Source organism: Bradyrhizobium sp. Bra64, assembly GCF_024519875.1.
Lineage (GTDB): Bacteria > Pseudomonadota > Alphaproteobacteria > Rhizobiales > Xanthobacteraceae > Bradyrhizobium > Bradyrhizobium japonicum_G.
In genome coordinates, this window is record NZ_JALJRD010000008.1 from 114,586 (window position 1) to 164,099 (window position 49,514).

Consider the following 49,514-nt stretch of genomic DNA (forward strand, 5'->3'; position numbering starts at 1 on the left):
CGGCCGAACAATTCGATCCCCGCCGATACCTTGGTACCGAGGAAATAGGGCTCCGAAGCCGTCAGGTCGATCCCGCGTGCATACTGCCCATACGTCACCGAAGCCTGGACATTGTTTCCGGTACCATAGAAATTGCGATCGCCCGCCCTCACCTGGACAAGAGCGCCGTCAGTCGTCGAGTACCCCCCGGAAATGTTGAAGTCGCCGGTCGACTCGTCGACGGCTTCAACATCCAGGACAACGCGATCCGGTGCAGAGCCCGGCCGGTTCGATATCTTGACCGTCTTGAAATAGTTCAGGCTCTTCAGTCGACGCTCGACACGATCGATCAGTGTCTTGTTGTAGGCATCGCCTTCGGCGATATCGAATTCGCGCCGGATCACGTAATTACGGGTGCGCGCGTTGCCATGTATTTCGATGCGCTCGACATAAGTGCGCGGTCCCTGATCAATCACGAATGCGACATCGATCCGTTGCGCGGCAGCAACGCGGGTGACGCGCGGCGCGGCTTGGGCAAAGGGGTAGCCCAGTCTCGCCAGCTCGACTGCGAGAATCTCGCTGCTCTTGTCGAGCGCGTTGCCGTCGAACACTGCGCCAGTGTGCGCCAGTGGCAATCCGCGAAGTCTTTCCGGGTCAAGTCCCGGGACGTTGCAGACGACGCTGACGTCCCCGAAATGATACAGCGATCCTTCCTCGATGACGAAGGTCACTGCGAATCCTTTGGCTGTGGGATCGTATTCGGCTCGGGCCGATGGCACACTGGCATCGGCATACCCCTTGCCGCGGTAGAATAGCCGCAATTGCTCCTGGTCCTGGGCTATGCGATCGGGATCATATACGTCCGCGCCGGTCAGGAAGCTCAACATGTTTGTGGCCGACGTCTTGATCACGGCACTGAGCTGTCGTTGGCCGAAAACATGGTTGCCCGTGAAGTTAATCTGCCGCACTGGCGTTTTGACGCCTTCGGTGATCCCATAGACGAGGTCGACCCGACCGTTACCGCGGTCGATGATTTCCGGCGTCACACGAACATCGTCACGTCCGACATGCCGGTAGGCCTCCAGGACGCGGCCAACATCCGCTTGCACCGCAGCACGCTGCAAGCTGCCGCGCGGCCTGGATTCTATCGCCGTGGCAAGATCAGCATCCTTTACCTTCCTATTGCCTTCGAAGGCGACGCGATCGAGCACCGGTGCTTCGGTCACGTGCACAGCCAGCCGTTCGCCAACACGCTCGATCGAGACCTTGTCGAACAGTCTTGTTGCGACCAGCGCCTTCAATGCCGCGTCGCGCGCAGCCTCGTCGAACCGCCCATTGGGCGCGGCATGAAAATAGGAGCGAATGGTATCGGCTTCGATCCGTTGATTGCCCTCAACGGTGATTGAGTCCTGTAGCGACAATGCGGTCCCAGCTGCGGCCGCCGACGCGGCGATCATTCCGACCGCGAGGGCAACCCACCAGCCCGTCATGCGCGGTCGAGACGATCGCCAATGTTGCGTGATGCGTTTGGTCTTCATGTCCTACCGGCTCCCGCCGACCGGCCGTGATCGAATTGCTCGCGCAGGGCAAAACAATGTCTTACGCAAGGTAAGTTGCTGGCTCGATTCGCCCCGGGTGCCACAATTCCAACGCCTCACCTTAACCTACGCATTCTCAGAATTGTCGTAATGGTCGCCTCATGCTTGGGACCGAGACGCTCGCGCTGCGCGGGCCGCATGCGCCAACGCAAGGAGCATCACATGCGTTTTGCAGCTCTCATCGCCGCCTCGCTCATGCTGATTGAGCCGGCGCTCGCGGAGAAGACGCCAGACATCGATCCTCGCGCTTCGCTCGCCGTGGTCCAGCAGTGGATCTACAACTACCGCGCCAAACCCGACTACGCCCACATTCCAGCGGCCGTGCGCGTGCTCTTCCATTCGCAAAGCTTCAAGGAGCCGGAGAATTCCGGCATTTATCTCGGGTTCATCGCGGGCGCGATCGGCTCCGATCCAGCAAGGGCCGAACAGCTCATCGCAAGTTTCTTTCCCATCCCGCCGGAAGATGAATGGGTTATCGTCCGCGCTATTGCCTATTCGGGACTGCCCGACTGGCGAAACATATTGCGCCGGCTTGAGCCGCGGATACCCGAGCGCAGGGTGATGATCGACGGCTATCTCTCCGGTAAACTGCCGATTTTGACCGCTATTCCGTTGGAAGAGGCAAAGCCCGGCATGCTCGACAAGCTGCGGGGCGCGTTCGCTCGAAATCCCTTTTCCAAAGATGAGAAGAAATTGAACACCACCCTGACGTATGCCGGCAATCAGGACCTGCTGGACACCTTATGGGGATATTATTTCGCGACTGGGTCTCACCTGCCGGTTCAGCGCATCATCCAGATGCTGCCCTGGAGCAAAGGCCGCGACACCGTCGACAAGCTGACGGTCGGCAGCCTCGCGCGCTATACGTTAGCAGACTATGCGATCCGTGATGCCAGCTTGCGCGACTATCTGCGCAGCGAACTGGCTACGCAACCGGCATCGATCAGGGGCCCCCTTGCAGAGGTGGTCGAGGCCGCCGATACAGTGGAAATCGGGGCGTTGCGCAAGGATGCCCTGGCCGCTGTCGATGAGCTTAAGATTAAAGGCTCAGACAACCGGCGTGACCTGGACTTCTGGGGGCAGCTTGGTGTGGGCGCGGTGGCCTTGGGCTGTGTTTCGGCGGCGGCGCTGGGGCAGGTTGCGGTTGGGATCCCCTGCGTGATCGGCGGCTCGGCCGCGCAAGGCTTGTTGCAATTCTGGGAGAAGCAGCAGTGATCGATAAGACGCGATCACTCAAAGTCTCTTTACGAACGGTCACTCTCGAATAGATCGTACATCACGAAACCGTCCAATCTCTTGCCCCTGCCGCTGGATGGTTCTGATCAGTGGCGGCGCTTTTCATTTCGTCCTGCCTGCCCCGGCGGGCGCCGTTCTTGCCAGGCAGAAACTGGCAAATGTCAACCTGTGGCAACTCCGAAACAGCGCAGTCGCTTCTGCAGAAATTGGGGACGAGTTTGGCGTCAGAGGAGCGCTCTTCGAATTCTGCCGCGGACCTCGGGCTCGCAATGTCGCCAGAGCGATCGGAGAAACACCTCGGCCATACCTCAATTTCTGACGATTGACGCAAAGCCGGCTCAATCGCAGCAAGAGAGCCAAAGTTATTTGCGAAACCAATGGATACATTTCAGTTCGTCGCCGGCCTCTCGCCAGTGCAATTCTGTCAACAGACAACGTTGCGAACGGAGTAGCGCTGGTGAACCGCGGCAGCTCTTGCCGATATCTCTGTCACGCATGCCACGAGCGTCTGTAGCCAAACGGCCTAAATCTAGGAGAATTGAATGAACAATGATACCAAACGTCCGCCGCCGGCGCATGCATCCGGCGCGCCGGTGACGGTCAATCTTAACATCCGGACCGCTGGGCCGCGCGGGCCGGCGCTGTTGCAGGACGTCTGGCCGATCGAGAAGCTCACCCATTTCGCACGCCAGGTAATTCCCGAGAGCCGCATACACGCCAAGGGCTCCGGCGCACACGGCACCATCACCGTCACGCACGACGTCAAGCGCTATACCAAAACCAAGATCTTTTCGCGGATCGGCAAGGAAACCCCAATCTCCACCGTCGCATGCGAGTTCGACAACACCGCCCGTCAGGTCGGCCAGGCCGCCAGGCCTATCCAGGAACACAACATCGCTAATTGCGCCAAGGCCGACCCCACCTATGGCAAGGGCGTAGCCACGGCGTTGGGCCTCGCTTTCGGTCCGCCGACAATGGCTGCTCAGTAGACCCCGTCGCTTCGTAGGCGGGCGGTACTCTTTGATTCCGCCGGCCATCCCACAGTCAACGGTTGCCCTTGGAGCAAGTAGGACCGCACCAAGTCGCACCATCACTTCTGGAGTCAACAATGTCCAACCGGATCGCATCGAAGCTCCTCGCGGAATTCATTGGCACTTTCTCGTTCGTTTTCATCGGCGCCGGTGCCGCGGCTGTGGTCGGCGACGGCGTCGGCCTGCCTGGTATCGCCGCAATTGCCTTCGCCCACGGCTTGACCATCATGGTCTTCGCCTTCGCCTACGGCTCGGTGTCAGGTGGGCACATGAATCCCGCGGTCACTGTCGGCGTGCTTGCCGCCGGCGCAATGAGTGTCGGCGACGCGATCGGTTACGTCGTCAGTCAACTCGCTGGCGGTGTCGCCGGCGCGCTCTTCTTGTCGGCCGTGCTGGGAGGCGCCCAAACTGGACTCGGTTTGCCCGCACTCGCGCACGATCTCACCCTCGGCGCTACGTCGCTTACCGTTACGCCGGCCGCTGGCTTCACGATCGAGGCTGCGCTCGCCTTTTTCCTTGTGACGATCGTGCTCAGCACGGCGATCGCGGGTCGCGCCGGCAACCTTGCACCGCTCGCTATCGGGATGACGCTTACCCTCAACATCATCATGGGTGGGGCCCTCACGGGTGCGGCCTTCAACCCAGCGAGGGCCTTTGGTCCGATGGTCGCGACCGGTAATTTCAACGATGCCTGGCTGTATTTGGGGGCCCCGATCGTTGGTGCCATTGTCGCCGCCATGCTGCACACGGGGCTTAGCCGGCTCGCTCGGGAGCGGATGCTGACGGCCGAACCCGGAGGCGCCGTCCAGACGCCCGCCGAATAGTGCTCTGGATCAGTACGGAAGGGAGGCGCCGCTGTTCGGCGGCGGCCTCCGGTACTCTGATCTCTAATCGAGATTGCGGCGGTAATGGCTCGGCGTCTCACCGGCCACTCTGTGAAAAGCGGCGGTGAACGAGCTCGTGTCGCTGAAGCCGATCCGAAGCGCAATCGTCGTCACGGACAGGTCGCGATTCGCCAACAGCTGCTTGGCCCGCTCAATCCGGCGCGTCGCGTGATATCTATGCGGAGGCACGCCGAAGGAATGCTTGAACGATCGAGAAAAATGATACGGGCTCAGCCTCGCCAGTTCGGCAAGCGTCGCGAGCGGAACGTCGTCGGCCACATGCTCCTCGATATAGGTGGCCACTCGCTTTCGCTGCCAGCACGCAAGGCCGCCACGGCTAACGGACCTACGGAGTTCAACCTCACCGTTGATGCGAACGAGTTCGTGCGTCAGCACGACGCCAAGCGCTTCGGCGTACTGCCGGTGCACCGAATCCGAGTTATCAACCACCGATTTGAGCTTCATGGCGGTCTGCCAGAGATCCCGATCGTAGAAGAAAAGTCGCGGCTTGAATTCGACCGCCTCAAAGCGAAGCGCCGGATCAGCGAGCGGCCCGCGCGGATCGATGTAGACATAGGTGACGCGCGTCAATGCGCGCGGTCTCTGCCATCCGCGGAAGTCATGCCCTGCGGGAACAAAAGTCAGCTTTTGCGTGAAATCGCGCAAGGTCGACCGAGGCAAACCTTCAACGAATGTCTCGCCGTCGTAGCGCTCCGCGACTTCTGCGGCAATGAGCAGATGGCACGGAGCCTGGAACCCATATTCGAACGTCGTGTGCCGCATGATCTCAACCGTCTCGGCCCGGAACCCTGGCCAGGCCGCGGAACGCCGTCTGGCGACCTCGATCGGAGAAATCTCGACAAGTGAGCGGGATCCAGGATTCTGATCCCGCGCCGCTGGCGGATGCTCGGCAAGCGGACGTATGAGAGAACCTACAACAGCGACGGATTGTTTTGATGTCGTTCGGGCTGGGTTGGGCATTGTTCGATCTCACTCGCTGCTCGCCCCCAATTGTTGATGTAGGGCTGGCGCTCAAGATCAAGGTCCGGAGCTCGCCGCGCTCACGCCAAGTTGACACTCATTGCGTGCGATGACTGCAGCCTCAGGCGCCCCGCCGCCGCGATTTCAAGACCGTCCCGAGGATCCTGGATCACCCGGAGCAATGAGACCAGCCTCCGCCGTAGCGAAGCCTGCGCAAAGGTGCTCATTTACGAAACGATCGCACGGCCGTATCACATCGTCAGGTTATGCTTTGTTTTCAGGTAACGACCCGAGCATGGCGACGACAAAAGGTCGCGAGCGTGACAACTACCGCACGGTGCACCGCGGAGTGTGTCGTGTGCATGAACTTTAGCAATCGCAGAAGCGCTTTAGGCACATGCGACGTGCAGACCGGTTATCTGAAATCATCGGCTACTGGGTACGAACCGAAGTCAGAGGCGCACAATCGAAGGACGCGACAGACCGATAGGTGCACCTCAGCAACTGAGGCCCATAAGTCGATACTAAACTCGAATTTACTTGAGTTGACCGAGGTTGGATGATGTTCGTCGTGGTGCAAAATCCAAGCCATCTGGAAGTGCGCCCGATGACCCAACTCCGCCTTCTCGGCCTGTCCGGCAGCCTTCGCCGGGCTTCCAACAGCACCGCTGTGCTTCGCGGTCTTCAGGACGCGCTTGCGCCCAAGGCTCGGCTCGACGTTTTCTCCTTGCACGGGCTGCCACTCTACAATGAAGATGACGATGGCGAGTACGCGCCGGAATCGGCGCGCGCCCTGCGTTCGGCCATCGAGACATCGGATGGAGTAATCATGGTGTCGCCCGAGTACAATCACGGCATGTCCGGCGTCCTGAAGAACTCCCTCGACTGGGCCTCCCGGCCCTATGGGCGTTCGGTGCTGAGCGGCAAGCCGGTACTAACGATGACGGCCTCGCCCGCCTTCACTGGTGGCGTGCGTGCACAGCAGCAAATGAACGAGACACTCGCATCGATCCCGGCACGGCCTGTGCTTCGGCCCCAGATCGTGATCGGGAACGTGCATGAGAAGGTCCGCAACGGACGACTCGTCGACGAAACCACGCTGCACTTTGCGCTGGCGGGCGTCGATGACCTCATCGACGAGATCCAGGCTGCGCGCTTTGTTCGAGAGGCAGCCAGAGCGTGACGACCGTTATGCCGCGGTCCGGTGGCGATTGCGTGCCGCCGATTGGCACTTAGTTTTGCAAACTCCTAAAATGTAGGCGCACAGGATATTCGCGAGGATACGAAATGGAGATACAGCGCACGATATTGTCAATCGCGGGGGCGGCACTCGCCATCACTATGGGCGTAGACGCGCAGGGCGAGGAGGAGAGACACTCGAGTCCGCCGCCTCAGGTGCTGCAGGCAATTGCGAGGGTCGAGGCCGAGATCAACCGTACCGAGGCGGAAGCGATCGAACGGCTTGCGGCACCGCCGGACAATCAGATCCAGCAGATCGAGTTGCTTGGCAAGCTGATGCTGTATGACAAGGAATTGTCGGTAAACCGCAACGAGGCTTGCGCCTTCTGCCACATGCCCGAGACTGGCTTTACCGGTCCGCTGTCGGAGCTGAACCGGACCACGGGTGCTTATCCGGGGTCGGTACGCACGCGATTCAGCGATCGTAAGCCGCAGTCGCACGCTTACGCCCCGCTCTCGCCGGTGCTGCATTACAATGCCGCGCAGGGCGACCTCGTCGGCGGCAATTTCTGGGACATGCGCGCGACGGGGCGACGGCTCGGCAATCCGGCCGCCGAGCAGGCGCAAGGTCCGCCGACCAATCCGGTGGAAATGGGACTGCCCGATATCTCCTGCGCGGTCTATCGTGCCTCACAACGGCCCTATCGCGCCTTGTTCGAGAGCGTATGGGGACCGCAGAGTTTTGCGATTGCATGGCCGGTCGACGTCGAGCAGGCCTGCAACAGGCCCGGACCGCCGCCAGCGGCCGATCCGCTGCCCGTCCATCTGAGCCCGATTGATCGCGGCCGGGCCGGCGCGACATTCGATCAGATGGCACAGTCGATCGCCAGCTATGAAGCCTCGGCCGAGGTGACGTCGTTCACTTCGAAATTCGACGAGGTGCTCGCCAAGAAGGCGCAGTTCACGCCGGAGGAGCAGCAGGGCTACGATCTATTCCGCGGCAAGGCACGATGCAATGAATGTCACCGGGACGGCGGCCCTGGTGAGGACCCGCTGTTCACAGACTTCACCGCTAGTAATATCGGCGTTCCCGCCAACCCAAGACTTCCGTACTATGGCGAGGATCGGCCCGACGCGTTTGGGTATATCGCCAATCCGTCTGGATGGTCCTTTGTCGATGGGGGTGTCGGTACTTTTCTCAGCAACGGACATCTCCTCAGCCAGCCTTCGGCAGTCGATGCGCGATGGCTCAAGCTGGCGGCTGACAACCTGGCGCGTATTCAAGTGCCGACACTACGCAACGTCGACAAGCGGCCCTATCCCACCTTCGTGAAGGCCTACGGGCACAATGGCTATTTCACCAGCTTGAAGCAGATCGTGCATTTCTACAACACGCGCGATGTGCTGCCGCGCTGCAAGCCCCACGATCCGGGTGAAGGTACGACATGTTGGCCGGCGCCGGAGTCGACTGCCAACATGAACACGAGCAAAGTTGGTCATTTGGGCCTGTCCGACGCAGAAGAGGACGCGCTCGTTCGCTTTATGCAGACGCTGACGGATGGGTTTATGCACTAATTGCGTCTTGATGGAGCAGCTGCTGACTGTCTGTGGGTACAATAAGTGTTGCCGACCTGAGCAAGGAGATCGACGTCAAGATCGCGAACACTCCGGCGGCGGCGCTGAGCCCTCTCCGCTGAGCCCCTCTCCAATAACTGCTCGCCGAGCGGGAGCGGTTCGCCTCGGCTTCGCGGCTTGACCTACGAGGTAATGACCACGGTCGGCGACACCATGCCCCATCTCATTCCGGATGCGTGGCCCGGCGCATTTTGGATCGCGACGGTGATCGCCTGCCCTGTGGTATTCTTCGAACTGTGGGCGATAGGCCAAATCCGCGCCCGCCACATGAATGCGCCATTCCTGCAGGCCTTCCAGATCGTGGTCAGCGTGCCCCCCGGCTCGGGCATCTTGATCGGGACGGGTTCCCATCGTGCTGCGGTTTGCATAGCAGCGGACCCATCCGGTTTCGCCGGAGAGTTCACTACTGCCACGGCAGCGCGTGTTCAAGCAATCCATTGGCTGCTTCACGCATTGGCGCTGAAGACCACCCTGACCGGCTGGCTGCTCGCCTCCTTCCGCGGCTGGCCGGTGTCGCTCCTCGATTTGCCTGCGCCACCGACACCGGCCTCCGACAATGCGGAGGCCGCTAGGGCGATCGACGGGCATCAAGCGATGGGATGGACACTGCTCGTCGTCATCGTACTCGATACTCATATCGTAGTAACTGGCCCCGGTCTCGCGATCGCCAAGTCGACCACCAACGCGAGCAGATCACGCGTCGCATCGAAACCGAAACGACCCAGCGGCCTGACCGTAGCGGTCGCTTTCGCGAGGTACCGTTGGCTTCGTCGGAAGCGGGAGAGCGATCAGCATGCACGGTCCGCACGCCGATTATCGATGTTGGTCAAAGCCCGCAACCGAAGGGATTCTGGCGAAGCGAAGCAGCTTGCAACTGCCCAGACGTCAGATCCACCCGATAGGCAGCAAGCTGGTGGTCGTAGTCGAGGCGATGCCAAGGAAGCATGTACCGTGTCGCGACGAATCCGAACCATGTGACGGCAATCACCACATGCGAGAGCGAGCCACTTGTCCGGTCGATGGCAGCACTTTCGATCGATCCGATTCGATCGCCGCCCGGGCCCACTACGGCTGTGCCCTCGAACCGATCAGACGAAAACTTAGGCGATTGGATGGGATTGTTCATGATCGTCTCCTTAGTTTGAGGCGCTTCGTTTGTGTCGGCCCCTTACCCGGCTCGAACAGCTTCGTATAATTGCCTTAGGACCGAGTTAGCCTTTCGTGATCCCTTTTTGAAGAAACGGCGGCGCAAGAATGGCGTCGATGTGCAGCCCATCAATCGGACGCCAGCAATCGTACAATGGCACTAAGACTCAATCTGTCGGCCTCAGTGATGCATCCGAATTCGATCAAGCGGCCGTATCTGCCGACGGTGGTCGGCCGGCGTTCCCGTAAGGCGGCTCGAATATTCGCTGGATGTTCTTGGGGGGTCCTTGACTCTGGTCATCAGAACGGCCGCATCACGCTTCGCGATAGAGGCCCAGGTCCATCCGACCGCCGTTCGTCGTATATTTCACGGCCTTTTCGAGATTGCGGACGAGAGAGGGGACGACGAGCAGGTCTTCGGTCAACGAAACCGGCTCGGCCGTCGCGAAGCCGAAGTCGACCTCGCGTGCGGAGAACTCCGCCAGAAGTTACGCGACTACTCCCTTCGCGATCTGATCAAGATTGCTCGTCTCGCGGCTTCCTGGGAGAGAGCCTTCACGTGAGCCTCCCGGCAGGTGGGCTACTTTAGCCATTGGTTGGGCTACGCTTGCGCTCAGCCCGTCAACCCAAAAGCGGCCGCCAGGCGACCGCAGGCCGCTCGAACGCCCGCACCGCCTTTCTAAAGATAAATTTAATGGTGTCGGCGGAGCTGCGAACCCACATCGACTTCACGCGCATCGGCGATTGCCGATCTCGATTTCCCGACGACGGGATTTCTGAAGCGACCAGAAAGCGGAACCTACAGGTAAGGAGCTTGCCGATGACCTCTCACTCCAACCGCGGCGTTGTTTACCTCAAACCCGGCAGCGTGGAAGTTCAGAAGATCGACTTTCCGACCTTCCGCAATCCGGCGGGAAAGACGATCGACCACGGCGTCATCCTCAAGGTCGTAACGACAAATATCTGCGGCTCCGACCAGCACATGGTCCGGGGCCGCACGACGGCACCGGCTGGCATGGTGCTTGGACACGAGATCACCGGCGAGGTCATTGAGAAAGGCCGTGACGTCGAGTATCTCAAGGTCGGCGACCTAGTCTCGGTGCCCTTCAACGTCGCCTGTGGCCGCTGTCGGACCTGTCGAGAAGGCGACACCGGCGTCTGCCTTCACGTCAATTCCGACCGCGCCGGCGGCGCCTATGGCTATGTCGATATGGGCGGCTGGATCGGCGGGCAGGCCGACTACGTGATGGTGCCCTACGCCGATTTCAACCTATTGAAGTTTCCGGACAAGGCGCACGCGATGGAAAAGATCCGTGATCTGACCTGCCTGTCCGATATTCTGCCGACGGGATTTCACGGAGCCGTCACCGCCAAGGTCGGCGTCGGATCGACGGTCTACGTCGCCGGCGCGGGGCCGGTCGGCCTCGCCGCCGCAGCGTCCGCCCGCATCCTTGGCGCCGCAGTTGTCTTGATCGGAGATATGAACAAGGAACGACTCGCCCACGCCAAGAGCGTCGGCTTCGAGCCAATCGATCTCACTAGGCACGATCGATTGGGCGAACTGGTCGCCGACGTCCTCGGTGTTCCGGAAGTTGACTGCGCGATCGACTGCGTTGGCTTCGAAGCAAAGTCGCAGGGAACCGACGGCAAGGTCGTTGAAGCGCCTGCCGTCGTATTAAACAGCCTGATGGAGATCACCCGCGCAGCCGGCGCGATCGGTATTCCCGGCCTCTATGTAACCGACGATCCTGGCGCGAAGGAGGGGGCGGCGAAACAGGGCAACCTGAGCCTCCGCCTTGGTCTCGGCTGGGCAAAGTCGCATGCACTCCACACCGGCCAGACGCCGGTGCTGAAATACAATCGCCAGCTCATGCAGGCGATACTTTGGGACAGGCTGCCGATCGCCAAGATCGTCAATGTTAAGGTGATTGATCTTGAGCAGGCCCCGGAAGGTTACAAATCATTCGACGCCGGCGTCGCAAGCAAATTCGTCATCGATCCGCACAAGCTACTCTCCCGAGCTGCCTAAGCCAAAGGCAGACTGGGCGCATCACTGAACCTAAAACATGAGCCAACGGGCCGCTTACGGCGCGCGTTCCGGCGACTCTGCGCGGCTCGGCTGCTGCGATCCGTCTCTCTCATCGGTCGGTTGGGGTCAAACAGACGTCAGGCAACAGCTGACGACTACGCATCTTCAAACTCGATGCGCCGCGCGAAACCCGGCGGCGGGCTCGAGTGGGACCAACTTCAATTCCGATTAGTTGTGAGAACGATACGCAACGACTAAATTGACGTCCGCTGTTATTGGAACGGCCTTTATTGATTCGGAGATAGCGCACGGCCCATCTGCCCGAAGAGACAACGGCAAGCTACTAAGCTCGATCCGAGCGGAATTACTTTACCGTCGTGGCGTAAGGGCAAGTTATTTCGACGATGCAACCAGACCCTGGATGAATGGTAAATCGGAATCCGTGCAGCTTCACAATTGCCGCGACCAGGTTCAGGCCAAGACCCAAGCCCGGCGTGTGCCTTATCCCATCCGACCGATAGAAACGCCTCAAGACGGCACCGCGCTCGTGTTCGCTTATGCCTGCGCCGGTATCCTTGACGCGGACGATGGTTTCGTCGTGACTGCGTACCAACCCGATCTCGACCCGCCCGCCCGCGGGCGTAAACTTGACGGCGTTGTCGACCAGATTGGCGACCGCCTCGATCAAAAGATCGCGGTCACCATGAACTTTCAGTTCGTCTGGCGATTGAATGATCAGGCTGATTCCCTTGTCTTCCGCTATCGGCTCATACATGTCGCCTACTTCCCGTATGATATCTGCAAGTGCGACGTGGCCGAAGCCGGCCGATCTCTGATCTATTTCGATTTCCGCAAGACGCAGGATGGCGGTGATGATCGATAGCGATTGATCGAGCGCATCGGTCGTCTTGTCCGCAACTGACTGCAATTGCTCCACTGTCGTCGCGTTGCTGCGACCGCGCTCGAGCATCAGACGCGCTCGGGTAAGGGGCGTACGCAAGTCGTGTGCGATGTCCCGACCTACGCCCGCAAGTGATTCGATGAGAGTCTCCATCTCGTCGAGCATGCCATTGACGATCATCGCAAGCTGCGAGAAGGGATCGTCGCTGTTCCCAAGCGGGAGCCGTTCACGCAGGTTGCCGGCGACGATGCGCTGCACTCGCTCGTTGACCTCCACGATACGCTTTCGGGCGCGCGCGCTCAGCGCGACGCCGACTGCAATGCAAAGGAACACAGCGGGAAATAGTCCCAGCGCGAGCGCTCCCCCAACGATCCGTGCAATCTCCTCGATTTCATCCGCATCGCGTCCGACCAGTAATACATTGCCATCGGGCAAAGTTCGCGCGATCAGCCGCACGGACTGTTGCTCCCGACCAACTCCGTCTAATCTGTCGGCCACCGCGTTTTGTGCCGTGCCATCGATCTGGAGATCGGTTGGCTGCCTTTCCATATCGCCTGCGATCCTGTCGCCCTGCGCATTAAACAATCCCACCATCCGACGACGCCCGGGATCGTAGCGCAGGCCCTCGTTGATCGTGTCGAGCCTCTGACCGGACGGCAAGGCAACAAGAGTTTCCATCTCCGAAGCGATCGCGCGGTCGGATCGCAACGTCATGTCACGTTTCGTCTTCAAGTAGACGAACCCAAGCAGAGCAACGGTAAATGCCGCAAAGATGCAGGTCACCAATACGGTCCACCGCAGCCTGCTAGATCGGATGAACTCAGGCCAGTGCATCACGTTGTCTCGCCGAAAGATCGCAGAATTGCTCCACTCTTCCGCGGGACCTGGGGAATGGTCGCGAAGCGTCGAAAAAAGCTCGCATGACTTCGTCGACATGGATGCATCCTTCGCATTTCGCTCGCCTGCCCGCACCGCCTGGCATCCTTGATTCCAGCTACGGGCGCCAGCCTAACCCGGACAGCACGAGCGGCACGATCGTACGGATGTTGTTCCGACTGTCGTCTTGGTTTGAGAAACCCCATACCTTTGGTTTATGCGTCCGAAATGCCTCGTGCATCTGAGGACTGTGACGAGTTAGCGCAGGCGGCATAAAGGTCATGAACCGGCTCTTGCGATCTTAGCTGGTATCCCCGCGACGGATGGCGATCTCGACGTATCTGATCAAGTCGGCTGCCGCAAAGGGCTTGGCCAGGAAGCCAACGCCTCCGGCCTTCCGCGCCCTGTTCCGCACGCTGTCTTCGGGGAAGGCCGTAATGAAAATGAACGGCGTATTGTGTCCTTGCGCGCGCATATGGGTGAGGAGGTCCACCCCGCTCATACCGGGCATTTGCACATCCGCAACGACACATCCGCAGCCGAGCAACTGGGGTGACTGCAGGAACTCTTCGGCCGACGCAAATGTGCGGACTAGATATCCTTCTGAGCTGAGAAGATTGTCGGCTGCTTCACGGACGAGTTCATCGTCGTCAATAACTGAAATCATCGGAGGCATTGACAAGATGACCTTCCAGGCGCGGGAGCAAAACGCTCTCCTTAGCACCGCTCCAGTTCGAAAAATGAGCCGTCAATCCGGATTCTGATATCATACTTAGGTTTGTCCGTGCGCGCACTGGGTGTGTAATCAGGCGCATTTGTCCTTCTGAAACACTGAAGCCGGAGGCTTGCTTCGCTCGATACTTGCGGGACAAGCGCTAAGGCTTGGCGGGACGAATTCTGAGCGTTTCTGCTTTTCGCAACAGATCGGCCAACGATTTCGCATCCATCTTCTTCATGATGTGGCCACGGTGAATCTTGACGGTAATCTCGGCAACTCCAAGTTCAGCAGCTATCTGCTTGTTCATGAGGCCAGACGATACCAAGGCCAGAATCTCACGCTCGCGAGGAGTTAATTTCTCAAAAAGGGCTTGCAGGTTCGCGACGATCTTGTCGGCCTCGCGCCGCTTGCGATCCCGTTCAATCGCCACCATCACGGCGTCAAGCATGTCTTGATCGCGAAACGGTTTGGTCAGGAAATCGACCGCCCCGCCCTTCATGGCCCTGACGCTCATCGGAATATCGCCATGGCCGGTCATGAAGATAACGGGAATATGAATGTTCGCCTTGGCTAGTTCACCTTGGAAATCTAGGCCGCTCATTCCCGGCAATCTGATGTCCAGGACCAGGCAGCTGGCGACATCTGGAAGCTTGCTTTGCAGCATTTCGGATGCCGAGCCGAACACCTCAACCTCCAGTCCGATCGATGCAAAGAGATTGCCGAGCGCTTCACGCATCAATTCGTCGTCTTCGACAATAAAGACGAGCGCCTCTCTCGCGCTGATAGGCTCACGCGGTGTTTTGGGGCGCTCGGTCACGACGCCTCCTTCTGAGGTTGCGAGGGCAAGACGAATTGAAACGTCGCCCCCCGCCCCTCATTGGGCGACGCCGATAGGCGCCCCTCGTGGGCCTCCACGATCGAACGACAGATCGAGAGCCCCATTCCCATGCCGCTGGACTTGGTGGTGAAGAAGGCGTCGAATAGCCGATTTGCATTCTCGGCGGAGATACCGACGCCGCAATCCGTCACACTCAGGAATACGCGGTGTGCCTCGTCTCGGCCAGATCGGATTACCAGTTCGCGCGGCCGATCCGTGATCGGCAGCATCGCTTCGATACCGTTCATCACCAGGTTGATGATCACCTGCTGCAACTGAACCCGATCACCGAGTATCGTAGGGAGAGCAGGCGCCAACTCGGCTCGCAACGAGACTAGGTGACTGCTCAACTCGCGCTGTACCAGCACGATAACCTCCTTGACGACGTCATTGAGGTCGAGCGACACTTTCTCAATCTCGGATTTTTTCGCGAGCGACCGGACACGCCGGATCACCTCACTTGCCCGGTTGCCAGCATTGACGACCCATTCCACCGAACGGCGCGCAGCGGGCAGGTCGGGAGTTTCGCGATCGAGCCAGCGCAAACAGGCCTCAGCGTTAGTAATGATGGCGGCGAGCGGTTGGTTCACCTCGTGCGCGATCGAGGCTGTCAGTTCGCCCAGCGTAGTCACGCGCATAACATGCGCGAGCTGCACCTGCGCCTTATGCAGCTTGTCCTCGGCCTGTTTGGTCGCGGTGACATCCACCACCGCCCCAATGAACTCCAATTGGTCCGCTTGGTCTCTGACAGAGTGGGCGACAACATGGACATATTTGACAGAACCATCCGGCATCAGCAATCGATGCTCGTAGTCAAGATCCTCTCCGTTGCGGGCTGCGCGTTCGATCGCCTTCTCCACGCGAGCACGATCCTCCGGATGAGCGCGGTCAAGAACCATTTCAAAAGTGACAGAACGCGGCTCGTCGTATCCGAGGATCCGGAAGAATTCCTTGGAGCCGACGCGTTCGCCAGTGAAGAGATTCCAGACGAAGCTGCCGGTTTGGCTCACTCGCTGTGCTTCGATTAATTTGGCTTCGCTTCGCCGCAATTTTTCCTCGGCCCGCTTGCGGTCCTCGATGTCGGTAGACGACCCATACCACTTGACAATGTTGCCGTGGTCATCGCGCAGCGGCACGCCCCGGAACAAAAACCAGCGGTATTCACCGTCGAAACGCCGTAGGCGAGCTTCAAGCTCACCGGGCATACCGGAAGCCCGTATTGCGCTCCACTTCACCAACATGCCTTTCTTGTCGTCAGGATGAAAAGCGCGAGGCCAGCCGATTTCGGCTTGATCTGGTGAGAGGCCGGTATAATCGAGCGCCGGTTGATTGAGGAAATCGGGGACTCCGTCCGGTCCGGCGCGCCAAACCAAGGTCGGGATCGTGTCGATCACCAGTCGAAGCCGATCCTCGGATCTCTTGATTTCGTCAAAGGCTTTTTGCAGCGCCTCCTTGGCGAGGTGCTGCTCGGTGACATCGATATGCGTACCAATTAGCTCGGTCACTTCACCGTCGTGACCGACAACGGTATGTCCCACGGAATGCACATATCTTGTCGCACCGTCCGGAAGAACGATGCGATAGTCGCCTTCGAAGTCCGTCTTCTCTCGGAGAGCCTGCCGCACCATTTCGATAACGCGGTCTCTGTCTTCGCGGTGAACGCGATCCCACAAAGGTTGCTGTGGCACAGCGTCCTCACTCGGATCGAGTCCCAACATGCGGTGCGTTTCCGGGGACCGAAACACGAACTCTCGCTGCCGCGCATCCCAGGCCCAACTGCCTGTGTGACTCAAGCGCTGGGCTTCGGCCAAATAAGCCTCGCTGCGTCGCAGTTTTCGCTCTGTCTCCTTTGCTACCGTGACATCCGTTACCGCGCCCACAAACTCGATGCCCCCTTGAGCATTTCTTACGGCGCGCGCCAAGACGTGAACATGTTTAACTGTTCCATCCGGCATCAGCAGTCGATATTCATCGTCAAATTCCCTTCCCTCGCGGGTCGCGCGATTAATAGTGTTTTGCATGGCGGCGCGATCTTCCGGATGGGTGCGCTGCACAATAAGTTCCAAGGTCGGCTTCGTGGTCCGGTCGCAACCGAAGATTCGGAACGTTTGTTTTGACCAGAAAATATCTCCGCTGGCGACGCTCCATCCAAAGCTCCCGGTGCCGCTCAATCTCTGCGCTTCGGTCAAATACATTTCGCTCTGCAGGAGCGCGGCCTCAGTCCGCTTCTGATCTCCCATCGCTACTTGCAGGTCATTTGCCGAACGCCGAAGTTCTTCAGTTGCCTTCCTCTGCGCCGAGATCAGGAATGCAACCACGAGAGATGTAATAGAAAACAGGATCAGACGCGGTATCTCCGAAATACCTACAGCGAAAAGGCCATGCTTCCAGGTAAATGAACCGTTCGGGGGCACGAGGTAATAATGAAATGCCAAGAGAGCGAGCGTGACCGCCAATAATCCCGGGCCAAGCCCGCCAACCCACGCAGCGAAAATAACTGCGCAAAGCATCGAAGATGCGATGGCCTCGGCGCTCAGTAAGCGTGTGATCAGCTCAGCAGCAATGATCGCGACCGCGACCGTCAGGACGACGATCGCATAGCGAGAAATTGTAGAAGACGTTGACAGCCGTACCGTGAGACCAAGTCTTGTCATTCTGCTGGCTCGTCCCGCCGACGATCCGCGGCTGGATTTACGGATACTTTGAACTGGCGCCCTATCGCAGAGCGCCCCGAGGTTCCGGCCGGCAAGTTTAGAGCATTTTGAACAAATTCGGCAATTCGATTGATCCCGGTGGGCTCCGCGCGCCGTTCCGCGGAGCCGAGCGGATTGACCGAGCGCTGCTGCGGAGCGTAACCGTCAAAGGCAAACCGGCCAAACGTCAATTTAGTGCAAGTAAAACCTCTGTTTAATGGAGCCACCGGTCGGCCGGGTCTGCTTTTAGAACAAGCAGCCAGGCCGCGTTTCCTCTCTCGCTTGGTGTCGCATTGCTGCCACAGCGGACGGCTTCGCGTTGCCACCTCCCCTGAGGCTGTCGGAAGCCGTCTGCTTCTTTTTGCGATCCGCCCGAGAAGAGCCGCCAGGCAGATTTCGAGATTTCGGGGATCAGTTGCCTCTCATTCGCCCGCATGTGTGAATCGCAACGCCCGCGGCAAACCATTGAGGTGCGCGGCCCTTCGCTAGTGCTCAATTACATCAATCGCAATGCGCCAGTACCGAAACCTCCGTATTACTCTCCCGATCCTTTTTCAATATCGGACACTTACCCGCGTACGATTGAGCGAGGTGTCTCACTTCTCCTAGTCTCGCTTTCGGACAAGCTCAGGCGTTTATCAGGTCAAGTGATCAGCAATCCTCTCTCCGATCAACGAGCAGGAGACATAGAATGACAATCAACCTTCCTATGCATACCAGCCTGGCGGGAATTGGCTTACCCGACAGCAAGCTCGCTCGTGAGATAACGCAACTCGTGCGTGATACCGAGACGCCGCTGCTGTTTCACCATTCGAGCCGCGTCTACTACTGGGGCGCTCTGGCAGGCAAGCGCCGTGGATTGAGCTTCGATCCCGAACTGCTTTATGCGGGCGCGATGTTCCACGACATGGGCTTGACGCACCGGCACAGCAGCGCCGACGAACGTTTCGAGGTTGACGGCGCGAATGCCGCCCGCGACTTCCTGCGGAGCTACGGAATCGCGCAACAGGATATCGACACGGTCTGGACCGCGATCGCCCTGCACACGACGCCTGGCATTCCGCAGCACATGCACCCCGTCGTCGCCCTTGTCACGGCCGGCGTCGAGATGGACGTGCTCGGATTAGGCTATGGCGAGTACAGCGCCACTGAGCGCGAAGTGGTTGTAAATGCGCACCCGCGCAGTGCGCACTTCAAGGAAGACATCATCCAGGCCTTTTACGACGGCATCAAGAACAAGCCGGAGACGACCTTCGGCAATGTGAAGGCTGACGTGCTCGCAGACAAGGATCCGCATTTCACCCGCGGCAATTTCTGCAGCGTGATCCGCAACTCCGCCTGGCGCGGGTAAGCGTCGCCCGTCCTCTCATCGGCAGCTCGACCGGCCAGTGGCGCGCTCGAAATCTCGTACTTTCATTAGTCCAGCACATGCTCAACACTCAGGATTCCAACATGTCTAAAACAGAACCATTTACCAATGCCACCGGCGCGCCGGTCGCCGATAACACCAATATCATGACCGCTGGACCGCGCGGCCCAGCTTTGCTGCAGGATATCTGGCTGATCGAGAAGCTCGCCCACTTCGACCGCGAGGTGATCCCCGAGCGGCGCATGCACGCCAAAGGCTGGGGAGCTCACGGCACGCTCACGGTGACGCACGACATCACCCGCTACACCAAAGCCAAGATTTTCTCGAAGGTCGGCAAGCAGACACCCATGTTCGCGCGGTTCTCCACCGTCGCCGGCGAGCGCGGCGCGGCCGATGCCGAACGCGACATCCGCGGCACCGCCCTCAAGTTCTATACCGAGGAGGGCAATTGGGACATCGTCGGCAACAATACACCAGTCTTCTTCTTCCGCGACCCGCTGCGGTTCCCGGACCTCAACCATGCGATCAAGCGCGATCCACGCACCGGGCTGCGCAGCGCGGACAACAATTGGGATTTCTGGACGCTGCTCCCCGAGGCGCTACATCAGGTCACCGTCGTCATGTCCGACCGCGGCATCCCGAAGAGTTTTCGCAACATGCACCTTTTTGGCAGCCATACGTTCTCGATGATCAATGCTGCCAATGAGCGCATCTGGGTCAAGTTCCACTTCCGCACCCAGCAGGGAATTGCAAATCTAACCGACGCTGAGGCTGCGGCCCTGGTCGCTGCCGATCGCGAAAGCCACGGCCGCGACTTGCTGAACGCGATCGAGGCCGGCGATTTCCCGCGCTGGACGCTTTTCATTCAGGTGATGACCGAGGCAGAGGCGAAGACGCATCGGCATAACCCGTTCGATCTGACCAAGGTCTGGCCGAAAGCGGAGTATCCACTGATCGAGGTTGGGGTGATGGAACTCAACCGCTACCCGGACAACTATTTCGCGGAAGTGGAGCAGGCCGCCTTCTCGCCCGCCAACATCGTGCCCGGCATCGGCTTTTCTCCCGACAAGATGCTTCAGGGCCGCCTGTTCTCCTATGGCGACACCCAGCGTTACCGGCTCGGCATCAACTTCAACCACATCCCGGTCAATGCGCCCAAATGTCCGTTCCAAAGCTACCATCGCGACGGCAAGATGCGCGCCGACGGCAATCTAGGGGGGACCCTTACCTTCCATCCCAACAGCGCAGGGATGTGGGATAACCAGCCCAATTTCGCCGAGCCGCCTATGCCGATCGAAGGCGACGCTGCGCATTGGGACCACCGCGTCGACGACGACCATTGGGAGCAGCCCGGAAATTTGTTCCGGAAGATGACGCCGCAGCAACAGATTCTGTTGTTCGAAAATACGGCGCGGGCGATGGGCGATGCAAGCGCGCACATCAAGCAGCGGCACGTCAACAACTGCACGCGCGCCGATCCAGCCTACGGGGCCGGAGTAGCAAGGGCGCTCGGGCTCAAACAGCCTGAGCTGGTCGATTGAGACAACGCTAGGATGTCATTCGGCCTGCAAAATTTGCGAACGATGACGTAATTGCGGTCGGCGCGCGCGGCTCGAAAGGTCCGTTATCCTCAAGCCTTCTCGCAATCCCGCGAATCGGACATCGAGCCATAGGGGACACTATTCGGGCGGTCTGGGGTCGTCCCATAGGGGTGGGAGCTATCGGAACGTGAACACAAGTAATCGTTACGGTACGCACCAGTAACGAAATGCGCATCCCAAAGCGGCATCCGGCGGGCGCCGCTTCTCGGGAGCACGCTCTATTTTATTTTCGCCGGGCGCTATCTGGAATGATGAATATATTTCAACTTTCAGAACGGTAATCATCTTCTTCTGAGGCTTCTTCTGGCTTTTGTGTTGGCCTTTGCGGGTTTATAAGGCTCCGCTCCATGCCAGCGATTTAACAGGAGAAGCTCTCGCGTTCGCTTGTTCAGCCAACGTGCCCGGCCTCAAGAGGGAGAAAAACGCAGACGACCACGCGAAGCTTTGTAATGCATATATTAACGGATGGGATGATGCGAGAGCTGCAAGACGTGGTCGCTGCTTGCGAGGAGGCCGATGAAGATGGGACTGGCGGCAACTTGGACAACACGATTTCAGTCTATGAAAGAGCTGACGGCAAGCGATTGGCTGTGTTGCCTCGGCCCCCGCATTTCTGATGGTCGGTCCGAAAGTACCCCCTAAGGTGACGACGGTTGCGGATTTTGTCGTCTGGTGCGGCGCCACCCGACGGTCGCCACCTATGGCACGCCGGGCGTCGGAACCACGTTGCATTTCTCGGTATGATGCCGGGCCGCAGCGCTGGGGCAGCTCGGTGTTTTCTCGGCAGCGATGGCTGGTGGGTAGGCCGTGGCGCCGGGAGTCCTGATAGGGATGTCGATCCTTGCGCTCGACGACGAATGACAGCGGCTGCAGTCCAGTTGCCTGATCCACGACGACTTGACGAAGTTACGAGTGCCACAAGAGTGCAGGCAATTTGGCCAGCGTTCCGAGGGAAAGCCGCTTGTCAGCTCCAAGGATTCGAATGCGGGTCGCGAGCCAATTCGACCAGCAAGGACTCGCTAGCGCAGACGCGGATTGGTGCTGAGTTGTACAGGTGTTGTATGAAAATCAAAAAAGATGCCGAAAACTCCGCTGTAAAAGCCAACAAGCAACTGTTTCTTATGAGGAAAGCGTGATGGAGCGGGTGAAGGGAATCGAACCCTCGTATTCAGCTTGGAAGGCTGCTGCTCTACCATTGAGCTACACCCGCATCTCGCATTCACCTAACACGGTCGGGCGGCGGTCTCAACCGGCCCGGACCCTTCTTTCCCACCTCGTGGGCGGACTTGTTCCAGGCCCTCGGCCCTGCCCCTTAACGACGGCTGGATTTCGCCCTATATTGGGTTTCCCGAAACCAACGAAAGGAGGTGATCCAGTGTCTCTTACCAAGCGCTGTCACCTCGCTGGGATCGCCCGCTAAGCTCCAGATGGAGGTTGGCATCGGGGCGCTCTCAGCCCTGGACCAGCGAGCAAGAAATCGGGCGCGACGGGGCCTCCCCGCCGCGCCTTTTTCTTTGGAAATTGCCTTGATGGGGAGGTCGGCCCGATGGCGGCCGGTTCAGTTCGCGCGAAGTCGCTCGCGCAGTGCAACGGCGGCGATCAGCGTACCGACGCACCAGGCCAAGGCGGCGCGGTGAGGTTCGCCGCCGAGCAGCACCGTGAAGATGCTGGTCAGCAGGCATGGGACGATTGCCTTGCCGGTCCGGCTCGCGAGCGAGAGCAGGAATGGCAGCGCGGCCATCGAAACTTGCAGGACACTCATTGTCGCGCGTCACTTCGGCCGGAAGGTTCTAGAAGCCACTGACACCCGGTGCACGCGGCTGCTTGCCGCGGCGGCTTTCGACGATCCGCTCGCCGCCGTTCTCGGCCGAGCTGCCGTAGTAGCGATGGTGGCCGGACTGGTCGTGCAGATCCGCTGCGTCGGACTTTCCCGCCCGACGCGCATCGCAGATGATCTTGATGGTCGACATGGCCGCCTCCGAAGTGTTCTTGGTGGCCATCAGTCGCGCCAGTTTCGGGCGCCGTTCACACCTTTGGGCCGCAATCGGGTTTCCGGAAGGTTTCGTCGCCGGGCCCGGGACGCAATATTTTCCGCAGCCCATTGTCGGCCGCGACGGTGGTGATACGTCCTTTGGACGCGCGCAGCAAAAATCAACGAGGTGACGATGCTTTACGCCATCCTGGCCTATCACGTGGAAGACGAGATCCTGTCCTGGACGCCCGAGACGGACGCCGCGGTCGTGGCCAAGGTCATCGAGGTTCAGGCTCCCTTGCGGGCAAGCGGACATTTGGGGCCGGCCGCCCGCCTGGATGAGACCCGAAAGGCCCGCACCTTGCGCGGCCCCGGCGCAGGCATGGTGCTGGACGGCCCGTTTGCCGAGACCAAGGAGCAGCTTCTGGGCTTCCACCTCGTCGAATACGATACGGATGAAGAGGCGCTCGCCGCGGCGCGGACGCTGCGCCAGGTCAATCCGACTGCGGTCTACGAAATCCGACCGGTCAAGCTTTACGTGCCGGCCGACGGGTTCGGTGCGACGACATCGAAGGAATGACCGTCTGGCCTACGAGTCCGCTCCGGTCGGCGCCGCGTAGAAGCGCTGGATCAGGAGCCCGCCGAAGGCGATGAACCACACGAAGGGTGCGATGTGCGGGGCAAACGCCGCCGCGATCGTGCCCGGGATGAACACCAGCAGCGGAAACAGCGATGCCATGAGTTCCTGGCGCCAGCTCCCCAGGATCACCCACCACAGCCAGGCGTTGAGGCCGGCGATCGCGGTCAGGTTCAGGCCGTAGAGCACGGCGACCGAGCTGCTCATGGCGTAGTTGGTGTAGAGGCCGTTGGTCACAGGCAGCAGCACGATCGACAGCAGGAAAAACAGATTGAGCATCACCGCACCGCGGCTGCCCACCGGCTGGCGCGCCAGCCGCCGGTGATGGCTGATCCAGAACACGCCGGCGATGATGAAGCTGAGCGCAAAGCCCGCGAGCTTGCCCGAATAGACCCGGGCAAGATCGTTCCAGTCGGGCGCGCCGGTGAACACAGCCGCCTTCGGCAGGTCGTAGGCGAGCAGCGTCATGGCAACGCCAAAGATGGTGTTGCTGAGCGACTCCAGCCGCCGCATCTCGAACTGCTCGGGCCGGGGGTCGGTCATGCCGGGTGTGCGCTTTTCGGGCTGGAACTTCGGGCCGTCTTGTCCCTAGGTCTTAACACCGGTTCGGTCCAGCCGCATTGCGATTCGCACCGCGATAGCCGACTCTCACCCTTTCACCCGGGGCGATTCGTGGCGACATATCTGGAGACGCTCAATGCGGAGCAGCGCCGCGCCGTGGAGCATGGCGTGGCCGATGGTGCGACCGTGGGCGCGCCCCTGCTCGTCATCGCCGGCGCCGGCTCCGGCAAGACCAACACGCTGGCCCACCGCGTCGCGCATCTGATCGTCGCGGGTGCCGACCCGCGCCGCATCCTGCTGATGACGTTCTCGCGCCGCGCCGCCGCCGAGATGGCCGGCCGGGTCGAGCGCATCGCCCGGAAGGTGCTAGGGGAGAACAATGCCGCGATCATGCGCGACGCCTTGAGCTGGGCCGGCACCTTCCACGGCATCGGCGCGCGGCTGCTGCGCGAATATGCCGAGCGGATCGGCGTCGATACCGCCTTCACCATCCACGACCGCGAGGATTCCGCCGACCTGATGAATCTGGTCCGGCACGAGCGCGGCCTGTCGAAGACAGAGAGCCGCTTCCCCGCCAAGGGCACCTGCCTGTCGATCTACTCGCGCTGCGTCAATGCCGAGATGGAGATCGAGAAGGTGCTGGGGGTGCACTATCCCTGGTGCGCCGGCTGGGCCGCCGAGCTGAAGGGCCTGTTCGCGGCCTATGTCGAGGCCAAGCAGGCCCAGCACGTGCTCGATTACGACGACCTGCTGCTCTACTGGTCGCAGATGATGAGCGATGCGCTGATTGCCGATGAGATCGGCGGCCGCTTCGATCACGTGCTGGTCGACGAATATCAGGACACCAACCGCCTGCAGTCCTCGATCCTGCTGGCGCTGAAGCCTGACGGGCGCGGCCTTACCGTGGTCGGCGACGACGCGCAATCGATCTACTCGTTCCGCGCCGCCACCGTGCGCAACATCCTGGATTTTCCGCAAAGCTTCTCGCCCCGCGCGGAAATGATCACGCTCGACCGCAACTACCGCTCGACGCAACCCGTGCTGGCGGCGGCCAACGGCGTCATTGGGCTGGCGCGCGAGCGCTTCACAAAAAACCTCTGGACCGACCGCACCTCGTCGCACAAGCCGCAGCTCGTCACCGTGCACGACGAGGCCGACCAGGCGCGCTACATCGTCGAGGAGGTGCTGGCCAACCGCGAGCAGGGCGCGCTGCTCAAGCACCAGGCGGTGCTGTTCCGGACGTCCTCGCATTCGGGCCCGCTGGAGATCGAGCTGACCCGCCGCAACATCCCGTTCGTGAAATTCGGCGGCCTGAAATTCCTCGACGCCGCCCACGTCAAGGACGTGCTGGCGCTGTTGCGCTTCGCCGAGAATCCCCGCGACCGCGTCGCCGGTTTCCGCATCCTGCATCTGTTGCCGGGCATCGGGCCTGCGACCGCGCAGCGCGTGCTCGACCAGATGGCGGAGAGCACCGATCCGCTCGCTGCGCTCGGCCAGCTCCCGGTGCCGCCGCGCACGGGCGCGGACTGGACCGACTTCGTGCGCACGGTCGAAAATCTGCGCTATTCGGAATGGCCGGTCGATCTCGAACGCGTGCGGCTCTGGTACGGGCCCCATCTCGACCGCATCCACGAGGATTCCGAGACGCGCCGCGCCGACCTGATGCAGCTCGAGCAGATCGCCAGCGGCTATGCCTCGCGCGAGAAATTTTTGACCGAGCTCACGCTCGACCCGCCCGATGCAACCAGCGACAAGTCCGGGCCTCCCTTGCGCGACGAAGACTATCTGATCCTCTCGACCATCCACTCCGCCAAAGGCCAGGAGTGGAAGTCGGTGTTCGTGCTCAACGTCGTCGACGGCTGCATGCCGTCCGATCTCGGCGCCGGCACTTCCGCCGAGCTCGAAGAGGAGCGCCGCCTGCTCTATGTCGCGATGACGCGCGCCAAGGACGACCTGCACCTCGTCGTGCCGCAGCGCTTCTTCACTCACGGCCAGGCCGCCAAGGGCGACCGCCACGTCTACGCCTCGCGCACCCGCTTCATCCCGGAATCCCTGGTCCATCTGTTCGAGCGCACTGCCTGGCCGAAGGCCGCAGCGGGCGCGGGCCGCACCGCGGCGCAAGGACCGAAGATCGACATCGGCGCGCGGATGCGGGGGATGTGGCGGTAGCGCCGGGGCTAGGCGTTCAGCCTGTCGAACTGGACCTTGCCTGCCTTCATCACCAGCGGAATGCGCTCGCCCTGACCGAGCAGGCAGGCCACATCGCGCAGCGGATTGCCGTCGACCACGAGCAGGTCCGCAATGGCTTCCGGCGCGATGCGGCCAAGCTTGCCCTCCATGCCGAGCACCTCGGCACCGATCAATGTCGCGCTGGCGATGACGGCGCGCGGCCCGAGAATCTCGGCGCGAATGCGGAATTCATCGCTCTGGAGGCGCTGGGAAGGTCCAAGCAGGTCGCTGCCAAATCCCATTTTGACACCGGCATCGCGGTAGATCGCGAGCGAACGCAGGCCGGCGTCGCGGACATCGGCGATCTTGGCCACGCTCTCCGGCGGCAGGCCATATTGGGCGCCCTCGTTGGCCAGCGCCTCGTAGGTGACGAGCGTCGGCACCACATAGGCGCCCTTCTCTGCCATCAGGCGCGCAGTCGGTTCATCGACCAGATTGCCGTGCTCGATGGTGCGCACGCCGCAGCGAACCGCGCGTTCGATGGCGGCAGCGGTGTAGGCATGGGCCAGCACATAGGTCTGGCGTCCGCGTGCCTCTTCGACGATGGCGCGAATTTCGTCCTCGGAGTAGCCGAAGGCGCCGACCGGGTCGGTCGGCGAAGCGACGCCGCCGGAGGCCATGATCTTGATCTGGTCGGCCCCCATCTGGAGCTCTTCCCGCGCCGCCCTGCGCACGCCATCGACACCGTCGGCGACGCGCGCCAGGGCGCCGACGCGCACGCAGCACGGACATGGTGCATCGCTCGCCAGATAATCCGACCGCGCCCGCATGTCACCGTGGCCGCCGGTCTGACTGAGCGCACGGCCGGAGACGAACAGCCGCGGGCCGTCGGTCAGGCCGGTCTCGATCGCCTGCTTCAGCGCATGGCCGGCGCCGCCGGCATCGCGGACCGTGGTGAAACCACGCCGCAGCATGCCGCGCAGCAGCAGCGTCGAGCGCAGCGTCACCAGCACGTTCGGCATGTGCACCTGCTGCGCCAGGTTGAGCTCGACCGCCACCGCATGCACATGCAGGTCGATCAGGCCGGGCATCAGCGTCTTGCCCTTCAGATCGATGGTGCGATCGGCGGTGACCTGGAGCGGCCGGTCCGATATCTCCTTGATCGAATTGTCCTCGACCAGCACGTGATATCCCTCCAGCAGGTCCGGCTGAAGCGGATCGAGCAGAGCGGCGTTCTTGAAGAGGGTACTGGGCATGGTCGTTTCCTGTCTGGTCAGGACCTGTCGGTCGTCAGCAACGCTGGCAGCGCGAGCTGGGCGAATGGGAGACACGCGGCGACGTCGTCCTCGCCGTACCAGCCCGCCTCGTGGAGCAGGTTGAGCGAGCCGAGCGTACGCCCGCGCCAGCGCACGGGCATGTTGAGCACGCTCTCGCAGCCGAGCGTGGCGATCAGCTCGTGGTCGGAGAACACCATGCGCAGATCGTCCTGGGTGCGGCCGATATAGGCCTCGCCGCGCTCGAGCACGGCCTCGGTCCACGGGCCCGGCACGAGGCGCTTGCGTCCGCCGGTCGGATACGGGCCCGGGAGATTGGAATAGACCCGCGCCGCATCACCGCTGTCACCGTCATAGGTCAGGATCGTGAACAGCTTGTGCCCGATCGCCGACTTCACGGCCTGGTCCAGCGCCGCGAACAGCGCACCTGGTTGATCCGCCCTGCCCTGCGCCGCCGCGACGGCACAGAGCAACGGATCGGCCTGGCGTTTCACCTGCGTCATGCAACTTCACCCGCCGCAATCTCCTCCAGCGAACGGCCGCGCGTGCGAACGCCCATGAGCACGACGGTCACCGCCCCGAGCAGCAGCACGGTGGTGGTGACGCCGAACACGCCGGCGAAGCCGAAATTGGGATAGAGATAGCCGACCAGGATCGGCGAGACGATCGCCCCGATCCGGCCGATCGCGGAGGCGAGCCCGGCACCGGTGGTCCTGACCGGCGTCGGAAACACCTCCGCGGTATAGGCATAGACGCCCGCATAGGTGCCGTTCATGAACAGGGACAGGAAGATTCCCGCCAGCATGATGTGCTGGTCGCTCTGCGCAAAGGCGAGCCCGAGCGCGCTGGCGCCGCCGAGCACCATGTAGGACGCGATCGTCGCTTGCCGGCCGATGCGCTCGTTGAAATACGCGGCGCTGAAATAGCCGGGAATCTGAGCGCAATAGATCGCGATCGAATAGGCGAAGCTCTTGGTGATGCTCATTCCGTTCTGGACCAGCAGGCCGGGTATCCAGACGAAGAAGGAATAATAGCTGAAGGTGATCGTCAGCCACATGATCCAGGTCATGATGGTGATGCGCGCCTGCCGGCCTGCGAGGAGCGCGGCGAAATTGGCGAGCAACGTTCCGGTCGCACCCTGCGGCGCGACGGCTTCGACCACCGGCTGCGGCAGGACATAGCCCTGGCGTGCAAAGCCCGCCTCGATCCCGTCCAGCAAGGCTTCGGCTTCCTTCTCCCTGCCCCGGCTTTCCAGCCAGCGCGGCGATTCCGGCAGCGCCCTGCGCCACCACAACAGCATGATGACCGGCACCGCGGTGATGACCAGCACGATGCGCCAGCCGTTCTCATAAGCGGGAACGATGAAATAGCCGAGCAAGGCCGCCGCGACGAAACCGAAGGAGAAGAAGCCCGCCAGGGCACCGGTGAAACTGCCGCGGTAGCGCCGCGCCACGAACTCGGCAAGATACGGCGCGATGATCGCGCTCTCCGCGCCGGTGCCCATGCCTGCGACGACGCGGGCGGCGAAGAAAGACGGCCATGCATCGACCATGGCGCTCGCGATGGACGCCGCGCAATAGAGCGCAAGTGCAGACATCATCACCGCGCGGCGGCCGATCAGGTCGCCCAGCGTCCCCGCCAGCAACGCGCCGAACAGGAAACCGATATAGGTGCTGCTGCCGAGCACGCCGATCTGCACGCTCGACAGATTCCACGCCGTGCGCAGCACCGGCAGGATGAAGGCCAGCACCGCCGCGTCCATCGCGTCGAACATGTAGCCGAGCCCGCCCATCAGCAGCAGATGCTTGTGGAAGCGTGCGAACGGAAGGCGCTCGATGCGCGCCGATATCATCGACATGAAAGTCCCCTCAGTCTGGCGGCCCGGCGCACCGCGTGTTCCTTGGGAACCATAGACAAGGTGACATTATCGTCATAATTTATAATCATGATCTAATATATCACCATGGTGAATGTTCATGTCGTTCCGCGCGCTCGACCTCAACCTCCTGAAAGTCTTCGAGGCGCTGATGACCGAGGGCAGCGTCACGCGCGCGGCTAGTGCGCTGACGATGACGCAGCCCGCGGTCAGCAATGCGCTGGCGCGGCTGCGCGACGCGCTCGGCGATCCCCTGTTCGTGAGATCCGGTACCGGAATCCGTCCCACCCAGCGTGCCGTGGTGCTGTGGGGGCCGATCGGCGAGGCACTGGAAAGCGTGCGTGGCGCACTCGACGAGCAGGTGTTCGATCCCGGCCGCGCGCAGACCGAGTTCAGCCTGTCGATGTCGGACTACGTCTCCTCGCTCGTGATGCCGGATCTCCTCAGCCATCTCGGCAAGGTCGCGCCGAAGGCGCGGGTCCATACCGTCCCCAACACCATCCTGGAGATCGCCGACCAGCTCGAGGACAACAGGGTTGACTGCGTCATGAGCGTCTATGTCAACGAGGCGCAGCAGCCGGCGGCCATTCGCTCGCGCTCGCTGTGGACCGTGGACTATGCCTGCTTCATGCGGCGTGGCCATCCGTTCGCGGGCATGAAGCGGCTCAGCACGCGCGCTTTCCTCAACGCGGGACACGTCGATGTCAGCCTCGCGGGCAAGACCTTGCCGTCCTACGACCTCTTCCTCGCCTCGCGCGGGCTGTCGCGCAACCTGGTCGCGACCGTCAATCACTACAGCGCCGCCTACGAGGTCGTGCGCCAGTCCGACCTCATCGCCGTGCTGCCGAGCGACCTGCGCTCGCAATCAAGGCATGCGCCGTTGCTGCATGCCATGCCGCTTCCGCTCAAGGCGCCGCCGCGCATCGTCAGCCTGTTCTGGCACCAGCGCAACGACACCGTGCCGGCGCAGCGCTGGCTGCGCGAAACGCTGGTCGAGATGTTCGCCAGATCCGATTGAGCCCGCCTTTGCAGTGAAAAACCGGAAACCATGCCTTTCCCGGAGCAGCATTGTCGAAACGGCCGTCGCGCCCTAGCTGCACAGCAAACAGTTTCCTCCCACAGGACGGACGCCGCTTGCGCCCGACAGAGACCTTATCAATGACCGCACCGCTTCAATTCGGACTGGATACTTTTGGCGACGTCACCAGGGACGCCTCCGGCGCCATGCTTGCCCACGCGCAGGTGATCCGCAACGTGGTCGACGAGGCGGTGCTGGCCGACGAGATCGGCCTCGACTTCATCGGCCTCGGCGAGCACCACCGCGCCGACTTCGCGATCTCCTCGCCGGAGACCGTGCTGGCCGCTATCGCGTCGCGCACCGGGCGCATCCGTCTCGGCTCGGCCGTGACGGTGCTGAGCTCGGACGATCCGATCCGCGTGTTCCAGCGCTTTGCCACGCTCGACGCGCTCTCGAACGGGCGCGCCGAGGTGATCCTCGGCCGCGGCTCGTTCACCGAATCCTTTCCGCTCTTCGGCTTCGACCTGCGTTCTTACGAGGCGCTGTTCGAGGAGAAGCTCGATCTTTTCGCAGCCCTGTTGTCGCAGCAGCCGGTGACCTGGGAGGGCAAGCTGCGTCCACCGCTGCGAGATCAGCTGGTCTATCCCCCGGTCGAGAACGGCACGCTGAAGACCTGGATCGGCGTCGGCGGCAGTCCGCAATCGGTGGTGCGCGCCGCGCATTACGATCTGCCCTTGATGCTCGCGATCATCGGCGGCGATCCCGCGCGCTTCGCCCCCTACGTCGATCTCTACCACCGCGCGTTCAAGGAGTTCGGCCGGCCCGCACAGCCGATCGGCGTGCATTCGCCCGGCTACGTCGCCGACACCGACGAACAGGCGCGCGAAGAGCTATGGCCCGACTACAAGGCGATGCGCGACCGCATCGGCAAGGAACGCGGCTGGCCGCCGATGGGCCGCGACGAGTTCATCAGCGAGGCCGAGCACGGCTCGCTCTATGTCGGCTCGCCGGAAGCGGTCGCGCGCAAGATCGCGAAGACGGCAAAGGCGCTTGGCGTCTCGCGCTTCCAGTTGAAGTATTCGGCGGGCCCGCTACCGCACGAGAAGCTGATGAAGAGCATCGAGCTTTATGGGCGGAAGGTGGTGCCGATGGTGCGGGAGATGATGGGGTGACCGGGCCTGGCGTGTTTTGATTCACGTCAAGCCGTTTAGCCGCGTTTCCCGGCTAGAAGGAAGCTCCCGCACAGATCACGCGAGAGTTCAGGCAATGCCATCTCTTCCAAGGAAGCCCAGGCAAGGTCGCCCCAGGAAAGCGCAAGCAAAGCCCGTCAGGCGCAAGACGGCGGCGCGCGCGCAAGCACTCAAGCTCAGTCCCGTCGAAAGATCGCTGGTGGAGCAGTCGTCCGCGGGCGCGCTCGAGACAGAACTGGCGGCGCTGGACAACGTCCTCAATGGTTTCCCCGCGTTACCGCCCGACAGCGACCCCGTCCAGGCCATGCTCACAGGCGCCGCGCCGGATGACGCCAGGCGTCTTCAGGCACTTCTGGTCGGCAAGGAAAGCAAACGTGCGAAGCGGCAGACCAGCGACGAACTCGCCGAGGACTGGCGGTTGGGCGGCTACCCCTACAAATCCCGTATGTTTCGCCGCGACTATGAGGAGCAGAAGTTCGTTCTCCAGACCGAGCTACTGAAGCTGCAGAACTGGATGAAGGAGACCCGACAGCGACTGGTCCTGCTGTTCGAGGGCCGCGACGCCGCCGGCAAGGGCGGCGCCATCAAGCGCTTCATGGAGCATCTCAATCCCCGTGGAGCCCGTGTCGTGGCCTTGGAGAAGCCGAGCGACGTCGAGCGCGGCCAATGGTATTTCCAGCGCTACGTGCAGCATCTGCCGACGGCAGGCGAGATCGTGCTGTTCGACCGGAGCTGGTACAATCGTGCCGGCGTCGAGCGCGTCATGAACTTCTGCTCGCCCGCAGAGTACGATGAATTCCTGCGCCAGGTTCCGGAATTCGAACGCAACCTCGCACGCAGCGGCCTGCATCTCATCAAGTTCTGGTTCTCGGTCAGCCGCGAGGAACAGCGGCGGCGCTTCAAGGAGCGTGAAGGTCATCCGCTGAAACAGTGGAAGCTGTCACCGATCGACCTCGCCTCGCTCGACAAATGGGACGACTACACGCGGGCAAAGGAAGGAATGTTCTTCCACACCGACACCGCGGACTGCCCCTGGATCGTGATCAAATCCGACGACAAGAAACGCGCACGGCTGAACGCGATGCGCTACGTGTTGCACGCCATGCCGTACGCCGGCAAAGACACCAAACGCATCGGTATGGTCGATGATCTCCTGGTCGGGCGCGCGAACGTGATCCACGAACGCGAAGAGCACACAAGATAGGACGAGAACGCGATCAGGCCGACTGCGCCTGTTAGCTGCGTTCAAACCGCTCGGTACATGTCTTGCGCTGACATTCTGCTCGCTTACCCAGCCGTAGCTCGCGAAGCGAGCGAAGGCTGGTGGGGGAGGCAGGACTCGAACCTGCGAAGCCATGAGGCGGCTGATTTACAGTCAAGCCGTACCCTCTGACAGACGACGACAAATCAGGACACGGAAACAGATCTCGTGTCGAAAATTCCTCTTAATACGGGCGTATGTCTGCTATTGTCTCGGACACAGGGTAACACGCAAAGACACTGGGTAACTGTTACCCTGGCGTTACCCAAGCGAGGCTCACGATGGCAAAAGCCCTCACAGTCAAGCGTATTGAGTCCATCGAATAGCAGCCGGCGCCGGCAGAACGTCAGGAGATCCCTGACGGCCTGCTCGTGGGCCTCTACCTGGTCCGGCAGCCCAGCAAGGCAATGTCGTGGGCCGTCAGATATCGACACGCCGGAAGACCTCGCAAGCTAACCCTTGGCGCCTACCCCGCCATCACTCTTGAGGCCGCACGAGACCTTGGCAGCAAGGCACTCAGAGCAGCGGCTGGAGGGCGTGATCCTGCGCAGGAGAAGCAGAGCGCAAAGGTCGAGGAGAAGCGCCGGGCAGCCGAGGAAGTTTGGGCCCAGCGAGACCTGTTCGAGAACGTCGCCCGGGAGTTCATCGAGCGCTATGCCAAGCCTCGCGCCGCCAACAAGGGACGCCCCGACGCCTGGGTTGAGACTGGCCGCATTCTCGGGCTCAAGCCTGACCCAGCCAACCCCGGCAAGCTCACTGAGTCCGGCGGAGACGTCATCCCGCGCTGGCGCGGGCGGAAGATCCAGGAGATCGCCAAACGCGACGTCATTGCACTCCTAGATGAGATCCAGGACCGGGGCGCCCCCATCATGGCCAATCGTGCGTTGGCGGCAGTGCGGAAGCTGTTCAACTGGGCTGCCTCGCGGGACATCGTCAGCGCCTCTCCCTGCGCGGGAGTGACCCCTCCCGCAGCGGAGAAGAGCCGCGATCGGGTACTGACCGACGATGAACTCAGACTGGTGTGGCTGGCAGCGGAGGCCGAACCCTGGCCATACGGTCCAATCGTCAAGCTTATGATCCTTACCGGCCAGCGGGAGGCCGAGGTAGCCGGCATGTTCGAGGCGGAGATCAAGACCGACAAGCGCGCGTGGTCGATGGAGGGCGGGCGAACCAAGAATGGGGAGGCCCACGAAGTCCCCCTCTCCGCTTCTGCGCTGGCGCTGCTCGCCGCCCAGCCGCGTATCGGCCGCAAGCGCTTCCTGTTTTCCAGCGATGGCGAGTCCCCGGTCAAGTCCTTCTCGCGAGCGAAGGACCGCATCGACGAGGCTGTGCAGAAGCTCAATGGGGACAAGCCCATCCCGAAGTGGGTCTTTCACGATTTGCGCCGCACCGTTGCCTCAGGGATGGCTGGCCTGGGCATTCAATTGCCGGTTATCGAAAAGGTTTTGAACCATAAAAGCGGGACATTCCGCGGAATCGTCGGCGTTTACCAGCGGCACAGCTTTGCCGAAGAAAAGCGCTCCGCATTGGACGCGTGGGCCAAACACGTGCTTTCGATCGTCAGTGGCAAGCGAGCATCCAACGTGATCGGCATCAGGGAGGCCAAATGAGCAGTCAAGCCATCCCCCCCGTGCCTTGGGAAGCGGTACTCAAGGTTGCACAGCACATACCAGCAAATCAGCAAGGCGTTCCCGCAAACACTGGCCGGCTGGAAGCTGCGCTCAACAGCATTAAGCGATCTGTAGCGACACGCGCGATCGACTTCGATCATCTCCATCAAAGGGATCTTTGGCAGTCAGCTATAGATGAGATCGATTCGTTGACTAGAACATTGACTAGGGCTGCGAGCCAGCCCTTGCACGGAGTGATCTTCGGCGCCGAAGGTCTAAGCGAGAACCTTGCCAGGTTAAAGGTGGTCGAGGAATGGGCAACTCTGCGGTTCAGGTTCTTTGACGACCTATCAAAATCTCGACGCGCTGGTCGGTCTCCCTCCCGAGAATACGCATATAAAACACTCATCGAGATGTGGGCTGAATACGGCAATGTCCCTTCGAGTGGCAAAGACGGGCCGTTCTTTCGCTTCTTTAACGCCGCATGCGAGGCAGTTGGGGTCAAAGCTCCCGACGGCGATAACATGCGAAACATTGTGTCTCGCTACCGCGTAGGCTGACCTGCGAACTATCATTTTTAGGTTACGTTTTTTGGACGCCGCGAACGTCGCACCTTGTCGGCACTTTCAACGACAGGAGATGCAATGTCCACTATCGAAACTAATGTCACCGGCCGCAAGCTACCGACGAAGTCGGTCTGCGCTCGCTACGGCGTCTGCGACCGCACCATTGCCCGCTGGGAGCGCGATCCCGATCTCAGCTTCCCGCAGCCCATGCTGCTGAACGGCAGGAAATACTACGACGAAGCCGCCCTGGCCGACTGGGACCGCGCTCAGATTCGCGGGGCGGCATAATTTGATGACCCAAATGGAAAACCCCGCGCTGGCGGCACGGGGCGTTCCGAATGCCGATCTGCTGGCTGGCTCGATCACTTCGGAAACTACATCCCCGCTTCGCAGACTGCAAGCATCTCGTCTTGCTCGTCTCTATGCCGTGAACGCAGCGATGGCTGAGATCATCGCACCTCTCGTATTTCTGGAGGTGATGCGATGACGGTCCCGTTCCTCAACAACTACCTGGGCTGTCAAATGCGCGCGATCAGGGCGCATGCGACGCGATCTCTCGACAATGACGATTTGCTGGCGCTGCTGGAAGAACTGGAAGCGACCCGCACCGCCATCGAAAACGAATTGCAGTGGCGCAAGATCCACAAGGACGGCGCTGCATGAATGCACACACGTTCAACTTCACCCTTCGGGAGCTCGCGCTTGCGTTGGGCGGCGCTGTCTCGGGCAATCAAGTTCTGGCGCCCGGCCCTAGCCACTCGGCCGGAGACCGGTCCCTCAGCGTTCGGCTTGATAGCTCGGCGCCGGGCGGCTTCATTGTGCATAGCTTTGCCGGCGACGACCCCTTGAGATGCAAGGACTACGTGCGCGAGAAGCTTGGGGTTAGCTGGGAGCCGACAGCGCCCCCGCGCGACAGCATCGCCCGCATGGCTGATCGTATTAAGCCCATAGCTAAGGCCGGCAGCCCGCCCGCGACGTACATCTATAGGCGGGCCGATGGCACGCCTTATCTGCGCGTCGTGCGTCCCGGCTTCTACCAGTCGCACTGGAGCGGCGGCGCTTGGGTCAGCGGCGCGCCCAAGGAGCCAAAGATCCCCTATAGGCTGCCCGAACTGCTCGCCGCAGAGCATGATGACGTGCTAATCGTCGAGGGAGAGAAGGACGCGGACAACGTGGCCGCGCTCGGCTTCACGGTGACGACCAACCCTGGCGGAGCCGGCAAGTTTCCTCCCGAGTTTGCTGAATATTTCCTAGGCAAGAACGTCTACATTTTGCCTGACAACGACCCGGCCGGCGAAGATCATGCAAAGCTGGTCACGGAGGTTTTGCTCAACGTCGCTAGCTATGTGCGCATCGTGCGTCTTCCCGGACTTCCTCCGAAAGGGGATGTATCGGACTGGATCGAAGCCGGCGGCAGCGCCGACGACCTGGCCGACATTCTGCGGCGTACCAACCCGATCGAGTCAGAGGTGCCACAGCGCCTCGTCAAATCCAGCGCTCAGTTCCTAGAGGGATTTACCCCGCCTGATTATTCGATCGACGGACTGGTGCAGCGCCGCTTCCTATACTCGGTCACGGCTCCAACGGGACACGGCAAAACCGCAGTTGCACTGCTTATCGCGGCCCACAAGGCTTTGGGCAGGTCGATCGGCAAACATGACGTAGACCCCGGCCGCGTTCTCTACTTTGCTGGCGAAAATCCCGACGACGTTCGCATGCGCTGGATCGCGCTTTCCGAGAGGATGGGTTTCGACCCGCGGACTATCGACGTTTATTTCCTTGAAGGAACATTCAAGATTTCAGAGCTCGCGCTGCGCATCAAGCAGGAAGTTGACGACCTGGGTGGCGTGTCCCTGATCGTGGTCGATACCAGCGCGGCTTATTTCGAGGGCGACGAGGAAAACGGGAACGTCCAGGCCGGCGCTCACGCGCGTATGTTTCGGCAGCTTCTCAGCTTTCCCGGCGAGCCCTGCACGCTAATCCTCTGCCACCCCGTCAAGAATGCGCAGCAGGACAATCTACTTCCTCGCGGTGGTGGTGCCTTCATCGCTGAAGTCGATGGCAACCTGACGTGCTGGAAGACAGATAGTCTCGTTTCCCTGCATTGGCAGGGCAAGTTTCGTGGACCGGACTTTGCGCCGCTCACATTTCAGCTCGAAACGGTTAGCTCTCCTCAGCTTAGGGACAGTAAGGGCCGGCAGATCCCGAGCGTGGTGGCGAAGGCTCTCTCTGAGATCGAAAAGAGCAGGGCCGATGCCAACACACGGGAAGACGAGGATGCCATGCTGCTCGCGATCACCGACAACCCGCGCGCGTCTTATGCCGGCCTGGCCGTGGCTCTCGGCTGGATCTCCAGCAAGGGCGAGAACAAGGCAAAGGTGAAGCGATGCGCCGATCGGTTGAAGGCGGACAAGCTCGTAAAATCTGACCGGCGCGGCACCCTCACGCTCACCGAAAAGGGTGAAACGGAAGTGAAACGGTTGCGCGCCAACCAAACACACTCGGCCGGCGTTTCGGGCTGAGTGAAACGATTGAAACGATCTGAAACGATGGAGCGAAAAGGCAAGCACATGAAGGCACTTCTACAAACCACGAAGGCTGAAACGGTTGAAACGGAATCCCTATTACGGGGTGGGTTTCTAAACCCCGTAGGGTCGTTTCGTTTCACTCCCTTCCCTAGAGGTGAAACGGTGAAACGCTCGCGGTGTTGTTGCGAGGAATTGTCAGGGCTTCGGGGCGACCCCCGTCATCCCACCTCTCGACTGCGTCAATTCATCAGAGGTGTAGCGGCAACTTCTAAGTCCACACGCTCGTCACCTGATAGTAAGTCAGCGCTTCATGTCTGCAATTGTCTCGTTGTGTCAATCTATTAAGCCAACTCAAAACATCATATCTTGATGTCGGGTAACAAGCGGGTATCCGCAACTGATTTTCGCGTTTAACCGGACAACTTACATGGGCGAACGTATCGCCAACCACCGCTGCCAAGTCTGCCGTCATCCCGAGCGATGGCGGATCGAGCTATTGCGTGCCGGCGGTGCAAGCCTGGACTCTCTCGGTGAGAAGTTCGGCGTCGATCGTGACGCGATCTGGCGCCATTGGAGCAAGCACGTCAGCGCCGAAATGAAGGCGTCCTATCTCTGCGGCCCGGCTCAGCTTGCTGAGCTTGCGGAGAAGGCAGCGGCCGAGGGCGACTCGGTTCTCGACCACCTGCGCATGATCCGCACGGTGCTCACGGGCCAGCTAGCGGCGATGACCGAGGCCGGAGACGGTCGAGGCGCCGCTTACGTTGCAGGCCGCCTTACCTCGACCCTGGAGACGATCGCGCGTGTGACTGGCGAGCTGGGGTCTATGGCTCAGTCCGTCAACATCACAAACAACCTGACTGTTCTGGCCGAACATCCCGCCTTCCTGCGGATGCAAGCGACCATGCTGCGCGCCCTTGCGCCGTTCCCTGATGCGCGTGCGTCGGTGGTGGCGGCGCTGCGCGATATGGACGGCGAAGGCGCGCCCATGACTCTCCCTGCCAAGGTGATCGACCATGTTGCTGCATAGCCTCGCGGGCAAACTCGCTGATGCGCTGGCTGATGGCGGCTGGCGATCAAAAGCACGACCGTCCCAGCTACCGCCCCCGGGTGACTGGGCCGGCTGGCTAGTGCTGGCGGGCCGCGGCTTTGGCAAGACGTTCTGCGGCGCGAATTGCACAAGCGAGTTGGCTGAGACGGGTGTCGCGCGGCGCATTGCTCTGATCGGACCAACGGCGGCGGATTGCCGGGATGTCATGATCGAGGGCGAAAGCGGCATCCTCGCAATGGCGCCGGCCTGGTGCCGTCCCGATTATGAACCATCCAAGCGCAAGCTGACCTGGCCCAACGGGGCTATTGCGCATGCCTTTTCCAGCGAAGAGGCCAACCGACTCCGAGGACCGCAGTTTGACTTCATCTGGGCCGACGAGTTGGCGGCATGGAACGATGCGCAAGCAGTATGGGACATGGCGATGTTCTGCCTTCGCCTGGGCCGTCGTCCCCGCTGGATTGTAACCACGACACCCAAGCCGCTGAAGATCCTGCGCAGCCTGATCGCCCGTGAGGGCCAGGACGTGGTTGTGACCCGCGGCTCGACCTTTGAAAACGCCGCTAATCTGGCGCCGAGTTTCCTGCAGTCGATCCGCGAGAGGTACGAAGGCACAAGGCTTGGGCGCCAGGAACTGAACGCCGAGATACTGGACGACTTCCAGGGCGCATTGTGGACGCGCAAAATGCTCGAACGAGCCCGCCTCACTGGCGCCGTTCCCGATCTGCGCCGCGTTGTCGTGGCTATCGATCCTTCCGGCACGAACGGCCAGGACAGCGGCGATAGCGTCGGCATTGTGGTGGCCGGCATCGGTGTGGATGGACTCGGATATGTTCTCGCCGATCGCACCATTAAGGCGTCCCCTGGAGAGTGGGGCGCGTGCGCTGTTGCGGCCTATCGCGAGTTCAAGGCCGATAGGATTATTGCTGAGCGCAACTTCGGCGGTGCGATGGTGCAGCACGTCATCCGCACAGTTGATCCAACCGTTCCCTATCGCGAGGTGACGGCCAGCAGGGGCAAGGTGCAGCGCGCCGAGCCGATTTCGGCATTGTACGAACAGAACCGCATTCGTCATGTCGGCAGCTTCACCGAACTGGAAGATCAGCTCGCCGCCATGACTGGCGAGGGCTTTGCCGGCGACGGCTCGCCCGATCGCGCCGACGCGCTGGTTTGGGCGCTCACCGAACTGATGACGACGCCGCAAACGCCAATGGCGGCGTTCTCCACATATTCGTCATTCGCCCCGCGTGCGGCTTCACCAAGGCTGTTCGACGGACCAATTGCCAACGGCCCGCTGGCCGGCGGCTACGCAACAAGCCGATAGGAGAAACACAATGAGCATTGTCGTAAAGGGCCGCCGCAAGATCCTGCCTCGCGATGTGCCCGGGCGCGAGAACCGCGAGATCCGGATGTGGACCCTGCAAAGCAAGCCGGGTTCGACCCTGGAAGCCCTGGAAAACGCATACACGGGCGCGCTTGCGGCGGTGGACACGGCGGAAAGCACTGGCCGCCAGTTGTTTGCCGACAAGCGGTACACAGAGGACGGAGCCCGTGACCAATTCCGCAACCACATCCTGCGAGATAGTGTGCCGGCCCTTCATCGGGGCCGCATGGCCGTCAATCGCGCCCGCCAGGAGCTGGATCAGAAGCGAGCAACGTTGCAATTGCCGAAGGGCGAGCCAACCGACGCTGCCGCGGCGATCCGGCGCATGGGGATTCAGACCTGGTTGCGCAGCCTCTCGCAGCAAGAGCGGGACAACGTCACCCGTGCAGAGAACATCGATCCGATGATCCGGGAAGCCATCCTTGAAGTCCCGGCCATGATGACCGGCATTGCCGAAACCCATCGCGCTCTGTTGGCGGAGACAACCCTGCGCGAGACGCACGGTCCCCTGATGGACGAGATCGCGGAACTGAGCGAGGCCATTGAGGTGGCGGAGAGTGCAATTCAGGCAGGGCGTGACAGCGTGCGGATTGATACCGGCCTCAGCCCCGCCGAGTTCGAAGAGCAGGCCCGCGCCGTCGAGAGCCGCCACAGCGTTGCATGGCTTCGCAGGCGCGGCAGCGAGTTGCGGGTTGTCGATCTTGAGCGCGGAGTCTGGCGGGAGGCGACCCCCGACGAACTTGCAAGCGGCATCGAGGCCGCGACGCTCGAGGAATTTGAAGCGAAGCGGGTCGCATAGCTCGAAAGCAATTCACCGATTTGCTGGCCGCGGATGTACCGGCAGCAAAACCAGAAGGATTCCGGAAGTGTTGGACAAGAACGATAAGGCGATGGTCCGCGAGGCCGCGCGAGGCTTGAACGGGGCCGAGGCCGCCAACTTCGAGACCGCGGTGATTGCCCGATTGCAGGAGGCGCTAGACGCCGGCTTGATCGGCCACGTCACGAAGGCGCATGTGCGCGCTGCTTGCACTGCCGAACTTGCGGGGGGCAAGTAAACATGACCGACACTGTTGCCAGCCTTGGCTTTGAGGTCGATTCGAAGGGTCTCGATGACGCCAAGCAGAAGCTTGGCGACATCACGGCCTCGGCGAAAAAGACCGAGGACCAGGCCACCAAGACCAGCGAGGCGCTTGGCAAGGTCGGATCAGGCCAGGCCTCTTCCGGCATCAGGAACGCCGCGGCAGAGGCCGACAAGCTCGCCCAGGCGCTGGTCAAGACCGCGAGGGAAGCGCAGAACTCGGTCAATGTCAGCCGGGCGCTGGATGACATCGTCGCCAAGACCGGCGCGTCATATACGCAGGCCAACACGGCGATCCGGGCCGCCATCGATGCACACGGCAGTTCTGCCGCGGCCGTCGTCAAGCATAGTGCGGCCCTTGGCGGCCTGTCCTCGCAATCGCAGGCCGCGGCCCATGCCGTCAGGAGCATGGTCGAGAGCATTTCGCTCGGCGTCTCCCCGGTTCAGGCGCTTACCCAGCAAATGAACCATCTGAGTTATGCCGCCTCGGGACCTGGGGGCATAACGGGCGCGTTTGGCGGCATCGGCCGTATGATTGGAACCGGCGGTGTGGTCGGTATTGCCGTTGCGGCAGCTACCGCGGCGTTCGTGGGCCTCAGCGAAGCCGTGGCATCTGCTTCACAGGCTGTTGCGGTATCTCGGGGTCGCTTCGAATCCCTCGGCGGGCTGAAGCTCGGCGATCAGTATTCAAAGGGACTTGAGGGCCTGACCAAGGACCTTGGCATCGCGCGGGACGCGATCCAGCCGACCTATGAGTCCTTGCTGAAGCTGGTCAATCTGCACAGCACGGAAACTGGGGTTCAGGTTCTCGGCCCCGGCCTGCCGGAGTATTTCGACAAGACAAAATACAGCGCGGACGCTGTCAGCGACGCCATCAAGGGTGTTTACCAGCAACTGAAGCTCGGCGGCTCAGATACTTCGACCGCGACGTCGGCCACCGCCAAATTCTTCGATGAACTGATCAAGAAGGAGGAGCTGACCGGGGACGCATTGCGCGAGCTGGAGAAAATCTCCCCGCGTGCGGCGCAGGCGATCACCAACGCCATGACCAACGGCCGGCTAAATACCGAGCTGTACGCTAAGGCGCTCGACCAGGTTCCGGCGCCGATTTCCAAGATCATCGATATGCTACCGCGCCTGAAGGCCGGCGCAGAGGCCGCGTTCAAGGAGCTGGAGAACAATCCAAAGACGGTCTCGGCGGCCGTCGAGAAGCTTAAAAAGAGCTTCTCGGACTTGTGGAGCAAGGTCACAGGCGGCGGTGACACAGCCTGGTTTGCCCCGTTGACGCAGGCTATCTCTGCAACGGCGGATGCCGTAAACCGCGCGGCCCCTGGTATCTCCTCCGGCATCGATAGCATTACGGGTTACTTCAAGACGCTCGGGAGCGAGGGGGCGGCTGCGATCGGGTTCGTCACGAGCGCGATCAGCTCGATCGCAGGACCACTCGGCCCGGTGCTTTCCGCCATCAAGTCGTTCGTAGATTCCGCGCTCGGCTACCTCAATCAACTGGCAGAAGGGGCGGCATCGGCCGCACAAAAGGCAGCCAGCGCGATCGCGAGCATTGCCAACGGCGGCGGCGGCAATGCGGGCCTGTCGTCCGGCGGCAGCGCAGACAGCACCAACGCCATGGGCGATGTCATGGGCGGGAGCGGAGGATCGTCCGACTACTCATCATCGTCCGATTACTCGGGATCTTCGGGCTATTCCTCCGATTACGGGTCTTCCGGTGGCGCCGACACGAGCGCAATGGACTATGGTGGTGGCTCGACCGATTACGGCTATTTCGCCACCGGCGGCAGCTTCACGGTCGGCGGGTCTGGCGGCACGGACAGCCAGCTCGTGCAGTTCCACGCCACGCCGGGCGAGAAGGTCAGCATCGACACCGGGTCGGGTGGGGCACCATCGGTTCTCGGCAGTTCTGACGCCAAGCAGACCGACATTCTCTCATCCCGCATTGCCAATTCCCAGCTTGAGCAAACCTCTGCGCTTGAGGACGCCATCAAGGCCAGTGCTGACCAGATCACGAACGCGATCAACTCGCTGCGCGGAAGTGTGGTTGCGTCGTCTCCGTCTACCTCGTCCACGACGGCTACTTCGGCGACATCCGCATCCACGACCCAGGCCTACGACCCATTGCAGTTGCCCGGCCCGATGGGCGGCGGCCTCGCTCAGAGCAGCGATGCAAAGAAGGCGGCAAAGGACAAGGAGAAGTCCAAGTCTGAAGACGGCGGCCCGCAACTTCCGGGGCAGGCGGACCAGGACCAGTTTCCCGGAGGAAACTTTGCACAGGGCACGCCGCTCAAGGGCTTCCAGGGTAGCTATAGCTCGGCCAGTCCCGGCTGGATCAGGACCAGCGATGGCGTCGAGATCAAGAAGGGCACGCCCGCCGCACAGGCCTATCTGGACTCCCTGAAGACCACTAACGCCAGCGGCCAGATCAGCAACCCGTTCGCAAGCGGCATGCTCGATCAAAACGGGCTGCCTCTCCGTTCCACGAGCGGGCTTCCTGGCGGTCTCGGCAGCCTCGACAGCCGGAGCGGCCTAGATGCGCTCAAGGACGGCACGGCCAAGACCAACGATAATCTTTCGGACGCCAATCGTTCGCTGAAGGATATCTCTGACGGCACCGATCAGACCACCCAGAAGGTCGCGTCCGGCACACAGGGGACAACCAGCGCGGTCGATGCCGCGTCGAGTTCGATCACGTCCTCGCTTTCGGGCCTCGGCGATAAATTGTCGTCGGCCCTGCAAAATGTCGGCTCCAGCATCACCGGGGCCTTGGCATCCTATGATGCGTGGTCCCATGGCGGCGGGTCCTCCTCCTCGATGGGCGGCGGTGCCTCCGGGTATGGTGACTCATCCGGTGATGGGTCCTCGTATTACGGCAGTTCCGATAGCGGATATGGATCAGTTGGGGGTTCCGGCTCGGGTTACTCGGATGGCTATGGCAGCGGTGCCGGCGCGTTCGACAGCTACGGTCAGGGATACGATACCGGAGGCGATTTCGGGCAGGGCGGGTCGAGCGTCAGCGACGTTGCCAACCAGTACATGGGCGGCGGAGGTTCTGACTACACGTCTCCAGCCTGGAATTACGATAACGGCTCCAGCAGCGGGTCGAGCTTCGATTCCGGGGCAATGGATTACGGCGGCGGCAGCGTCGATGCAGGGTATTTCCGGACGGGCGGCAGCTTTACGGTCCCAGGGTCAACGAACGAGGACAAGACGCCGGTTCAACTCCACGCCACACCCGGCGAGCAAGTCACGATCACGCCGAAGAACATCGCAACCCCAGCCGGCGTTGCGGTCTCTCCGCTGATGCTGAACCCGACTGCAAACGACAACACGAGCCCGCCCCAGTCAAACACGCAAACCACGAACAAGAACGTCAACATCTACGTCCAGCCCGGCATCCAGGCCGAGCAGTTCCTTAGGTCCCGTGCTCAGCTTGCGAGGGCGATGTGATGGTGGACGCTGATCACATCGAGGCGCGGGCCATTGCGCTTGAATTGTTCGTTCGTGCGATCTTAGCGAACATGATCTCGGCGCGGCCTGATCCGTTGGGTGACATCGAGGAGATGAGAGACCAGTTTCACCGCAACCTGTTGCTGCTCCAGGGGGCGGAATCCGAAGAGCGAGCTGAGCGGATCACCGCGTTGATCCGGGCCAAGGTCGATCAGAACCTTGATGAGATCCGCAACCGGGTGCTGCGGGGAATCGAGATTGAGGCTGCTGCGGCAGGCGGGGCGAGGAACTGATTTCACGGAAAGATAGGAAGTTTTGCTAAGCGACAGCAAGCCCGACCTCGACTAGCTGGCGGTCAGCGCCACTGGGCGCATGCGGGCCACGCCGCCGGCCGGGACAGCGTGAGAGTTCAGCTCGCGCCCGCGATGACGATCAGGTTGTTCAGGACCGGCGTAGACATGAACGCGACTATGAGCGCGATGTTAAAAAGGTTGTTGCTGCGCCAAAGCAACCACATCACGACATATGTGCCTGCGAGCTTGGGGATCAGCCACCAGGGCCCGAGCCATGTCTGAGCGACATGCATGAACGGGTTCAGTTCGCGGAGGCCGAGGTTCAGGATCGTGTTTGTGGTGTAAAGGTCGGCGAATCCGAGAAGTAGGACGGAAAACACCAGGAGTGTCTTGAACAAATAGCGGCGCCCCAAAATTATGTCATAAGCGAATGCGAGGCCCTCGGGGTCGTTCTGCTGAAACCATGTCCGTGCGGTCTCGTTCTTCGCGAAGACCTTCAGGTGCTCTGGGTCGCCAACACTCTTGCTCGTGTCAGTATAAATCCATACTTTCATTTCATCAGCTCAAATAGCCTTTTTGCTTCGGTAGTTTGATGCAAGTGGGTGTGTGTTGCAACGGCAAGGTGAACTGCGGCAAGAAGCGCAGAGCGGTTATCGTCTCTCTCCGATGAGGCAAAAGGACGCGGCGAACCTTCACAGATCCGACCTGACCGCATTGGAGCGAGATGAACAAATCGCAAGATGGGTCGAGCTTCTTTCCGCCAAGGGAGTTTCCGACAAGTTGTCGGAAACTAAGCGCGAGGGTAGGCCGGGCGCGGCGGCTTCTGTCGCCAGGATCACCGGAGTGAACGAGCGGAATCTGCAGCGCGCCGTAAAGGTCGCATCCCTTTCAGACGAAGCGAAAGAGGCGGCCAAAGAAGTTGGGCTGGACAATAACCGTTCGGCATTACTGGACGCCGCAGCCAAGCCAACTGTCGCCGAGCAGGTGGCCGCAATCCATCAGCGGCATACTCAACTTCATTTTCCCTTCTCGGCATCGGTCGGAGCATAAGCCGCCTGCCATCCAAGTACGGCGGCCCAAAAAGATCGATCCAATCAGGAACCCAAAGACGATTTCGGCTCTTAGCCAGCGCCATACACGGAGCAAAAATCGCAACATTAAAAAGGCGTCCCCTCAAATCTCCTCCAATGCTACTCCTTCGAGTTCTAGAGCCGCAATACACGCAAAAAGGAATATCCCCAAGGATTGAGCTTTGAAGGCGGCGACGAAAGGAGTTGATGTCGGCAATCGAAAGTTGTGCTTAGCTACACCATTTCTTGCTAAACTTCATACTTTCGGGAGAGCTCGATGGAAAATGGCGGCTCTGCTTTTTTGGGTTTGATGATAATCGGTTTGGTGATCGCAGCCTATTTCATGCCGGCCATTGTGGCTTCAAACCGAGGGCACCAAAACACCGCGGCGATAGTCGTTTTGAATATCTTCTTGGGTTGGACCCTCTTGGGTTGGGTTGTCGCGCTGGTCTGGGCGTTCACCGAGGTTAGAAAAAAAGAGGCCTAGCAAGAGCGGCCCCGCATCAGGCCACGCGCCCCAGCGCCACGCAGGCCATTAGGCCCTTGGGGCGGTCGTACCGATGAGGAAGCGGCGTTAGCGCGGGACCTGCCTTTTCGCCTTCAGCCCCAACTCTACCAGCCGGCGGATGGCCTCTGGTCGCCCGGGCAGGTCTTCCTGCTGACGGCGGAAATCATCGATCTTCTTAGCCATATCGGGCTGAAGTCGCACCAAGACCGGCTCTCCGGTGGCCTCGGCACGCCTCTTTGGTGATTTCGTGATTTCACGACTTGCTTTGCTCATGAGCCCATGATATCACGAAATCAGGCCGAGGCAAGGTTGCACCCTTACCCCGGCCCTAACCCGCGCCAAGGAGTGACCCATGGCCCAAGCTAACCGCCATTCTACCACGAAACTTTCCACGCTGTTCCGTGACCCGTTCCTGAGGGCTGCCTTCCAGGCGGCTGAGGATGACGGTGCGGCGCCATTAATGGCCGACGCTGACCACCCCCGCACGCTGGACGGCGGGGCGGCTGAAGTGATGCCCGATACCGGCCGCCGCGTGCTGGTGGAGGCGTAAATGACCAAGCACGTTCCCCCGTCGTCCACAGGCCAGCCTGTAGCGGTCGTGGAGTCGATAACTGCCGGATTGGCTGCACAGCAGCGCGCAAGGGAGAAGGCTCTCCTGCGCCTCGCCAGACTCAGGAAGAAGGCCATGGCCGAGATCGAGCGGCTGATATCCTTCCTCGACCAATCCGACCCTTACGTCATGACCGAGGCGGAGCCGGACGACGATGAACCGTCTCTGGGCTTCCAGGAGGCATTTCCGGGCCGGGGTGCTGGCGGTGCGGGCGACGACCGCGAACTGGATCTGGGAACGTTCGACCGACTGATCAATCAGGAGCCGGCCGCACGGCGCTTCGACCAGGGCGAGGAGTTAGACACGGCCGATGCAGAACCTTCGCTTGGAAGCTGCAACGGCTGGGGTGGCGATCCCGTGAGCCAGGAGCGCTGGGCATGTGGCTCTCAAAGCGACCGGGAAGATGATCCGACCGAGAGCGGCATTGCCGATCATGACGGCTTGCTGGAGCAGGTCGGGTCGCAGTTTTGCCAACCGGGAGTCCTGGCATGACAGCGGCGCCCCTAGATCTCCTCCGGGAGGTATCGAACTTGACCGCCTTGCTTGCGGTTGTCCTTGCCGGACCTGATGCTGACACCTGCCTGGACGGAGTACATCAGGTCGTGCTCGAAATCGGAGCCCGTCTTGATCTGATTAAGGAGCGCTTGGAGGGCGCCGCGCCCGGCTCGTCCTGAACGCCAGAGCAATACCGAGCACAAAGAGGCCCGCCGGCTCCGCTGGCGGGCCGTCTCGTTATGAAAGGCAAGTGGCAATGGCAAGGACGACCTCGGCGCCAAGGTCTCCCGAAAACATCGTGAAGATAAGCCCGGCAGCAGTGATAACCGCGATTGCTTTAAGTGTGATCATCTCGCAATCCCCTCGCTAATGAAGAGAAAGCTGGACCCGGACTGTTTCGGGAGTGCTTCACGATAGTCAGTAAACGGTTTCGTTCACCGAGGCGTTATCCGGAGGCCGCTGGCGGGCAACGAATAATATAGGTGCTGGTTGCGGAGCCGGCCCGTGGCTTCTTCAACGTGGCGTATTCGCTGGAAACACACCGTCTGCGGGAGCATACTAGTCGGATGCAGGTGCAGTGCCCCAAATGCAAAGTGATCGTCGCCATTGGCACCACCAAGTGGTTCTTTGACGGTGGCGAATGCAGGGAACTCCGCGGTACTGTAGCAGGCGACGCTAAGGCGTATGAAGAGTGCCCGGTCCTGATTGAAGCGGTGTCTAACGCGCGGAAGAATGCCACTACCTAAGTGGCGTTCGGTAAGGTTGATCGATGAGCGACAGCGCACATCCAAAAACCAAACAGAAGGCCAAGCCAAAGCCGAAGCCGTCGCGCGCGAAAGAAGCTAAGCGGCTGGTCCAAGAGGAAATCGACCATCAGCGCGCCACCCTTGAGGAACTACGCCGCAAGATGAACTAAGGCGCACGCCCCCCTTTGGTCATCGCGCGTTTCGATACCCCATAATTGCAAGCTGCGAATTGCCCCGGTCGAAGTCCGGCCGACCGTCGGTGTGCGTAGGCGTGTAGCGGCGGACAGGGTTGGGCATGCCGCCATAAAAGCGCAGCGCCAGCCGGAGTTCAAATTATCGATTCCTTGTAGCCTGGAACGTGCGCGAGGTACTGCCTGCCGTGGGTCGCGACGGAGCGTCCAACGCTGGCGGGGCAGATCAAAAGATTAGATCGCGCAGCGCGTGCGCCACATCCAACAAGCGCCCGTATACGGAGAGCCACCAGGCCGAGCCAGCGACCTGCTCGACAACATTTTTGCCGACAACAAATCCCGCCCCCTTCGCCGCGCCCTTCGCAAATTCACTATGCAGTTCAATTCCCCGTTCCGCTCGCTGAATTTCTCGTTCAGCTAGATCTTTGAGACTTGGGTCAGAGAGGATCTTTTCGCGGTCGTCCTTGAGGAGCGATATCAGGCCCCTGATTTCCTCCTCGTCGTCCTGTTCAGGTTCGAGGCTGGGACCACGGTTGTGCCCCATCGTGCCAACCGGCTTCGGAAGGGAGATCGCGGCTTCGAGAAGAGCGACTCTGACCGCCAGTTCTTCAAGCTTTGCTTGCCGGTCAGGAGCCTGGTCGCTCTGAGCCACCCTGATCGAACGCTCGGGGATAAGGCGTAGGCCACTGTTTGGCGTCCGCGGGGCCGTATCAGATTTGAGCAGGTCCTCGAAGTAGTTGGGCGGGACCAAACCACTGGGAGTCTGCCGGCCGGTCTGTCGGATCTCCAGTTCGATTTGCGACCGAGCCTTGTGAAGAATCATCATCAGTTGTTCGCGCTTGACGGCGCGGCCCGCAAAGCTGAGGCCATTGATCGCCACCTGGGCCTCGGATTGGAGTTGGAGATAGCCCGTCGCCACGATTAGCGCGTTCGCGTCTGCGGCCCACGTCATATATTCGGGCGGAATCGGTCCAGTGTCTGGCAGCACCGGAGCTGAAGCTATGCATTGCGTAAGGGCGCGCTGGAGATCCGCTAGAGGCATCAAGGGCTGCGTTCCGGGCAGTCGCATCACCCGGGTCTCCGATCGTTACCCATATTGATACCCCTGCGCGATAACACTCACTTTGGGAGGGCGCGCACTTTGCTTCAGAATCGGAAAAAGTCTAGAAAAATCAAGTTGGTGGGGGAGGCAGGACTCGAACCTGCGAAGCCATGAGGCGGCTGATTTACAGTCAGC

Annotated in this window: 47 protein-coding genes, 1 tRNA gene and 1 pseudogene (1 of these 49 running past the window's edge); 32 read left to right on the top strand and 17 right to left on the bottom strand. The window is 61.1% G+C overall.

Features of this window, described 5'->3' with window-relative positions:
• Positions 1-1,517, bottom strand: partial view of an outer membrane protein assembly factor BamA gene (gene bamA / locus NR187_RS22925; protein ID WP_306235689.1) — the 5' portion only. Its footprint begins 841 nt before the window's first position; the window shows 1,517 of its 2,358 coding nt (coding positions 1-1,517); it begins with the start codon at positions 1,515-1,517; its stop codon lies beyond the left edge, outside the window.
• Between the two features lie 222 nt (positions 1,518-1,739).
• Here bamA and NR187_RS22930 point away from each other — a divergent pair, with 222 nt between their 5' ends.
• The 3 genes from NR187_RS22930 (at position 1,740) to NR187_RS22940 (ending at position 4,668) form a co-directional block, all read left to right on the top strand.
• Positions 1,740-2,792, top strand: a complete 1,053-nt coding sequence (locus NR187_RS22930) for a hypothetical protein (protein ID WP_256807745.1) — start codon at positions 1,740-1,742, stop codon at positions 2,790-2,792.
• Between the two features lie 563 nt (positions 2,793-3,355).
• Positions 3,356-3,802 (top strand): catalase, encoded by a 447-nt coding sequence (locus NR187_RS22935; RefSeq protein WP_306235690.1) that lies wholly within the window; start codon positions 3,356-3,358, stop codon positions 3,800-3,802.
• A 119-nt stretch (positions 3,803-3,921) separates the two neighbouring features.
• On the top strand, positions 3,922-4,668 hold the full coding sequence (locus tag NR187_RS22940) for an MIP/aquaporin family protein (RefSeq protein ID WP_256807746.1): 747 nt from the start codon (positions 3,922-3,924) through the stop codon (positions 4,666-4,668).
• Positions 4,669-4,731: 63 nt separating this feature from the next.
• Here NR187_RS22940 and NR187_RS22945 read toward each other — a convergent pair whose 3' ends face one another.
• A complete protein-coding gene (locus tag NR187_RS22945) occupies positions 4,732-5,709 on the bottom strand; it encodes a helix-turn-helix domain-containing protein (protein ID WP_256807747.1) in 978 nt (325 codons plus the stop codon).
• A 559-nt stretch (positions 5,710-6,268) separates the two neighbouring features.
• Between NR187_RS22945 and NR187_RS22950 the strand changes: the two genes are divergently transcribed.
• The 3 genes and pseudogenes from NR187_RS22950 to NR187_RS22960 form a co-directional block, all read left to right on the top strand.
• The gene (locus NR187_RS22950; protein ID WP_256807748.1) at positions 6,269-6,892 is read left to right on the top strand and encodes an NADPH-dependent FMN reductase; all 624 of its coding nucleotides are present in this window, start codon (positions 6,269-6,271) and stop codon (positions 6,890-6,892) included.
• Between the two features lie 104 nt (positions 6,893-6,996).
• The gene (locus NR187_RS22955) at positions 6,997-8,463 is read left to right on the top strand and encodes a cytochrome-c peroxidase (protein WP_256807749.1); all 1,467 of its coding nucleotides are present in this window, start codon (positions 6,997-6,999) and stop codon (positions 8,461-8,463) included.
• Positions 8,464-8,580: 117 nt separating this feature from the next.
• Positions 8,581-8,862 (top strand): annotated as a pseudogene (locus NR187_RS22960) (rubrerythrin); the annotation flags it as partial.
• Positions 8,863-9,349: 487 nt separating this feature from the next.
• Here NR187_RS22960 and NR187_RS35015 read toward each other — a convergent pair.
• Positions 9,350-9,649, bottom strand: a complete 300-nt coding sequence (locus NR187_RS35015; protein WP_372703257.1) for a PRC-barrel domain-containing protein — start codon at positions 9,647-9,649, stop codon at positions 9,350-9,352.
• A 307-nt stretch (positions 9,650-9,956) separates the two neighbouring features.
• Here NR187_RS35015 and NR187_RS22965 point away from each other — a divergent pair, with 307 nt between their 5' ends.
• On the top strand, positions 9,957-10,232 hold the full coding sequence (locus tag NR187_RS22965) for a hypothetical protein (protein ID WP_256807751.1): 276 nt from the start codon (positions 9,957-9,959) through the stop codon (positions 10,230-10,232).
• A gap of 257 nt (positions 10,233-10,489) precedes the next feature.
• Entirely contained in the window at positions 10,490-11,698 is a 1,209-nt protein-coding gene (gene fdhA / locus NR187_RS22970) for a formaldehyde dehydrogenase, glutathione-independent (RefSeq protein WP_256807753.1), read from the top strand.
• Between the two features lie 364 nt (positions 11,699-12,062).
• On the opposite strand, the gene NR187_RS22975 is transcribed toward fdhA, so the two are convergent.
• The 4 genes from NR187_RS22975 to NR187_RS22990 all read right to left on the bottom strand — a co-directional run bounded on the left by NR187_RS22975 (position 12,063) and on the right by NR187_RS22990 (position 17,724).
• On the bottom strand, positions 12,063-13,535 hold the full coding sequence (locus NR187_RS22975) for a HAMP domain-containing sensor histidine kinase (protein ID WP_256807754.1): 1,473 nt from the start codon (positions 13,533-13,535) through the stop codon (positions 12,063-12,065).
• 241 nt (positions 13,536-13,776) lie between these two features.
• Complete coding sequence (locus tag NR187_RS22980) at positions 13,777-14,151, bottom strand: response regulator transcription factor (RefSeq protein WP_256807854.1); 375 nt, start codon at positions 14,149-14,151, stop codon at positions 13,777-13,779.
• A gap of 199 nt (positions 14,152-14,350) precedes the next feature.
• Complete coding sequence (locus NR187_RS22985; RefSeq protein WP_256807756.1) at positions 14,351-15,010, bottom strand: response regulator transcription factor; 660 nt, start codon at positions 15,008-15,010, stop codon at positions 14,351-14,353.
• Positions 15,007-17,724 (bottom strand): PAS domain-containing protein, encoded by a 2,718-nt coding sequence (locus NR187_RS22990; RefSeq protein ID WP_256807758.1) that lies wholly within the window; start codon positions 17,722-17,724, stop codon positions 15,007-15,009. The genes NR187_RS22985 and NR187_RS22990 overlap by 4 nt, the downstream gene beginning before the upstream one ends.
• Positions 17,725-18,454: 730 nt before the next feature.
• Here NR187_RS22990 and NR187_RS22995 point away from each other — a divergent pair.
• Together NR187_RS22995 and NR187_RS23000 are read left to right on the top strand one after the other, a co-directional pair.
• Positions 18,455-19,114, top strand: a complete 660-nt coding sequence (locus NR187_RS22995; protein WP_372703259.1) for an HD domain-containing protein — start codon at positions 18,455-18,457, stop codon at positions 19,112-19,114.
• Between the two features lie 77 nt (positions 19,115-19,191).
• Positions 19,192-20,673, top strand: coding sequence for a catalase (locus tag NR187_RS23000; protein WP_372703260.1), 1,482 nt, complete (start codon positions 19,192-19,194; stop codon positions 20,671-20,673).
• A gap of 1,196 nt (positions 20,674-21,869) precedes the next feature.
• Here NR187_RS23000 and NR187_RS23005 read toward each other — a convergent pair.
• The 3 genes from NR187_RS23005 to NR187_RS23015 all read right to left on the bottom strand — a co-directional run bounded on the left by NR187_RS23005 (position 21,870) and on the right by NR187_RS23015 (position 22,733).
• Positions 21,870-21,943: transfer RNA gene (locus NR187_RS23005), tRNA-Gly, on the bottom strand.
• Between the two features lie 348 nt (positions 21,944-22,291).
• Positions 22,292-22,495 (bottom strand): hypothetical protein, encoded by a 204-nt coding sequence (locus NR187_RS23010; RefSeq protein ID WP_211386889.1) that lies wholly within the window; start codon positions 22,493-22,495, stop codon positions 22,292-22,294.
• A gap of 28 nt (positions 22,496-22,523) precedes the next feature.
• Positions 22,524-22,733, bottom strand: coding sequence for a hypothetical protein (locus NR187_RS23015; RefSeq protein WP_249129608.1), 210 nt, complete (start codon positions 22,731-22,733; stop codon positions 22,524-22,526).
• A gap of 165 nt (positions 22,734-22,898) precedes the next feature.
• On the opposite strand from NR187_RS23015, the gene NR187_RS23020 reads away from it, so the two are divergent.
• On the top strand, positions 22,899-23,285 hold the full coding sequence (locus NR187_RS23020; RefSeq protein ID WP_211386888.1) for a YciI family protein: 387 nt from the start codon (positions 22,899-22,901) through the stop codon (positions 23,283-23,285).
• 9 nt (positions 23,286-23,294) lie between these two features.
• Here the strand turns inward: NR187_RS23020 and NR187_RS23025 are convergent, their stop codons facing one another.
• Complete coding sequence (locus NR187_RS23025) at positions 23,295-23,885, bottom strand: TMEM175 family protein (protein WP_211386887.1); 591 nt, start codon at positions 23,883-23,885, stop codon at positions 23,295-23,297.
• 129 nt (positions 23,886-24,014) lie between these two features.
• Between NR187_RS23025 and NR187_RS23030 the strand changes: the two genes are divergently transcribed.
• A complete protein-coding gene (locus tag NR187_RS23030; RefSeq protein WP_256807761.1) occupies positions 24,015-26,072 on the top strand; it encodes an ATP-dependent helicase in 2,058 nt (685 codons plus the stop codon).
• A gap of 8 nt (positions 26,073-26,080) precedes the next feature.
• Here NR187_RS23030 and NR187_RS23035 read toward each other — a convergent pair whose 3' ends face one another.
• From NR187_RS23035 to NR187_RS23045, 3 genes are read right to left on the bottom strand one after another with little or no spacing between them, the layout of a single operon-like run.
• Positions 26,081-27,328 (bottom strand): amidohydrolase family protein, encoded by a 1,248-nt coding sequence (locus tag NR187_RS23035; RefSeq protein WP_256807762.1) that lies wholly within the window; start codon positions 27,326-27,328, stop codon positions 26,081-26,083.
• Between the two features lie 17 nt (positions 27,329-27,345).
• Positions 27,346-27,849, bottom strand: coding sequence for a GAF domain-containing protein (locus NR187_RS23040; protein ID WP_256807763.1), 504 nt, complete (start codon positions 27,847-27,849; stop codon positions 27,346-27,348).
• Complete coding sequence (locus NR187_RS23045) at positions 27,846-29,204, bottom strand: MFS transporter (RefSeq protein ID WP_211386883.1); 1,359 nt, start codon at positions 29,202-29,204, stop codon at positions 27,846-27,848. The genes NR187_RS23040 and NR187_RS23045 overlap by 4 nt, the downstream gene beginning before the upstream one ends.
• 112 nt (positions 29,205-29,316) lie before the next feature.
• Between NR187_RS23045 and NR187_RS23050 the strand changes: the two genes are divergently transcribed.
• The 15 genes from NR187_RS23050 to NR187_RS23120 all read left to right on the top strand — a co-directional run bounded on the left by NR187_RS23050 (position 29,317) and on the right by NR187_RS23120 (position 44,657).
• Complete coding sequence (locus tag NR187_RS23050) at positions 29,317-30,240, top strand: LysR family transcriptional regulator (protein WP_306235691.1); 924 nt, start codon at positions 29,317-29,319, stop codon at positions 30,238-30,240.
• Positions 30,241-30,380: 140 nt separating this feature from the next.
• Positions 30,381-31,412: an LLM class flavin-dependent oxidoreductase gene (locus NR187_RS23055; protein WP_211386881.1), complete on the top strand. Its 1,032-nt coding sequence runs from the start codon at positions 30,381-30,383 to the stop codon at positions 31,410-31,412.
• 94 nt (positions 31,413-31,506) lie between these two features.
• Positions 31,507-32,634, top strand: coding sequence for a polyphosphate kinase 2 (gene ppk2, locus NR187_RS23060; protein ID WP_211386880.1), 1,128 nt, complete (start codon positions 31,507-31,509; stop codon positions 32,632-32,634).
• A gap of 410 nt (positions 32,635-33,044) precedes the next feature.
• The gene (locus NR187_RS35020; protein WP_256807857.1) at positions 33,045-34,301 is read left to right on the top strand and encodes an integrase family protein; all 1,257 of its coding nucleotides are present in this window, start codon (positions 33,045-33,047) and stop codon (positions 34,299-34,301) included.
• Positions 34,298-34,861, top strand: a complete 564-nt coding sequence (locus NR187_RS23070; protein ID WP_256807765.1) for a hypothetical protein — start codon at positions 34,298-34,300, stop codon at positions 34,859-34,861. Before NR187_RS35020 ends, NR187_RS23070 begins: the two co-directional genes overlap by 4 nt.
• 84 nt (positions 34,862-34,945) lie before the next feature.
• Positions 34,946-35,155, top strand: coding sequence for an AlpA family transcriptional regulator (locus tag NR187_RS23075; protein ID WP_256807767.1), 210 nt, complete (start codon positions 34,946-34,948; stop codon positions 35,153-35,155).
• A 4-nt stretch (positions 35,156-35,159) separates the two neighbouring features.
• Positions 35,160-35,354, top strand: a complete 195-nt coding sequence (locus NR187_RS23080) for a hypothetical protein (RefSeq protein ID WP_256807769.1) — start codon at positions 35,160-35,162, stop codon at positions 35,352-35,354.
• Positions 35,351-35,530 (top strand): hypothetical protein, encoded by a 180-nt coding sequence (locus NR187_RS23085; protein ID WP_256807770.1) that lies wholly within the window; start codon positions 35,351-35,353, stop codon positions 35,528-35,530. The genes NR187_RS23080 and NR187_RS23085 overlap by 4 nt, the downstream gene beginning before the upstream one ends.
• The gene (locus NR187_RS23090) at positions 35,527-37,389 is read left to right on the top strand and encodes an AAA family ATPase (RefSeq protein ID WP_256807771.1); all 1,863 of its coding nucleotides are present in this window, start codon (positions 35,527-35,529) and stop codon (positions 37,387-37,389) included. Before NR187_RS23085 ends, NR187_RS23090 begins: the two co-directional genes overlap by 4 nt.
• Positions 37,390-37,822: 433 nt before the next feature.
• Entirely contained in the window at positions 37,823-38,422 is a 600-nt protein-coding gene (locus tag NR187_RS23095) for a hypothetical protein (RefSeq protein ID WP_256807772.1), read from the top strand.
• Complete coding sequence (locus NR187_RS23100) at positions 38,409-39,764, top strand: DNA-packaging protein (protein WP_256807773.1); 1,356 nt, start codon at positions 38,409-38,411, stop codon at positions 39,762-39,764. The genes NR187_RS23095 and NR187_RS23100 overlap by 14 nt, the downstream gene beginning before the upstream one ends.
• A 10-nt stretch (positions 39,765-39,774) precedes the next feature.
• Positions 39,775-40,623, top strand: a complete 849-nt coding sequence (locus NR187_RS23105) for a hypothetical protein (protein ID WP_256807774.1) — start codon at positions 39,775-39,777, stop codon at positions 40,621-40,623.
• 70 nt (positions 40,624-40,693) lie between these two features.
• Positions 40,694-40,879, top strand: a complete 186-nt coding sequence (locus NR187_RS23110) for a hypothetical protein (protein WP_256807775.1) — start codon at positions 40,694-40,696, stop codon at positions 40,877-40,879.
• A gap of 2 nt (positions 40,880-40,881) precedes the next feature.
• Positions 40,882-44,364: a hypothetical protein gene (locus tag NR187_RS23115; protein WP_256807776.1), complete on the top strand. Its 3,483-nt coding sequence runs from the start codon at positions 40,882-40,884 to the stop codon at positions 44,362-44,364.
• The gene (locus tag NR187_RS23120; RefSeq protein WP_256807777.1) at positions 44,364-44,657 is read left to right on the top strand and encodes a hypothetical protein; all 294 of its coding nucleotides are present in this window, start codon (positions 44,364-44,366) and stop codon (positions 44,655-44,657) included. The genes NR187_RS23115 and NR187_RS23120 overlap by 1 nt, the downstream gene beginning before the upstream one ends.
• A gap of 116 nt (positions 44,658-44,773) precedes the next feature.
• Here the strand turns inward: NR187_RS23120 and NR187_RS23125 are convergent, their stop codons facing one another.
• On the bottom strand, positions 44,774-45,211 hold the full coding sequence (locus NR187_RS23125; protein WP_256807778.1) for a DUF5658 family protein: 438 nt from the start codon (positions 45,209-45,211) through the stop codon (positions 44,774-44,776).
• Positions 45,212-45,263: 52 nt separating this feature from the next.
• On the opposite strand from NR187_RS23125, the gene NR187_RS23130 reads away from it, so the two are divergent.
• Together NR187_RS23130 and NR187_RS23135 are read left to right on the top strand one after the other, a co-directional pair.
• Positions 45,264-45,707, top strand: a complete 444-nt coding sequence (locus NR187_RS23130; protein ID WP_256807779.1) for a hypothetical protein — start codon at positions 45,264-45,266, stop codon at positions 45,705-45,707.
• Between the two features lie 297 nt (positions 45,708-46,004).
• Entirely contained in the window at positions 46,005-46,214 is a 210-nt protein-coding gene (locus tag NR187_RS23135; RefSeq protein WP_256807780.1) for a superinfection immunity protein, read from the top strand.
• Between the two features lie 87 nt (positions 46,215-46,301).
• On the opposite strand, the gene NR187_RS23140 is transcribed toward NR187_RS23135, so the two are convergent.
• The gene (locus NR187_RS23140) at positions 46,302-46,508 is read right to left on the bottom strand and encodes a hypothetical protein (protein ID WP_256807781.1); all 207 of its coding nucleotides are present in this window, start codon (positions 46,506-46,508) and stop codon (positions 46,302-46,304) included.
• Positions 46,509-46,587: 79 nt separating this feature from the next.
• Here NR187_RS23140 and NR187_RS23145 point away from each other — a divergent pair, with 79 nt between their 5' ends.
• The 3 genes from NR187_RS23145 (at position 46,588) to NR187_RS23155 (ending at position 48,256) form a co-directional block, all read left to right on the top strand.
• Complete coding sequence (locus NR187_RS23145) at positions 46,588-46,785, top strand: hypothetical protein (RefSeq protein WP_256807782.1); 198 nt, start codon at positions 46,588-46,590, stop codon at positions 46,783-46,785.
• Positions 46,786-47,337 (top strand): hypothetical protein, encoded by a 552-nt coding sequence (locus NR187_RS23150; RefSeq protein ID WP_256807783.1) that lies wholly within the window; start codon positions 46,786-46,788, stop codon positions 47,335-47,337.
• A 772-nt stretch (positions 47,338-48,109) separates the two neighbouring features.
• The gene (locus NR187_RS23155; RefSeq protein ID WP_256807784.1) at positions 48,110-48,256 is read left to right on the top strand and encodes a hypothetical protein; all 147 of its coding nucleotides are present in this window, start codon (positions 48,110-48,112) and stop codon (positions 48,254-48,256) included.
• Positions 48,257-48,503: 247 nt separating this feature from the next.
• On the opposite strand, the gene NR187_RS23160 is transcribed toward NR187_RS23155, so the two are convergent.
• Positions 48,504-49,196, bottom strand: coding sequence for a hypothetical protein (locus NR187_RS23160; RefSeq protein ID WP_256807785.1), 693 nt, complete (start codon positions 49,194-49,196; stop codon positions 48,504-48,506).
• Positions 49,197-49,514 lie beyond the last annotated feature (318 nt).

Bases quoted from the DNA above. Each gene is read 5' to 3' on its own strand.
- NR187_RS23150 (WP_256807783.1), top strand. From the start codon at position 46,786: ATGACCAAGCACGTTCCCCCGTCGTCCACAGGCCAGCCTGTAGCGGTC.
- NR187_RS22950 (WP_256807748.1), top strand. From the start codon at position 6,269: ATGATGTTCGTCGTGGTGCAAAATCCAAGCCATCTGGAAGTGCGCCCG.
- NR187_RS22935 (WP_306235690.1), top strand. From the start codon at position 3,356: ATGAACAATGATACCAAACGTCCGCCGCCGGCGCATGCATCCGGCGCG.
- NR187_RS23140 (WP_256807781.1), bottom strand. From the start codon at position 46,508: ATGAGCAAAGCAAGTCGTGAAATCACGAAATCACCAAAGAGGCGTGCC.
- NR187_RS23025 (WP_211386887.1), bottom strand. From the start codon at position 23,885: ATGACCGACCCCCGGCCCGAGCAGTTCGAGATGCGGCGGCTGGAGTCG.
- NR187_RS23120 (WP_256807777.1), top strand. From the start codon at position 44,364: ATGGTGGACGCTGATCACATCGAGGCGCGGGCCATTGCGCTTGAATTG.
- NR187_RS22940 (WP_256807746.1), top strand. From the start codon at position 3,922: ATGTCCAACCGGATCGCATCGAAGCTCCTCGCGGAATTCATTGGCACT.
- NR187_RS23085 (WP_256807770.1), top strand. From the start codon at position 35,351: ATGACGGTCCCGTTCCTCAACAACTACCTGGGCTGTCAAATGCGCGCG.
- NR187_RS23010 (WP_211386889.1), bottom strand. From the start codon at position 22,495: ATGAGTGTCCTGCAAGTTTCGATGGCCGCGCTGCCATTCCTGCTCTCG.
- fdhA (WP_256807753.1), top strand. From the start codon at position 10,490: ATGACCTCTCACTCCAACCGCGGCGTTGTTTACCTCAAACCCGGCAGC.
- NR187_RS22930 (WP_256807745.1), top strand. From the start codon at position 1,740: ATGCGTTTTGCAGCTCTCATCGCCGCCTCGCTCATGCTGATTGAGCCG.
- NR187_RS23055 (WP_211386881.1), top strand. From the start codon at position 30,381: ATGACCGCACCGCTTCAATTCGGACTGGATACTTTTGGCGACGTCACC.
- NR187_RS23035 (WP_256807762.1), bottom strand. From the start codon at position 27,328: ATGCCCAGTACCCTCTTCAAGAACGCCGCTCTGCTCGATCCGCTTCAG.
- NR187_RS23105 (WP_256807774.1), top strand. From the start codon at position 39,775: ATGAGCATTGTCGTAAAGGGCCGCCGCAAGATCCTGCCTCGCGATGTG.
- NR187_RS23070 (WP_256807765.1), top strand. From the start codon at position 34,298: ATGAGCAGTCAAGCCATCCCCCCCGTGCCTTGGGAAGCGGTACTCAAG.
- NR187_RS23145 (WP_256807782.1), top strand. From the start codon at position 46,588: ATGGCCCAAGCTAACCGCCATTCTACCACGAAACTTTCCACGCTGTTC.
- NR187_RS23080 (WP_256807769.1), top strand. From the start codon at position 35,160: ATGACCCAAATGGAAAACCCCGCGCTGGCGGCACGGGGCGTTCCGAAT.
- ppk2 (WP_211386880.1), top strand. From the start codon at position 31,507: ATGCCATCTCTTCCAAGGAAGCCCAGGCAAGGTCGCCCCAGGAAAGCG.
- NR187_RS23000 (WP_372703260.1), top strand. From the start codon at position 19,192: ATGCTCAACACTCAGGATTCCAACATGTCTAAAACAGAACCATTTACC.
- NR187_RS22980 (WP_256807854.1), bottom strand. From the start codon at position 14,151: ATGCCTCCGATGATTTCAGTTATTGACGACGATGAACTCGTCCGTGAA.
- NR187_RS23040 (WP_256807763.1), bottom strand. From the start codon at position 27,849: ATGACGCAGGTGAAACGCCAGGCCGATCCGTTGCTCTGTGCCGTCGCG.
- NR187_RS22995 (WP_372703259.1), top strand. From the start codon at position 18,455: ATGACAATCAACCTTCCTATGCATACCAGCCTGGCGGGAATTGGCTTA.
- NR187_RS23135 (WP_256807780.1), top strand. From the start codon at position 46,005: ATGGAAAATGGCGGCTCTGCTTTTTTGGGTTTGATGATAATCGGTTTG.
- NR187_RS23050 (WP_306235691.1), top strand. From the start codon at position 29,317: ATGTTCATGTCGTTCCGCGCGCTCGACCTCAACCTCCTGAAAGTCTTC.
- NR187_RS22955 (WP_256807749.1), top strand. From the start codon at position 6,997: ATGGAGATACAGCGCACGATATTGTCAATCGCGGGGGCGGCACTCGCC.
- NR187_RS23125 (WP_256807778.1), bottom strand. From the start codon at position 45,211: ATGAAAGTATGGATTTATACTGACACGAGCAAGAGTGTTGGCGACCCA.
- NR187_RS23155 (WP_256807784.1), top strand. From the start codon at position 48,110: ATGAGCGACAGCGCACATCCAAAAACCAAACAGAAGGCCAAGCCAAAG.
- NR187_RS23090 (WP_256807771.1), top strand. From the start codon at position 35,527: ATGAATGCACACACGTTCAACTTCACCCTTCGGGAGCTCGCGCTTGCG.
- NR187_RS23075 (WP_256807767.1), top strand. From the start codon at position 34,946: ATGTCCACTATCGAAACTAATGTCACCGGCCGCAAGCTACCGACGAAG.
- NR187_RS22975 (WP_256807754.1), bottom strand. From the start codon at position 13,535: ATGTCGACGAAGTCATGCGAGCTTTTTTCGACGCTTCGCGACCATTCC.
- NR187_RS35015 (WP_372703257.1), bottom strand. From the start codon at position 9,649: ATGAACAATCCCATCCAATCGCCTAAGTTTTCGTCTGATCGGTTCGAG.
- NR187_RS22990 (WP_256807758.1), bottom strand. From the start codon at position 17,724: ATGACAAGACTTGGTCTCACGGTACGGCTGTCAACGTCTTCTACAATT.
- NR187_RS23095 (WP_256807772.1), top strand. From the start codon at position 37,823: ATGGGCGAACGTATCGCCAACCACCGCTGCCAAGTCTGCCGTCATCCC.
- NR187_RS23015 (WP_249129608.1), bottom strand. From the start codon at position 22,733: ATGGCCACCAAGAACACTTCGGAGGCGGCCATGTCGACCATCAAGATC.
- NR187_RS23045 (WP_211386883.1), bottom strand. From the start codon at position 29,204: ATGTCGATGATATCGGCGCGCATCGAGCGCCTTCCGTTCGCACGCTTC.
- NR187_RS23115 (WP_256807776.1), top strand. From the start codon at position 40,882: ATGACCGACACTGTTGCCAGCCTTGGCTTTGAGGTCGATTCGAAGGGT.
- NR187_RS23020 (WP_211386888.1), top strand. From the start codon at position 22,899: ATGCTTTACGCCATCCTGGCCTATCACGTGGAAGACGAGATCCTGTCC.
- NR187_RS22945 (WP_256807747.1), bottom strand. From the start codon at position 5,709: ATGCCCAACCCAGCCCGAACGACATCAAAACAATCCGTCGCTGTTGTA.
- NR187_RS23100 (WP_256807773.1), top strand. From the start codon at position 38,409: ATGTTGCTGCATAGCCTCGCGGGCAAACTCGCTGATGCGCTGGCTGAT.